This is a genomic window from Pseudomonas sp. D3 (assembly GCF_029320995.1).
GTDB lineage: Bacteria > Pseudomonadota > Gammaproteobacteria > Pseudomonadales > Pseudomonadaceae > Aquipseudomonas > Aquipseudomonas paraveronii.
The window spans coordinates 1660716-1718386 of record NZ_CP119772.1 but is presented as its reverse complement, the minus strand read 5'-3'; the positions used below and the strand labels follow the sequence as shown (position 1 = coordinate 1718386).

Annotated in this window: 51 protein-coding genes (2 of these 51 cut by a window edge); 18 read left to right on the top strand and 33 right to left on the bottom strand. The window is 60.4% G+C overall.

Features of this window, described 5'->3' with window-relative positions; translation table 11 throughout:
- Window positions 1-656 carry the 5' portion of an S-formylglutathione hydrolase gene (fghA, locus tag P3S72_RS07745; RefSeq protein ID WP_276196863.1) on the bottom strand. It extends 190 nt beyond the left edge of the window, so 656 of the gene's 846 nt are visible here — the first part of the coding sequence; its start codon is at window positions 654-656; its stop codon lies off the left edge, out of view.
- Window positions 657-664: 8 nt separating this feature from the next.
- Complete coding sequence (locus P3S72_RS07740) at window positions 665-1777, bottom strand: S-(hydroxymethyl)glutathione dehydrogenase/class III alcohol dehydrogenase (RefSeq protein WP_247402481.1); 1113 nt, start codon at window positions 1775-1777, stop codon at window positions 665-667.
- Window positions 1778-1886: 109 nt separating this feature from the next.
- Here P3S72_RS07740 and P3S72_RS07735 point away from each other — a divergent pair, with 109 nt between their 5' ends.
- Entirely contained in the window at window positions 1887-2783 is an 897-nt protein-coding gene (locus P3S72_RS07735) for a LysR substrate-binding domain-containing protein (RefSeq protein WP_247402482.1), read from the top strand.
- Window positions 2784-2913: 130 nt separating this feature from the next.
- Here the strand turns inward: P3S72_RS07735 and ispD are convergent, their stop codons facing one another.
- From ispD to rpsB, 23 genes are all read right to left on the bottom strand, one after another.
- On the bottom strand, window positions 2914-3621 hold the full coding sequence (gene ispD / locus P3S72_RS07730; protein ID WP_276196862.1) for a 2-C-methyl-D-erythritol 4-phosphate cytidylyltransferase: 708 nt from the start codon (window positions 3619-3621) through the stop codon (window positions 2914-2916).
- Window positions 3618-3896: a cell division protein FtsB gene (gene ftsB / locus P3S72_RS07725; RefSeq protein ID WP_276196861.1), complete on the bottom strand. Its 279-nt coding sequence runs from the start codon at window positions 3894-3896 to the stop codon at window positions 3618-3620. The genes ispD and ftsB overlap by 4 nt, the downstream gene beginning before the upstream one ends.
- Before the next feature lie 171 nt (window positions 3897-4067).
- On the bottom strand, window positions 4068-5357 hold the full coding sequence (gene eno / locus P3S72_RS07720; RefSeq protein ID WP_276196860.1) for a phosphopyruvate hydratase: 1290 nt from the start codon (window positions 5355-5357) through the stop codon (window positions 4068-4070).
- Between the two features lie 158 nt (window positions 5358-5515).
- Window positions 5516-6361, bottom strand: a complete 846-nt coding sequence (gene kdsA, locus P3S72_RS07715) for a 3-deoxy-8-phosphooctulonate synthase (protein WP_276196859.1) — start codon at window positions 6359-6361, stop codon at window positions 5516-5518.
- 5 nt (window positions 6362-6366) lie between these two features.
- Complete coding sequence (locus tag P3S72_RS07710; RefSeq protein WP_276196858.1) at window positions 6367-7998, bottom strand: CTP synthase; 1632 nt, start codon at window positions 7996-7998, stop codon at window positions 6367-6369.
- A gap of 273 nt (window positions 7999-8271) precedes the next feature.
- Window positions 8272-9591 carry a tRNA lysidine(34) synthetase TilS gene (gene tilS, locus P3S72_RS07705; RefSeq protein ID WP_276196857.1) on the bottom strand — a complete coding sequence of 440 codons (1320 nt, stop codon included), beginning with the start codon at window positions 9589-9591 and terminating at the stop codon, window positions 8272-8274.
- A 160-nt stretch (window positions 9592-9751) separates the two neighbouring features.
- The gene (locus tag P3S72_RS07700) at window positions 9752-10699 is read right to left on the bottom strand and encodes an acetyl-CoA carboxylase carboxyltransferase subunit alpha (RefSeq protein WP_276196856.1); all 948 of its coding nucleotides are present in this window, start codon (window positions 10697-10699) and stop codon (window positions 9752-9754) included.
- A gap of 138 nt (window positions 10700-10837) precedes the next feature.
- Window positions 10838-14359, bottom strand: a complete 3522-nt coding sequence (dnaE, locus tag P3S72_RS07695; protein WP_276196855.1) for a DNA polymerase III subunit alpha — start codon at window positions 14357-14359, stop codon at window positions 10838-10840.
- Between the two features lie 76 nt (window positions 14360-14435).
- Complete coding sequence (gene rnhB / locus P3S72_RS07690; RefSeq protein WP_017844751.1) at window positions 14436-15068, bottom strand: ribonuclease HII; 633 nt, start codon at window positions 15066-15068, stop codon at window positions 14436-14438.
- Window positions 15065-16204 carry a lipid-A-disaccharide synthase gene (gene lpxB, locus P3S72_RS07685; RefSeq protein WP_276196854.1) on the bottom strand — a complete coding sequence of 380 codons (1140 nt, stop codon included), beginning with the start codon at window positions 16202-16204 and terminating at the stop codon, window positions 15065-15067. Before lpxB ends, rnhB begins: the two co-directional genes overlap by 4 nt.
- Window positions 16205-16206: 2 nt before the next feature.
- Window positions 16207-16983 carry an acyl-ACP--UDP-N-acetylglucosamine O-acyltransferase gene (gene lpxA, locus P3S72_RS07680; RefSeq protein WP_247403883.1) on the bottom strand — a complete coding sequence of 259 codons (777 nt, stop codon included), beginning with the start codon at window positions 16981-16983 and terminating at the stop codon, window positions 16207-16209.
- Complete coding sequence (gene fabZ / locus P3S72_RS07675; protein WP_003172281.1) at window positions 16980-17420, bottom strand: 3-hydroxyacyl-ACP dehydratase FabZ; 441 nt, start codon at window positions 17418-17420, stop codon at window positions 16980-16982. Before fabZ ends, lpxA begins: the two co-directional genes overlap by 4 nt.
- 110 nt (window positions 17421-17530) lie before the next feature.
- Complete coding sequence (lpxD, locus tag P3S72_RS07670; protein WP_276196853.1) at window positions 17531-18586, bottom strand: UDP-3-O-(3-hydroxymyristoyl)glucosamine N-acyltransferase; 1056 nt, start codon at window positions 18584-18586, stop codon at window positions 17531-17533.
- Window positions 18587-18589: 3 nt separating this feature from the next.
- On the bottom strand, window positions 18590-19093 hold the full coding sequence (locus P3S72_RS07665) for an OmpH family outer membrane protein (protein ID WP_003172279.1): 504 nt from the start codon (window positions 19091-19093) through the stop codon (window positions 18590-18592).
- Window positions 19094-19138: 45 nt separating this feature from the next.
- Window positions 19139-21526, bottom strand: coding sequence for an outer membrane protein assembly factor BamA (bamA, locus tag P3S72_RS07660; RefSeq protein WP_276196852.1), 2388 nt, complete (start codon window positions 21524-21526; stop codon window positions 19139-19141).
- Between the two features lie 74 nt (window positions 21527-21600).
- Window positions 21601-22953, bottom strand: a complete 1353-nt coding sequence (gene rseP / locus P3S72_RS07655; RefSeq protein WP_276196851.1) for a sigma E protease regulator RseP — start codon at window positions 22951-22953, stop codon at window positions 21601-21603.
- Between the two features lie 53 nt (window positions 22954-23006).
- Window positions 23007-24197 carry a 1-deoxy-D-xylulose-5-phosphate reductoisomerase gene (ispC, locus tag P3S72_RS07650; RefSeq protein WP_276196850.1) on the bottom strand — a complete coding sequence of 397 codons (1191 nt, stop codon included), beginning with the start codon at window positions 24195-24197 and terminating at the stop codon, window positions 23007-23009.
- On the bottom strand, window positions 24194-25000 hold the full coding sequence (locus tag P3S72_RS07645) for a phosphatidate cytidylyltransferase (RefSeq protein WP_276196849.1): 807 nt from the start codon (window positions 24998-25000) through the stop codon (window positions 24194-24196). Before P3S72_RS07645 ends, ispC begins: the two co-directional genes overlap by 4 nt.
- Window positions 25001-25756 carry a polyprenyl diphosphate synthase gene (uppS, locus tag P3S72_RS07640; RefSeq protein ID WP_276196848.1) on the bottom strand — a complete coding sequence of 252 codons (756 nt, stop codon included), beginning with the start codon at window positions 25754-25756 and terminating at the stop codon, window positions 25001-25003. It lies immediately after the preceding gene.
- 16 nt (window positions 25757-25772) lie between these two features.
- Window positions 25773-26330 carry a ribosome recycling factor gene (gene frr, locus P3S72_RS07635; protein WP_276196847.1) on the bottom strand — a complete coding sequence of 186 codons (558 nt, stop codon included), beginning with the start codon at window positions 26328-26330 and terminating at the stop codon, window positions 25773-25775.
- A complete protein-coding gene (gene pyrH / locus P3S72_RS07630) occupies window positions 26327-27070 on the bottom strand; it encodes a UMP kinase (RefSeq protein WP_095077480.1) in 744 nt (247 codons plus the stop codon). Before pyrH ends, frr begins: the two co-directional genes overlap by 4 nt.
- A gap of 210 nt (window positions 27071-27280) precedes the next feature.
- Window positions 27281-28144 (bottom strand): translation elongation factor Ts, encoded by an 864-nt coding sequence (gene tsf / locus P3S72_RS07625; protein ID WP_247399514.1) that lies wholly within the window; start codon window positions 28142-28144, stop codon window positions 27281-27283.
- Between the two features lie 191 nt (window positions 28145-28335).
- The gene (rpsB, locus tag P3S72_RS07620) at window positions 28336-29073 is read right to left on the bottom strand and encodes a 30S ribosomal protein S2 (protein WP_048719953.1); all 738 of its coding nucleotides are present in this window, start codon (window positions 29071-29073) and stop codon (window positions 28336-28338) included.
- Window positions 29074-29460: 387 nt separating this feature from the next.
- On the opposite strand from rpsB, the gene map reads away from it, so the two are divergent.
- From map to P3S72_RS07595, 5 genes are all read left to right on the top strand, one after another.
- On the top strand, window positions 29461-30243 hold the full coding sequence (map, locus tag P3S72_RS07615) for a type I methionyl aminopeptidase (protein WP_017844739.1): 783 nt from the start codon (window positions 29461-29463) through the stop codon (window positions 30241-30243).
- Between the two features lie 64 nt (window positions 30244-30307).
- The gene (locus P3S72_RS07610) at window positions 30308-33010 is read left to right on the top strand and encodes a [protein-PII] uridylyltransferase (RefSeq protein WP_276196846.1); all 2703 of its coding nucleotides are present in this window, start codon (window positions 30308-30310) and stop codon (window positions 33008-33010) included.
- 39 nt (window positions 33011-33049) lie between these two features.
- A complete protein-coding gene (gene dapC, locus P3S72_RS07605; RefSeq protein ID WP_276196845.1) occupies window positions 33050-34249 on the top strand; it encodes a succinyldiaminopimelate transaminase in 1200 nt (399 codons plus the stop codon).
- 89 nt (window positions 34250-34338) lie between these two features.
- On the top strand, window positions 34339-35052 hold the full coding sequence (locus P3S72_RS07600) for a M12 family metallopeptidase (protein WP_276196844.1): 714 nt from the start codon (window positions 34339-34341) through the stop codon (window positions 35050-35052).
- 291 nt (window positions 35053-35343) lie between these two features.
- Window positions 35344-35955 carry a M12 family metallopeptidase gene (locus P3S72_RS07595; RefSeq protein WP_276196843.1) on the top strand — a complete coding sequence of 204 codons (612 nt, stop codon included), beginning with the start codon at window positions 35344-35346 and terminating at the stop codon, window positions 35953-35955.
- Window positions 35956-36006: 51 nt separating this feature from the next.
- On the opposite strand, the gene P3S72_RS07590 is transcribed toward P3S72_RS07595, so the two are convergent.
- Window positions 36007-37650, bottom strand: a complete 1644-nt coding sequence (locus P3S72_RS07590; RefSeq protein ID WP_276196842.1) for a Na+/H+ antiporter — start codon at window positions 37648-37650, stop codon at window positions 36007-36009.
- Between the two features lie 212 nt (window positions 37651-37862).
- Between P3S72_RS07590 and P3S72_RS07585 the strand changes: the two genes are divergently transcribed.
- The 4 genes from P3S72_RS07585 to P3S72_RS07570 all read left to right on the top strand — a co-directional run bounded on the left by P3S72_RS07585 (window position 37863) and on the right by P3S72_RS07570 (window position 40965).
- A complete protein-coding gene (locus tag P3S72_RS07585; RefSeq protein WP_276196841.1) occupies window positions 37863-38225 on the top strand; it encodes an ArsC family reductase in 363 nt (120 codons plus the stop codon).
- Between the two features lie 32 nt (window positions 38226-38257).
- The gene (gene dapD, locus P3S72_RS07580) at window positions 38258-39292 is read left to right on the top strand and encodes a 2,3,4,5-tetrahydropyridine-2,6-dicarboxylate N-succinyltransferase (RefSeq protein WP_247399528.1); all 1035 of its coding nucleotides are present in this window, start codon (window positions 38258-38260) and stop codon (window positions 39290-39292) included.
- Between the two features lie 63 nt (window positions 39293-39355).
- Window positions 39356-40561 (top strand): cysteine desulfurase, encoded by a 1206-nt coding sequence (locus tag P3S72_RS07575; protein ID WP_276196840.1) that lies wholly within the window; start codon window positions 39356-39358, stop codon window positions 40559-40561.
- The gene (locus P3S72_RS07570) at window positions 40558-40965 is read left to right on the top strand and encodes a SufE family protein (protein WP_247399533.1); all 408 of its coding nucleotides are present in this window, start codon (window positions 40558-40560) and stop codon (window positions 40963-40965) included. Before P3S72_RS07575 ends, P3S72_RS07570 begins: the two co-directional genes overlap by 4 nt.
- 122 nt (window positions 40966-41087) lie before the next feature.
- Here P3S72_RS07570 and tcdA read toward each other — a convergent pair whose 3' ends face one another.
- Entirely contained in the window at window positions 41088-41903 is an 816-nt protein-coding gene (gene tcdA / locus P3S72_RS07565) for a tRNA cyclic N6-threonylcarbamoyladenosine(37) synthase TcdA (protein ID WP_247399537.1), read from the bottom strand.
- Window positions 41904-42115: 212 nt separating this feature from the next.
- Between tcdA and P3S72_RS07560 the strand changes: the two genes are divergently transcribed.
- From P3S72_RS07560 to P3S72_RS07545, 4 genes are all read left to right on the top strand, one after another.
- Window positions 42116-44707 carry a glycosyltransferase gene (locus P3S72_RS07560; RefSeq protein WP_276196839.1) on the top strand — a complete coding sequence of 864 codons (2592 nt, stop codon included), beginning with the start codon at window positions 42116-42118 and terminating at the stop codon, window positions 44705-44707.
- A gap of 110 nt (window positions 44708-44817) precedes the next feature.
- Window positions 44818-45969 carry a succinyl-diaminopimelate desuccinylase gene (dapE, locus tag P3S72_RS07555; RefSeq protein ID WP_276196838.1) on the top strand — a complete coding sequence of 384 codons (1152 nt, stop codon included), beginning with the start codon at window positions 44818-44820 and terminating at the stop codon, window positions 45967-45969.
- A complete protein-coding gene (locus P3S72_RS07550; RefSeq protein ID WP_276196837.1) occupies window positions 45969-46778 on the top strand; it encodes a putative RNA methyltransferase in 810 nt (269 codons plus the stop codon). The genes dapE and P3S72_RS07550 overlap by 1 nt, the downstream gene beginning before the upstream one ends.
- A 71-nt stretch (window positions 46779-46849) precedes the next feature.
- Window positions 46850-47227, top strand: a complete 378-nt coding sequence (locus tag P3S72_RS07545; RefSeq protein ID WP_276196836.1) for a hypothetical protein — start codon at window positions 46850-46852, stop codon at window positions 47225-47227.
- A gap of 82 nt (window positions 47228-47309) precedes the next feature.
- Here the strand turns inward: P3S72_RS07545 and P3S72_RS07540 are convergent, their stop codons facing one another.
- Window positions 47310-47519, bottom strand: coding sequence for a cold-shock protein (locus tag P3S72_RS07540; RefSeq protein ID WP_017844724.1), 210 nt, complete (start codon window positions 47517-47519; stop codon window positions 47310-47312).
- A 180-nt stretch (window positions 47520-47699) separates the two neighbouring features.
- Between P3S72_RS07540 and plsB the strand changes: the two genes are divergently transcribed.
- The 3 genes from plsB to P3S72_RS07525 are packed head-to-tail and all read left to right on the top strand — an operon-like array spanning window position 47700 to window position 51388.
- Window positions 47700-50210 (top strand): glycerol-3-phosphate 1-O-acyltransferase PlsB, encoded by a 2511-nt coding sequence (plsB, locus tag P3S72_RS07535; protein WP_276196835.1) that lies wholly within the window; start codon window positions 47700-47702, stop codon window positions 50208-50210.
- Window positions 50211-50269: 59 nt separating this feature from the next.
- Window positions 50270-50671, top strand: a complete 402-nt coding sequence (locus P3S72_RS07530; RefSeq protein ID WP_276196834.1) for a YbaY family lipoprotein — start codon at window positions 50270-50272, stop codon at window positions 50669-50671.
- A 27-nt stretch (window positions 50672-50698) separates the two neighbouring features.
- The gene (locus P3S72_RS07525) at window positions 50699-51388 is read left to right on the top strand and encodes a DUF4197 domain-containing protein (RefSeq protein WP_276196833.1); all 690 of its coding nucleotides are present in this window, start codon (window positions 50699-50701) and stop codon (window positions 51386-51388) included.
- A gap of 127 nt (window positions 51389-51515) precedes the next feature.
- Here P3S72_RS07525 and P3S72_RS07520 read toward each other — a convergent pair whose 3' ends face one another.
- From P3S72_RS07520 to P3S72_RS07505, 4 genes are all read right to left on the bottom strand, one after another.
- Window positions 51516-51728, bottom strand: a complete 213-nt coding sequence (locus P3S72_RS07520; protein WP_276196832.1) for a hypothetical protein — start codon at window positions 51726-51728, stop codon at window positions 51516-51518.
- A gap of 135 nt (window positions 51729-51863) precedes the next feature.
- Window positions 51864-52457, bottom strand: coding sequence for a threonine transporter RhtB (locus P3S72_RS07515; protein ID WP_276196831.1), 594 nt, complete (start codon window positions 52455-52457; stop codon window positions 51864-51866).
- Window positions 52458-52459: 2 nt separating this feature from the next.
- Window positions 52460-55525, bottom strand: coding sequence for an efflux RND transporter permease subunit (locus P3S72_RS07510; protein WP_276196830.1), 3066 nt, complete (start codon window positions 55523-55525; stop codon window positions 52460-52462).
- A gap of 6 nt (window positions 55526-55531) precedes the next feature.
- On the bottom strand, window positions 55532-56632 hold the full coding sequence (locus P3S72_RS07505; RefSeq protein ID WP_276196829.1) for an efflux RND transporter periplasmic adaptor subunit: 1101 nt from the start codon (window positions 56630-56632) through the stop codon (window positions 55532-55534).
- A gap of 93 nt (window positions 56633-56725) precedes the next feature.
- Here P3S72_RS07505 and P3S72_RS07500 point away from each other — a divergent pair, with 93 nt between their 5' ends.
- Complete coding sequence (locus P3S72_RS07500; protein ID WP_276196828.1) at window positions 56726-57385, top strand: TetR/AcrR family transcriptional regulator; 660 nt, start codon at window positions 56726-56728, stop codon at window positions 57383-57385.
- Window positions 57386-57403: 18 nt separating this feature from the next.
- Here the strand turns inward: P3S72_RS07500 and P3S72_RS07495 are convergent, their stop codons facing one another.
- Window positions 57404-57671, bottom strand: partial view of a class I SAM-dependent methyltransferase gene (locus P3S72_RS07495; RefSeq protein WP_276196827.1) — the 3' portion only. 515 nt of this gene lie beyond the right edge of the window; only the last 268 of its 783 coding nucleotides appear in the window; its start codon lies beyond the right edge, outside the window; the stop codon is at window positions 57404-57406.

The following is a 57671-nucleotide window of genomic DNA, read 5'->3' as shown; positions in this document are numbered from 1 at the left end:
AGCAATGGCAGTTTTTCCGAGGCTTCGCTGATCAGCACGCATGCGTCCCACTCGCGCCACTTCGAGCGTTCTTCGCCCAGGTAACGGGAGAAGGCTTTCTGGCCCCATGGGCAATCCATCGGGTTGTTGATCGGCGAAAACGCCGACACCGATAGGTAACGCCCGGGGTTGCGCAACGCGCACACCAGCGCACCGTGACCGCCCATGGAGTGGCCGCTGATACCGCGTTTATCCGAAGCTGGGAAATGCGCTTCAACCAACGCCGGCAATTCCTGCACCACGTAGTCATGCATCCGATAATGCTTGGCCCAGGGTTCCTGGGTGGCATTCAGATAGAAACCGGCCCCAATACCGAAATCCCAGGCGTTGTCCGGATCGCCCGGCACACCGGGGCCACGGGGGCTGGTGTCCGGCGCGACAATGATCAGCCCCAGTTCGGCCGCCATGCGCTGGGCGCCGGCTTTCTGCATGAAGTTTTCATCGGTGCAGGTCAACCCGGACAGCCAGTACACCACCGGCAGCTTGCCGCCCTGCTCCGCCTGCGGCGGCAGGTAGACGGCGAAGGTCATGTCGCAACCGAGCACGTCAGAATGATGCTTGTAGCGTTTATGCCAGCCGCCGAAGCTCTTCTGGCACGACAGGTTTTCCAGACTCATGGCCGACCTCAGAAGTGGATGACGGTACGAATGCTCTTGCCTTCATGCATCAGCTCAAACGCTTTGTTGATGTCTTCCAGGCCCATGGTGTGGGTGATGAAGGTGTCCAACGGGATCTCGCCGCTCTGGGCCATTTCCACGTAGCTGGGCAATTCAGTCCGACCACGCACGCCGCCGAAGGCCGAACCGCGCCAGACGCGGCCGGTCACCAGTTGGAATGGACGGGTGGAAATTTCCTGGCCGGCACCGGCAACGCCGATGATCACCGATTCGCCCCAGCCTTTGTGACAGCATTCAAGGGCGGCGCGCATCAGTTGCACGTTGCCGATGCACTCGAAGGAAAAGTCCACGCCGCCGTCAGTCAAATCGACAATCACGTCCTGGATCGGGCGGTCGTAGTCTTTCGGGTTGATGCAGTCGGTGGCGCCCAGTTGCTTGGCGATTTCGAACTTGGCCGGGTTGATGTCGATGGCGATGATGCGACCGGCCTTGGCTTTTACCGCACCGATCACCGCCGACAGGCCGATACCGCCGAGGCCGAAGATGGCGACGGTGTCGCCGGGCTTGACCTTGGCGGTGTTGATCACCGCACCGATACCGGTGGTGACGCCACATCCCAGCAGGCAGACTTTTTCCAGCGGCGCGTCTTTAGGAATCTTCGCCACGGAAATTTCCGGCAGCACGGTGTACTCGGAAAAGGTCGAGGTGCCCATGTAGTGGAAAATCGGCTGACCCTTGTAGGAGAAACGCGTGGTGCCGTCCGGCATCAAGCCTTTCCCCTGGGTGGCACGAATGGCCTGGCACAGGTTGGTCTTGCCCGACAGACAGAATTTGCACTTGCCGCATTCCGGGGTGTACAGCGGGATCACATGGTCGCCGACGGCAACCGAGGTCACGCCCTCGCCGATCGCTTCAACCACGGCACCGCCTTCATGGCCGAGAATCGACGGGAAGATGCCTTCCGGGTCGGCGCCCGACAAGGTGTAGGCGTCGGTATGGCACACGCCGGACGCTACCACGCGCAACAGCACTTCGCCGGCCTTGGGCATGGCGACATCCACTTCTACGATCTCAAGGGGCTTCTTGGCTTCGAAGGCTACAGCCGCGCGGGACTTGATCATCCGGGTTTCTCCAGGGAGTTAAAAACTGAGGCGGTGAGTGTAAAACATGGCTGACTGATTAATAATCCAGGCAAAAGCAAAACTTTATTGCTGTACGGGGATAATCGCCATGCTGGAAAACCGCTGGGAAGGCATCGATGAGTTCGTCGCCGTCGCTGAATGCAGCCAATTCACGGCGGCGGCGGAACGCCTTGGGGTGTCTTCGTCCCACATCAGCCGACAGGTGGCACGCCTGGAAGAGCGACTGCAAACACGCTTGCTGTATCGCAGTACGCGCAAAGTGACCCTGACCGAAGCCGGCCAGACCTTTCTACAGCACTGCCAGCGCCTGCAGGATGGCCGCGAAGAAGCCCTGCGCGCCGTCGGCGACCTCGCCAGCGAGCCCAAGGGTATGCTGCGCATGACCTGCGCCGTGGCGTATGGCGAGCGGTTTATCGTGCCACTGGTGACGCGGTTCATGGGGCTTTACCCGCAACTGCGGGTGGATATCGAGCTGAGCAATCGCCAGTTGGATTTGGTCCACGAAGGCCTCGACCTGGCAATTCGCCTGGGGCGCCTGCAAGACTCGCGCATGGTCGCCAGCCGCCTGGCGCCGCGACGCATGTACTTGTGCGCGTCGCCGTCCTACCTGGCGCGGTATGGGCGGCCACATAGCTTGTCGGAATTGAGTCGGCATAACTGCCTGGTCGGCAGCTCGGACATCTGGCAACTGGCCCAGGATGGGCGCGAATTTTCCCAACGGGTGCAAGGCAACTGGCGCTGCAACAGTGGGCAAGCGGTATTGGACGCGGCGTTACAAGGGGTGGGCTTGTGCCAGTTGCCGGACTATTACGTGCTGGAGCATTTGCACAGTGGCGCGTTGGTGTCGTTGCTGGAGGCGCATCAGCCGCCGAATACGGCGGTGTGGGCGTTGTATCCGCAGCAGCGGCATTTGTCGCCGAAGGTCAGGAAGCTGGTGGATTTCTTGAAGGAGGGATTGGCCGAGCGGCCGGAGTACAGCCGTTGATTAATCAGTGTTTAGACCCACCTCGATCGGGAGCAAGCCACCTCCCACACTCGACCGTGTTCCTACAGGATAAACGCGATCGAATGTGGGAGCGGGCTTGCTCGCGAAAGCATCAACTCGGTGCAACTGACTACCGCCGGTTAGCCCACCGCAACCGCAGCCACTCCAAATCCTCAGGCCGGGTCACCTTGATATTGTCCGAGCGCCCCTCAATCAAACGCGGCGCCTGGCCGGACCATTCCATGGCCGAGGCTTCGTCGGTGATCACCGCATCGGCCACCAGGCTGTCGGCCAACGCGCGATGCAACGCGCCCAGGCGGAACATCTGCGGCGTGTAGGCTTGCCAGATCAGGCTGCGGTCGACGGTTTCGACCACACGCCCGTGCTTGTCGACGCGCTTGAGGGTGTCGCGGGCCGGCACGGCCAGCAAGCCACCCACGGGGTCATCCGCGAGTTCGGCGAGCAACTTGTCGAGGTCATCACGACTCAGGTTAGGCCGCGCGGCATCGTGTACCAACACCCAGTCATCATCGCTGGCGCCCAGTGCATTGAGGTGCAGCAGCGCATTGAGCACCGAGCCCGAACGCTCCAAACCACCGTCCGCCCGCTGAATACGCGAGTCAGCGGCACACGCCAGGCTGGGCCAGTAAGGGTCATCAACGGCAAGACTGACCACCAGGCCCTTGAGCGAGGGGTGGTCGAGAAAACAGCCAAGGCTGTGTTCGAGAACAGTGCGCCCGCCCAGTTGCAAGTATTGCTTGGGACGGTCTGCAGCCATACGGGCACCGACGCCCGCGGCAGGAATCACGGCCCAGAAGGCCGGCAAACAGTGATTCATTGGGCCAACTGGTAGAGGGTTTCGCCCTCCTTGACCATGCCCAATTCATGACGAGCCCGCTCTTCGACGGTCTCCGTACCTTTTTTCAGCTCAAGCACCTCGGCATCGAGGACACGATTGCGCTCCAGCAGGCGTTCGTTTTCGGCGTGCTGGTCAGCAATTTGCTGGGTCAGGTCTTCTACCTGCGCAAAGCTGCCATTACCCACCCATAGGCGGTACTGCAGGCCAGCCAGCAACAAGAGCAAGACGAGGAACAACCAGTTGGGACTGCGCATCGAATATCGGGTATCCAGTGAAAAAAGACAGCCATGCAGAACTTTTAAAGTAACTGATAGCACGAAGCCTGGAAGACCCAGGCTTGTGCTTGATCGCCATCAGATTAGCGTCGAATTTCACATTCTCGTGATTTTTCCGACACAACCCGCCGACTTTTTACCATTTACTGATCAGCCGCGAAACTCGCCGCGACCGTTGTACTTGGCTTTACCCCCCAGTTGCTCTTCGATACGCAGCAATTGGTTGTACTTGGATACGCGATCGGAACGGCACAGCGAGCCGGTCTTGATCTGGCCCGCCGACGTGCCCACGGCCAGGTCGGCAATGGTCGAGTCTTCGGTTTCACCGGAGCGGTGCGAGATCACGGCGGTGTAGCCCGCAGCCTTGGCCATCTGGATGGCTTCCAGGGTTTCGGTCAGGGTGCCGATCTGGTTGAACTTGATCAGGATCGAGTTGGCGATCTTCTTGTCGATGCCTTCTTTCAGGATCTTGGTGTTGGTCACGAACAGGTCGTCGCCAACCAGTTGGACTTTTTCGCCGAGCTTATCGGTAAGGATTTTCCAGCCGTCCCAGTCGGACTCGTCCAGGCCGTCTTCGATCGAGATGATCGGGTAGCGCTGGGTCAGACCTTTGAGGTACTCGGCAAACCCTTCGGAGTTGAACACCTGGCCTTCGCCGGACAGGTTGTACTTACCGTCTTCGTAGAATTCGCTGGCAGCGCAGTCCAGGGCCAGGGTCACGTCGGTGCCCAGGGTGTAGCCGGCGTTGGCCACGGCTTCGGAGATCACTTTCAGTGCATCTTCGTTGGACGCCAGGTTCGGCGCGAAGCCACCTTCGTCACCCACGGCAGTGCTCAGGCCACGGGCCTTCAGGACAGCCTTGAGGTGATGGAAAATCTCGGTGCCCATGCGCAGGCCTTCGGAGAAGGTCTTGGCGCCAACCGGCTGCACCATGAATTCCTGGATGTCGACGTTGTTATCGGCGTGTTCGCCACCGTTGATGATGTTCATCATCGGTACCGGCATCGAGTACACACCCGGCGTGCCGTTGAGGTTGGCGATGTGGGCGTACAGCGGCAGGTCCTGGTCCTGGGCGGCGGCCTTGGCGGCAGCCAGGGACACGGCGAGGATGGCGTTGGCGCCCAGGCTGCCTTTGTTTTCAGTGCCGTCGAGCTTGATCATCGCGTGGTCCAGGGCTTTCTGGTCCAGCGGGTCTTTGCCCAGCAACAGGTCACGAATCGGACCGTTGATGTTGGCTACCGCCTTGAGGACACCCTTGCCCAGGTAACGGCTCTTGTCGCCATCACGCAGTTCCAGCGCTTCGCGCGAACCTGTGGAAGCACCGGACGGCGCGCAGGCACTGCCGATGATGCCGTTATCGAGAAGCACGTCGGCTTCGACGGTGGGGTTGCCACGGGAGTCGAGAACTTCACGACCTTTGATGTCGACGATTTTTGCCATTGTTGTAAACACTCCAAAGTTGACGAAAACGACGCAGCTGAAGGAAAACTTTTGATCGACCGCAAGGGGGGGAACAACGGGGCAGACTTGCAGACGACAAGGCTCAGGCCCCAGGGCCTGAGCATTTAGCGTGGGATACTTTACCGGAGAAATGGCGCTTACGCGGTCTCTACCGTCGGAAAACTCTTGACCAGTTCGTCCAATTGCTTGAGCTGGGCCAGGAATGGCTCCAGTTTGTCCAGGCGCAGGGCGCAAGGACCGTCGCATTTGGCGTTGTCCGGGTCCGGGTGGGCTTCCAGGAACAGGCCGGCCAGGGACTGGCTGACGCCCGCCTTGGCCAGGTCCAAGACCTGGGCACGACGCCCGCCAGCGGAATCGGCGCGACCACCCGGCATTTGCAGCGCGTGGGTCACGTCGAAGAACACCGGGTATTCGAACTGTTTCATGATGCCGAAACCGAGCATGTCCACCACGAGGTTGTTGTAGCCGAAGCTCGAACCGCGCTCGCAGAGGATCAACTGGTCGTTACCCGCTTCCACGCACTTGTTCAGGATGTGTTTCATTTCCTGGGGCGCGAGGAACTGGGCTTTCTTGATATTGATCACCGCGCCGGTCTTGGCCATGGCGACCACGAGGTCGGTCTGGCGCGACAGGAAGGCCGGCAACTGGATGATGTCGCATACCTCGGCGACCACGGCAGCCTGTTCAGGCTCATGGACGTCGGTGATGATCGGCACGCCGAAGGCTTGCTTGATGTCCTGGAAGATCCGCATGCCTTCTTCAAGGCCCGGGCCGCGATAGGACGTCACAGACGAACGGTTGGCCTTGTCGAAGCTGGCCTTGAACACATAAGGGATACCCAGTTTCTGGGTAACCTTCACGTACTCTTCACAGACCTGCATCGCCATGTCGCGGCTTTCCAGCACGTTCATGCCGCCGAACAGCACCATTGGCTTGTCGTTGGCAATCTCGATGTCGCCTACGCGAATGATCTTCTGGGCCATCAGGTTCACGCCTTCTTCTGATGTTGCGTCAGTGCTGCTTTAACGAAACCGCTGAACAACGGGTGACCGTCGCGCGGCGTCGAGGTGAATTCAGGGTGGAACTGGCACGCCACGAACCACGGATGATCCGGCGCCTCGACCACTTCGACCAACTTGCCATCGCCCGAGCGGCCGGAGACTTTAAGGCCGGCTGCTTTGATCTGCGGCAGCAGGTTGTTGTTCACTTCGTAGCGGTGACGGTGACGCTCAACGATCACGTCCTTGCCGTAGCAGTCGTGAACCAGCGAACCCGTCTCCAGCAGGCAGTCTTGCGCGCCGAGGCGCATGGTGCCACCCATGTCGGACGATTCGGTACGGGTTTCAACGGCGCCGGTGGCGTCTTCCCACTCGGTGATCAGGCCTACGACCGGATGGCCGCTGGAATGATCGAACTCGGTGGAGTTGGCGTCTTTCCAGCCCAGCACGTTACGGGCGAACTCGATAACGGCCACTTGCATGCCCAGGCAGATCCCCAGGTATGGCACCTTGTGTTCACGAGCGTACTGGACGGCGGTGATCTTGCCTTCCACGCCACGCAGGCCGAAACCGCCTGGAACGAGGATCGCGTCAACGCCCTCGAGCAGGGCGGTGCCTTGGTTCTCGATGTCTTCGGAATCGATATAGCGCAGGTTGACCTTGGTACGGTTGCTGATACCGGCGTGGCTCATCGCTTCGATCAGCGACTTGTACGCATCCAGCAGCTCCATGTACTTGCCGACCATGGCGATGGTGACTTCGTGCTCAGGGTTGAGCTTGGCGTCGACCACGGCTTCCCACTCGGACAGATCCGCGCCGCCGCATTGCAGGCCGAAACGCTCGACCACAAAATCATCCAGGCCCTGGGAATGCAGGATGCCAGGGATCTTGTAGATGGTGTCGGCGTCTTCCAGGGCAATCACCGCACGTTCTTCAACGTTGGTGAACTGCGCGATCTTGCGACGCGAGGAAATATCGATCGGGTGATCGGAACGGCACACCAGCACGTCCGGCTGCAGGCCGATGGAGCGCAGTTCCTTGACCGAGTGCTGGGTTGGCTTGGTTTTGGTTTCGCCGGCAGTGGCGATGTAAGGCACCAGTGTCAGGTGCATCAGCATCGCGCGCTTGGCGCCGACTTCGAAACGCAACTGGCGGATGGCTTCGAGGAACGGTTGGGATTCGATGTCACCCACGGTGCCACCGATCTCGACCATCGCCACGTCGGCATCGCCTGCACCCTTGATGATGCGGCGCTTGATTTCGTCGGTGATGTGCGGAATCACCTGGATGGTTGCACCCAGGTAGTCACCACGGCGCTCCTTGCGCAGCACGTGTTCGTAGACACGGCCGGTAGTGAAGTTGTTGTTCTGGGTCATGGTCGTGCGGATGAACCGCTCGTAGTGGCCCAGGTCCAGGTCGGTCTCTGCGCCGTCGTGTGTGACGAACACTTCACCGTGCTGGAACGGGCTCATGGTGCCCGGGTCAACGTTGATGTACGGGTCCAGCTTGAGCATGGTGACCTTAAGTCCCCGCGCCTCCAGGATGGCCGCCAATGAAGCGGAGGCAATGCCTTTCCCCAATGAAGAAACAACACCGCCCGTGACGAATATGTAGCGCGTCATGAAAAACCCTAGAAGTCTGCGTTAAAGCGGTCCGAGCCGCCGGGGAAAGCGAAGGAAGGCCGAAGCCCCCGATCACCTGCATTAATCACAGTGCACCTTTCAAAAAAACCGCCGCGTGGTGACAGACCAGCAATGAAACACCGGTACGTTGATCGCTACACATTTTTTGGAATCGCCCAGCAAAGACTGCTTGGTAATCGGCAACTGCTGCGATTCAGGCGAATCCACAGAAGTTGTATCAAGAAGGGAGCGTAGTCTACCGGAAAGGCGCTATCAGCTCAAACCTTGATCGCAGGTCTGTGGCATCCAATGTAATTCCCAGCCGTCATTCGGCGCATTCCAAAGCCCTGCAAGGCTGGGCGCAGCCAGCAATTGCCCGCCCCGATACAGCAGCGGCAATCTGCCACGGATAAAGCCCGGCAGCCTACTTTCGTTGAGCAGGCGCTTCAAATCACGCCGACCGCGACCCGGGATGTCGATGATTTCGCCGCCTTGGCGATAGCGAACCTGCAGCACACCGTCGGGCACCTGGCCGATCAATCGGAGTTGGCCGTTGCCCGGTAACTCTAGTGGGTTTTGCGGCTGCGCCCAGCTCACCGATGCGTCGGAAAACTCCGACCAACTGGAGGGCAGCCACCAGATACGCTCGCCGCAACGATGCAGATCGCCGTCGGCAAGGCGCCACAGGGGTTGCGCATCGAGCTTGGCGTCGCGCAGGGAATGCCAGCCGGCCCAGTGGTCACTGTCGGGTAAGCGCGTCAGCGGGTTCAGCCAATGGCGCAGGGCGTTGCGTTGCCGCGCGTCGGAAAGCTCACACAACGGCGCCAGGGCCAATGACGGCAAGGGCAGCCACGGAAAAGGCGAAGGCTGGTCGGCGGCTTGCAGGTCGATACCCGCCAACTCGTCCAACAGGCCTTGGGCTTCGCTCAAATGCTCAGCGGCACGGGCGAGGCTCGCAATGGCCTGCGGCCAGCGCTCGGTCAGCCGCGGGAATACACGATGACGCAGGTAATTGCGGGAGAAGCGTGGGTCGGCGTTGGAAGGGTCTTCGATCCACGTCAACTCGTGCGCCTGGGCGTAGACCTGCAGCTCGGCACGTGAACTGCCCAGCAACGGCCGCAGCAGATGACCGCCCGCCAGCGGCCGCTGCATCGGCATCGCCGCCAACCCTTGCACCCCCGCGCCGCGCAGCAGACGAAACAGCAGGGTTTCGGCCTGATCGTCGCGGTGCTGGCCGGTGAGCAACGCCGCCCCTGCCCCGACCACTTCACTGAACGCCTGATAGCGCGCGTCGCGAGCCGCGCGTTCCAGGCTTGCACCGGCCCGCACCTGCACGCGCATGACTCGCAAGGGGACCCCAAGGGCGTCACAAACCGACTGGCAATGACTCGGCCAGCTATCAGCCGCCGCCTGCAGGCCATGGTGGACATGAACCGCGCCAAGCGTAGGAATTTTTTCAGTTTTGGCCAGCGTCGCCAGAAGGTGCAGCAGGACAGTGGAATCAAGCCCGCCGGAAAAAGCGATATGCCAGGCCGAGGCGTCGCGCCAGGGGGCCAGGGATTGCAGGATTTTGGCGGGCAGTAATGGTTTCATCAGATGTTACCGCCGCAAACCTGGAATACGTTGGCCAAGCATACACAAAGCAAATGTGGGAGGGGCTTGCTCCCGATAGCGGCGGGCCAGTCACCCGATGCATTGACTGACACTCAGCAATCGGGAGCAAGCCCCCTCCCACATTTTTTACTGCTGCGACTTAGAGACCGTAGCTCATCAGGCGTTCGTAACGACGGGCCAACAGCGCTTCGTTATCCAGCTTCTTGAGCATCGCCAGTTGCGAACCCAGTTCGGCACGGATGCTCGCAGCAGCGGCTGCCGGGTCGCGGTGGGCGCCGCCCAATGGCTCGGCGATGACTTTATCAACGATACCCAGGCCCTTGAGGCGATCGGCCGTGATACCCATCGCTTCGGCAGCGTCCGGCGCTTTCTCGGCGGTTTTCCACAGGATCGAGGCGCAACCTTCCGGCGAGATCACCGCATAGGTCGAATATTGCAGCATGTTCAGTTGGTCGCAGACACCAATGGCCAACGCACCGCCGGAACCACCCTCACCAATCACGGTGGCGATGATCGGGGTTTTCAGGCGGGACATAACGCGCAGGTTCCAGGCGATCGCTTCGCTCTGGTTACGCTCTTCGGCGTCGATACCTGGGTAGGCCCCCGGGGTGTCGATGAACGTCAGGATCGGCATCTTGAAGCGCTCGGCCATTTCCATCAGGCGGCAGGCCTTGCGGTAGCCTTCCGGACGCGGCATGCCGAAGTTACGGCGAACTTTTTCGCGTACTTCACGGCCTTTCTGGTGACCGATCACCATCACCGGCTGGTCGTCCAGGCGAGCGATACCGCCCACGATGGCCGCGTCGTCGGAGAAGTGACGGTCGCCGTGCAACTCGTCGAACTCGGTGAAGATGTGCTGAATGTAGTCCAGGGTGTACGGACGGCGCGGGTGGCGGGCCAGGCGCGCGATCTGCCAACTGGTCAGCTTGCCGAAGATGTCTTCGGTGAGCGTGCTGCTCTTGTCTTGCAGGCGAGCGATCTCATCGCCGATATTCAGCGAATTGTCATTGCCGACCAGGCGCAGTTCTTCGATCTTGGCTTGCAGGTCAGCGATCGGCTGTTCGAAATCAAGAAAATTCGGGTTCATAAGCGTCCGTCTTGGGTCGACGGCCAAGGAGTGCCTGGCCAGCCGGTTGTCTGTTCGCGCCCTACCTTAAGGGAGAGGCGCGTCTAGGTCGAGATTAAATGTTTGGTCGAGATCAGGCGATTTGCAACCACCTGATCGTCAACGGTATTGGAGGAAGACGTTGTCACGACCGAACTGGTCACGCAATGCTTGAATCAAGCCATCAGCGGGATCAATTCGCCAGGTCTCGCCGAACTGCAGCATGGCCTTGGCGTCGTTACCGGTGTATTCCATGGTCACCGGGCAAGCACCACGGTGGCGTTTGAGCAAGTCGCCCAGCCAGCGTAGCTGATCGCCCTTGAGCGCCTCGGTCTTGACCTTCAAACGCAGGCTTTCGGCGAGGTTGGTGCGCGCATCTTCCATGCTCATCACCCGCTTGATCCGTAGGCGCAGGCCACCGGAGAAGTCGTCGTTACTGACCTCGCCTTCCACCACGACCATGGCGTCGGTCTGCAACAGCGACTGGGCGGAATGGAACGCGTCGGCAAACAGCGACGCCTCGATCCGGCCAGAGCGGTCATCAAGGGTGATAAAGCCCATTTTGTCGCCCTTCTTATTTTTCATCACCCGCAGGGCGATGATCATGCCGGCGACGGTCTGGGTGTCGCGTGCCGGTTTCAGGTCGATGATGCGCTGACGGGCGAAGCGACGGATTTCGCCTTCGTATTCGTCAATCGGGTGACCGGTCAGGTACAGGCCCAGGGTGTCTTTCTCACCTTTGAGGCGTTCCTTGAGGGTCAGCTCCTTGGCCTTGCGATGGTTGGCGTACACATCCGCGTCTTCCTCGACGAACAACCCGCCAAACAGGTCGGCGTGGCCGCTGTCGTGGGTGCGGGCGGTCTGTTCAGCGGCCTTGATCGCTTCTTCCATGGCGGTCAGCAGCACCGCCCGATTGCGATCGATATTCGCCTGGTAGGCCTTCGGTTCATCATGGAAATACGGGCCGAGACGGTCCAGGGCACCGCTGCGGATCAGGCCATCGAGGGTACGTTTGTTGATGCGTTTGAGGTCGACCCGTGCACAGAAGTCGAACAGGTCTTTGAATGGGCCGTTTTGGCGCGCTTCGGTGATTGCTTCCACCGGCCCCTCGCCCACGCCCTTGATCGCGCCCAGGCCATAAATGATGCGGCCTTCGTCGTTCACGGTGAACTTGAACTCCGAGGCGTTCACGTCCGGCGCGTCGAGGCGCAGCTTCATGGTGCGCACTTCCTCGATCAAGGTCACGACCTTGTCGGTGTTGTGCATATCCGCCGAGAGTACCGCAGCCATGAACGGCGCCGGGTAGTGGGCCTTCAGCCAAGCGGTCTGGTATGAAACCAGGCCGTAGGCGGCGGAGTGGGATTTGTTGAAGCCGTAACCGGCGAATTTTTCCACCAGGTCGAAAATGTTACCGGCGAGGTCGGCGTCGATATTGTTGGTGGCACAACCCTCGATGAAACCGCCGCGCTGCTTGGCCATTTCCTCGGGCTTTTTCTTACCCATGGCGCGACGCAGCATGTCCGCACCACCGAGGGTGTATCCGGCCATGACCTGGGCAATCTGCATCACCTGTTCCTGATACAAGATGATGCCGTAAGTCGGTGCCAGTACCGGTTTGAGGCCTTCGTACTGGTAGTCCGAGTGCGGGTAGGCCAGTTCGGCGCGACCGTGCTTACGGTTGATAAAGTCATCCACCATGCCCGATTGCAGCGGGCCCGGACGGAACAGGGCCACCAGTGCGATCAAGTCTTCCAGACAGTCGGGCTTGAGCTTTTTGATCAGCTCTTTCATGCCGCGCGACTCAAGCTGGAACACGGCGGTGGTTTCGGCTTTTTGCAGCAGGCTGTAGGTCGGTTTGTCGTCCAGCGGGATAAACGCGATATCCAGAGGTTCTTCATTGACCTTGGCGCGTTCGCGGTTAATCGTCTTGAGCGCCCAGTCGATGATCGTCAGCGTCCGCAGGCCGAGGAAGTCGAACTTCACCAGGCCGGCCGCCTCCACGTCGTCCTTGTCGAACTGGGTCACCAGGCCGCCGCCTTCTTCGTCGCAATAGATCGGCGAAAAGTCGGTGAGCTTGGTCGGCGCGATCACAACGCCACCGGCGTGTTTACCGACGTTACGCACCACGCCTTCGAGCTTGCGCGCCATATCCCAGATTTCGGCGGCTTCTTCATCGACCTTGATGAAGTCGCGCAGGATTTCTTCCTGCTCGTAGGCTTTTTCCAGGGTCATGCCGACTTCGAACGGGATCATCTTCGACAGGCGATCCGCCAGGCCGTAGGACTTGCCCTGCACCCGCGCGACGTCGCGGATAACCGCCTTGGCCGCCATGGAGCCGAACGTGATGATCTGGCTCACGGCGTTGCGACCGTACTTATCGGCCACGTACTCGATCACGCGGTCGCGACCGTCCATGCAGAAGTCGACGTCGAAGTCGGGCATGGAAACCCGTTCCGGGTTAAGGAACCGTTCGAACAGCAGGTCATATTCCAACGGGTCGAGGTCGGTAATCTTCTGCACATACGCGACCAACGAGCCGGCACCCGACCCCCGGCCAGGACCGACCGGTACGCCGTTGCTCTTGGCCCACTGGATAAAGTCCATCACGATCAGGAAGTAACCGGGGAACCCCATCTGGATGATGATATCCAGCTCGAAATTCAGCCGATCGATATAGACCTGGCGCTTGGCTTCGTAATCGTCGGTGGTGTCCTTGGGCATAAGGACCGAGAGGCGATCCTCCAGGCCATCGAACGACACCTTGCGGAAATACTCATCGATGGTCATGCCATCGGGAATCGGGAAGTTGGGCAGGAAGTGCTTGCCCAGCTTCACTTCGATATTGCAGCGCTTGGCGATTTCGACGGAGTTTTCCAGGGCCTCGGGTAGGTCGCTGAACAGCTCGGCCATTTCCTCGGCGCTTTTGAGGTACTGCTCTTCACTGTAGTTTTTCGAGCGACGCGGGTCATCCAGGGCCCGGCCTTCACCGATGCACACGCGGGTTTCGTGGGCTTCGAAATCTTCCTTCTTGATAAAGCGCACATCGTTGGTCGCCACCAGCGGCGCGCCCAGCTTGTCGGCCAGGGCCACGGCGGCGTGCAGATGTTCTTCATCGTTGGGGCGGTTGGTGCGCTGGACTTCCAGGTAGAAGCGGTCGGGGAACACCGCCATCCACTCGCGGGCCAGCACTTCGGCTTCCTGCGGGTTGCCGCCCAGCAGTGCGACGCCGATCTCGCCCTCTTTAGCCGCAGAGAGCATGATCACGCCCTCGCTGGCCTCGGCCACCCACTCGCGCTCGATGATCACCGAGCCGTTGCGCTGGCCATCAATGAAGCCACGGGAAATCAGTTCGGTGAGGTTGCGATAACCGACGCCGTTCATCGCCAACAGGCTGATGCGGCTCAGGGAGTTATCCGGGTCTTTGTTCGACAGCCACAGGTCGGCGCCGCAGATCGGCTTGATGCCAGCGCCCATGGCGTTCTTGTAGAACTTGACCAGGGAACACATGTTGTTCTGATCGGTGACCGCCACCGCAGGCATGCTCATGCCCACCAGGGTTTTGACCAGCGGTTTGATCCGTACCAGGCCGTCGACCAGGGAGTACTCAGTGTGCAGGCGTAGATGAACGAATGAAGCCGGCATAGTGATCCTGTCTTAAACGTAGAAACAACAAGGCCCGGGATTGTACCGGGCCTGGGCAAAAACATCAGCCTCGCGACTAAACCTCGCTGAGGCTCTCGCGCTGTTCGTAAGCCAGGCGCACCGGGGCGAACGAGCGACGGTGGATTGGCGTCGGGCCAAGACGGGCCAGCGCTTCCAGATGAACGGGCGTCGGGTAGCCTTTATGGCCCGCGATGCCGTAGCCCGGATAGATCAATTCGAACGCGGCCATTTCACGGTCACGGCTGACCTTGGCCAGAATCGAGGCTGCCGCGATGGCAGGCACCTTGCTATCGCCCTTGACCACCGCTTCAGCCGGCATCGCCAGTTTCGGGCAGCGGTTGCCGTCGATCATCGCCAGTTTCGGCGTGATATGCAGGCCCTCGACGGCGCGCTGCATGGCGAGCATGGTGGCGTGGAGGATATTCAGTTCGTCGATCTCTTCGACTTCGGCCCGGGCGATATGCCAGCTCAGGGCTTTTTCACAGATCTCGTCGAAGAGTTTTTCCCGACGCGCTTCGGTGAGTTTTTTCGAGTCGTTGAGACCGAGGATCGGACGGTTCGGGTCAAGAATCACCGCCGCCGTGACCACCGCGCCACAGAGCGGGCCGCGCCCGACTTCATCCACGCCGGCCACCAGTTCGTGGGCTTGCGCGACCAGGCTGAAATCCAGCCCCATTTGCGTCGTCATAGGGCGTCCTGTTTGTGGCCGATCAACGTCAGCACGGCATCGGCGGCCTGGTTTGACGCATCACGGCGCAAGGTGCGGTGGATGGCGTCAAAACCGCGAGTCTGCTCTTCGCCGCCGTCGATCAAGGGGAGTAGCGTCTGCGCCAGGGCTTCGGGCGTAGCATCGTCCTGCAACAATTCCGGCACCAACAGGCGCTCGGCCAGCAGGTTGGGCAAGGAGATGTAGGGGCTTTTAACCATGCGCTTGAGAATCCAGAAGGTCAGCGGCGCCAGGCGGTAAGCCACGACCATCGGGCGCTTGTACAGCAACGCCTCCAGGGTCGCAGTGCCCGAGGCGATCAGCACCGCATCGCAAGCCGCCAGGGCCAGGTGCGACTGACCATCGAGCAGGGTCAACGGCAGGTTGCGCCCTTGCAGCAATGTTTCGATTTGTGCGCGACGTTGCGGGCTGGAACACGGCAGTACGAAGCGCACGCCAGGCTTCAAGGCCTGCAGGCGTTCGGCGGCGTCAAAAAACAATGCGCCAAGGCGACCCACTTCGCCACCGCGACTGCCTGGCATCAGCGCGACAAGCGGGCCGTCGGGCAAGCCCAGGTCGGCACGCGCCGCAGCGCGGTCGGCGTGCAGCGGGATAGTGTCGGCCAGCGTGTGCCCGACAAACCGCACCGGCACGCCCTTCTCTTCGTAGAATCGGGCTTCGAACGGCAGCAAGGTCAGCATCAGGTCGCAACCTTCGCGGATCTTCAGCACGCGCTTCTGCCGCCACGCCCAGACCGACGGGCTGACGTAATGCACGGTCTTGATCCCAGCCTGACGCAACCTGAGTTCGATATTGAGGGTGAAATCCGGCGCGTCGATGCCGATGAAAACGTCGGGCTTTTCTTCGATCAGGGTCTGAATCAGCAACTTGCGCCGCGCCAGCAGCTCACGCAGACGACCCAGCACTTCCACCAACCCCATGACCGACAAGCGTTCCATGGGGAAGTAAGACGTGAGGCCTTCAGCCTGCATCAACGGGCCACCCACACCGATAAACTCGACCGCCGAATGCTGGGCCTTAAGCGCCCGCATCAGGCCCGCGCCCAGGATATCGCCGGAAGCTTCCCCGGCGACCAATGCGATACGCAGATTGGCCATGATCAGCGAGTGATGCCGCGAGTCGACGCCTGGACCGAGTCACGGAACACCGCGACTTCCGGGAACAATGCTGCCGGCTCGGTCAGTTCAGTCAACGCTTGCTCAACCGTCAGGCCCTGGCGGTAAACCACCTTGTAGGCGCGGCGCAGGGCGTGGATCGCGTCTTCGCTGAAACCACGACGGCGCATGCCTTCGAAGTTCATGCTGCGGGCTTCGGCAGGGTTACCGAAAACCGTGACGAACGCCGGGACATCCTTACCGATGGCAGTGCCCATGCCGGAAAAACTATGGGCGCCGATGTGGCAGTACTGATGCACCAGGGTGAAACCGGACAGGATCGCCCAATCGTCAACGTGTACATGGCCTGCCAACGCGGTGTTGTTGACCAGGATACAGTGGTTGCCGATCACGCTGTCATGGCCGATGTGCGCGTAGGCCATGACCAGGTTGTGATCACCCAGCGTGGTCTCGGCACGGTCCTGCACGGTGCCACGGTGAATGGTCACGCCTTCACGAATGATGTTGTGATCACCGATTACCAAGCGTGTTTCTTCACCCTTGTACTTCATGTCGGGGGTGTCTTCACCTACCGAGGAAAACTGGTAGATGCGATTGTGTTTGCCAATGCGGGTCGGTCCCTTGAGGATCACGTGCGGCCCGATGACAGTCCCCTCGCCGATTTCCACACCTGCGCCGACGATCGACCAAGGGCCGACCTCAACGTCGGCGGCCAGTACGGCCGACGGATCGATGATTGCGCGAGGGTCAATCAAACTCATAGTTTGCGTTCCGCGCAGATGATTTCGGCGGAGCACACTGGCTTGCCATCCACCGAGGCCTGGCATTCGAACTTCCAGATCTGGCGCTTACAACTGATGAACTTGGCTTCCAGGATCAACTGGTCACCCGGGGTGACCGGGTTGCGGAAACGCAACTTGTCGGAGCCCACGAAATAGTAAAGCGTGCCGTCGGCAGGCTTGAGGTCGAGCATTTTGAAACCAAGGATACCGGCAGCCTGGGCCATTGCTTCGATGATCAACACGCCCGGCATGATGGGATGCGCGGGAAAGTGGCCATTGAAGAACGGTTCGTTGATGCTGACATTCTTGTAGGCACGAATGCGCTTTTCCTCAACATTCAGGTCCACTACACGATCCACCAGCAGGAACGGGTAACGGTGAGGCAGGTATTCGCGAATCTCGTTGATGTCCATCATTTCGGGGGGAAGCCTGTAATAAAGATTGGGGGCGGGCGACTAAACGCACGCCCCGCTAGCAAATCAAGGAGGCAGTCTAGCGGCTGTGCACACTTGATATGGAAATGGTATCAGCCTTCTGATGAAGCATTACCGCCAGGGGTCACGTCCCCAACACGCTTTTCCAGCTGCTTGAGACGTCGAGCCATGTCGTCGATGTGTCTCAAACGCGCCGCACTCTTGCGCCATTCAGCCGCAGGCTGCATGGCGGTACCGGAAGAATAGGCACCAGGCTCGGTAATCGAGTGGGTGACCATGGTCATGCCAGTGATGAAGACGTTGTCGCAAATATCGATATGGCCCACCAGCCCTACGCCACCGGCGAGCATGCAATGCTTGCCGATCTTGGTGCTGCCGGATATGCCTACGCAGGCCGCCATGGCGGTGTGATCGCCAATCTGTACGTTGTGGGCAATCTGGATCTGGTTATCGAGCTTCACGCCATTACCGATCACGGTATCGGCCAAAGCCCCGCGATCAACAGCGGTATTGACGCCGATTTCCACATCGTCGCCGATCAATACGCCGCCGACCTGGGCAATCTTGTGCCAGACACCTTTCGAATTGGCAAAACCGAAGCCTTCCCCACCAATCACCGCGCCCGACTGAATGACCACGCGCTGCCCGATACGCACGTCGTGGTACAGGGTCACACGAGGCGCCAGCCAGCCATCGGCACCGATTTCACAGCGCGCACCAACAAAGCAGTGAGCGCCTAGGGTGACGCCGGCGGCAATGCGCGCGCCACTTTCGATCACGGCAAAAGCGCCAATGCTCGCCGCAGGGTCAACCTGGGCATCATCGGCGATGACCGCCGACGGATGGATTCCTCCAGCTGCCTTGGGTTTCGGATCGAACAGGTGGGATACCCGCGCGTAGGCGAGGTACGGATCAGGCACCACCAGCGCATCCCCGGCGTAACCCTCGGCGTCGGCAGCCTTCAGCAGCAGGGCTGCGGCTTGGCTGTCGGCCAGGTATTTACGGTATTGGGGATTTGCGAGGAAGCTCAACTGAGATGGGCCAGCCTCCTGCAAGGTGGCTAGCCCAGTGATTTCTTTCTCCGGGGAACCACGCAAGGTGGCTCCCAGGAACTCGGCCAACTCGCCGAGCTTGATAATCGCGGTCATGGCTTACTTCAGCTGGTTCATGCGCTCGATCACCTGGCGGGTGATGTCGTATTGAGGCTTGACGTCAATCACGGCGCCGCGCTCGAACACCAGGTCAAAGGCACCTTTCTTGATGACTTCTTCCACAGCGCTGTCGAGTTTCGGCTTGAGCTGCTTGAGCATTTCGCGGTCAGCAACAGCCTTGGCTTCGTTCAGCTCCTTGGACTGGAACTGGTAGTCACGGGCCTTTTGCTTGAATTCAAGCTCCAGGCGCTCGCGCTCGCCTTGCTGCATCTTGTCGCCGCCGGCTACCAGACGATCCTGGATGCCCTTGGCACTGCTTTCCAACGTTTTGAGCTTGGTCAGTTGCGGACCAAATTTCTTCTCGGCATCCACCGCGTACTTCTTGGCCGCATCGGACTCCAGCAGGGCCATCTGATAGTTCAGGACGGCGATTTTCATCTCGGCGAAGGCCGGGGTGGTTACCAGCACAGTTGCCAGCAGAACCAATTGAGTCAACTTACGCACGATGTACTCCTACAGAATCCGTTGTCGTTATCTTGGGTCAGACGCTTAGAACGTCTGGCCGAGGGAGAATTGGAAAATCTGGGTTTCAGCGTTATCCGGTTTCTTGATCGGCATGGCCAGAGCAAAGCTCAACGGACCGAGCGCAGTCACCCACGTCACGCCAACACCTACGGAGCTCGCCAGGTTGCTGAGGCTTACTTCGTTACACTGAGTATTGGACTTCACGCCAGTCGGGTTAGTGACCTGATCGCACTTGGAGTCGAATACGTTACCCACATCCCAGAAAACCGAAGTACGCAGGGACCGCTGATCTTTCACGAACGGCAGTGGGAAAAGGATCTCCGCACCGCCCTGGATCAGCACGTTACCACCGAATGGCAGCGCGCTAGTGTCCGTGTCCGCCACGGTTCCGGTGTTACCCGTCACGCCAGCGCCACGGCTAGGGGTACCACGAGGTCCCAAGGTGCTGTCCTTGAAGCCGCGGACGGAGTTGAAACCACCCGCATAGTAGTTCTCGTAGAACGGCAAGCCGCTGGTCGAACCATAACCGTCACCATAGCCCAGCTCAGTGTGCAGGCGCATGGTGTAGTTGTCGCTCAGCGGTTGGAACAACTGGCCACGGTAGTCGAGCTTGAAGAACGACAGGTCGCTGCCCGGCGTGGTGGCTTCCAGGGTCAGGCTCTGGGAGTGACCACGGGTGGCCAGTACGCCTTTGTTCAGGGTCGACTCGGACCAGCCGGCAGACGCCTTGAAGTTCAGGAACTGGTCGCCTTCACGTCGGGTGAAGTCGAAGATCTCATCCACGGTGTACACACCGGTCTTGATCTTATCCTGTTGCGCGGTCAGGCCGAAGGTCAGACGCGAGGTCTCACTGATCGGGTAACCGATGTTGACGCCCGCACCCAGGCTGTCGATCGCATAGCTCGCAACGTTAACGTCGAGGTCTTTGTAGTCGGTAGTGCGATAGAAGGCGTTGTAGCCCAGGCTCACACCGTCAGCGGTCCAGTAGGGGTCGACATAACCGAAGTTATAGCGGCTCTGGTATTGGCTGCGGGTCAGGCCGATGGAAACCTTGTTACCGGTACCGAGGAAGTTGTTCTGGGTGATCGAACCACCGAGGATCAGGCCGGCACTCTGTGCGAAACCGACGCTGGCGGTGATCGAGCCAGAGGCTTGCTCTTCGACGGCGTAGTTCACGTCAACCTGATCGTCCACGCCCGGTACGGCCGGGGTTTCGACGTTGACTTCCTTGAAGAAGCCCAAGCGCTCAAGACGGGTCTTGGACTGGTCGATCAGGTAAGTAGACGCCCAGCCACCTTCCATCTGACGCATTTCACGACGCAGCACTTCGTCCGCAGACTTGGTGTTGCCACGGAAGTTGATGCGGTTCACATAGGCACGCTTGCCTGGGTCGACCACAAAGGTGATGTCCACGGTGTGGTCATCATCATGCGGGGTCGGCACGCCGTTGACGTTGGCGAAGGTATAGCCTTCGTTACCCAGGCGACGGGTGATCAGTTCGGACGTAGTGGTCATCAGCTTGCGCGAGAACACCTGGTCTTTCTGCACCAGCAGCAGGGACTTGACCTGGTCTTCAGGCACTTTCAAGTCGCCGCTGAGTTTGACGTCGCGGACCTTGTACTTCTCACCCTCGTTGACGTTGACGGTGATGTACACGTGCTTCTTGTCAGGGGTGATGGACACCTGGGTCGAAGCGATATCCATGTTGATATAGCCACGGTCCAGGTAGTAGGAACGCAGACGCTCCAGGTCACCGGAAAGTTTTTCACGGGCGTACTTGTCGTCGTTCTTGAAGAACGACAACCAGTTGGTGGTCTTGAGCTCGAACAGGCCAATCAGGTCTTCATCAGCGAACTTGGTGTTGCCCACCACGTTGATGTGCTGAATGGCCGCCACGGTGCCTTCGTTGATGTTGACCTTGAGGCCGACACGGTTACGAGGCTGCGGAACCACTTCCGTTTCCACGGTCGCGGAGTAGCGGCCCTGGGCAACGTACTGGCGTTGCAGTTCGTTACGCACACCCTCAAGGGTGGCGCGCTGGAAGATCTCGCCCTCGGCCAGGCCGGATTGCTTGAGGCCCTTCATCAGGTCTTCAGTGGAGATCGCCTTGTTACCCTCGATCTCGATACTGGCGACGGAAGGTCGCTCGACGACGGTGATGACCAGGACGTTGCCTTCGCGACCCAGTTGGATATCTTGAAAGAACCCGGTTTTGAACAGCGCACGAGTGGATTCCACCAGGCGACGGTCATCAGCCTGTTCCCCGACGTTCAACGGCAAGGCACCAAAGACGCTACCCGCGGAAACCCGCTGGAGGCCGTTGACGCGAATATCGGAGATGGTGAAGGACTCGGCGTGAACTTCGGCGATCATCAATACGGTGAGAACCGCAGTTAGCAGCAGACGTTTCATGAAGTCCTTTCTTATTCCAACTGGCAATAAACAAACTGCCGCAAAATGCGGCAGATTCGCAATTCAGCGAAGCGTTACAGTCGTCCCAGATCGTTGACCAGGGCTAACAACATCACCCCGACCACCAAACTGATACCGATCTGTATCCCCCAACCCTGCACCCGATCCGACAAGGGGCGACCACGCACCCACTCGACCAGATAAAACAACAGATGCCCCCCATCCAATACTGGAATGGGCAACAAATTCAGAACCCCAAGGCTAATACTCAGATAAGCCAGGAAATTCAGGAAATCCGCGACACCCGACTGGGCAGAAGCGCCCGCCACTTTAGCAATGGTTATCGGCCCACTCAAGTTTTTTACCGAGAGCTCGCCGAACAACATTTTCTTGAGCGACTCGAGAGTCAGCACGCTCATGGTCCAAGTGCGCTTTGCACCCTCGCCAATTGCTGCCAGCGGCCCGAAACTGATCTCACGCACCATCGATGGTGGCCACTCCGGACTTTTCACGCCAGCACCGAGGTAACCCCCGGCCGCCTTGGCCTCCCCGCGAACAGCCAGGGTCACGGGAACGTCGATTTGAGCACCATCACGCTCAACTTTCAGCACAATCTTGGTATCAGGCCGTACACGCACCAGGTCGACCACTTGCTGCCAGTCGCCCAGCGCCTGGCCATCGAGGGCCAGCAGGCGGTCACCAGTTTTCAGGCCTGCGGCCTGGGCCGGGCCTTTCGGATCGAGCTCGGCGAGCACCGGCGGCAAGGCCGGGCGCCATGGGCGAATCCCCAAGGACTTGATCGGGTCCGGCTCATCGGAACCCTTGAGCCAATGGTCGAGAGCCAGTTCACGCGGGGTCTCGGACGAGGAGTCCTGCTCGCGCACCACGACATTGACAGTGCCGCTTTCGCCCAGGCGACGCACCAACTGCAAATTGACCGCCCCCCAACCCGTGGTTGGCTCGCCATCAATGGAAACAATTTCCTGCCCGGCGACCAATCCGGCCTTCGCCGCCATGCTGTCCGCCTCAACCGCACCGATAACCGGGCGTATCTGTTCGCTGCCGAGCATGGCCAGGAACCAGAAGAACACCATGGCCAACAGGAAATTGGCGATCGGGCCGGCGGCGACAATAGCGATGCGCTGACGAACGGTCTTACGATTGAAGGACTGGTCCAGTTGATCCGCCGGCACTTCGCCTTCGCGCTCATCGAGCATCTTGACGTAGCCGCCCAAGGGAATGGCAGCGATCACGAACTCGGTGCCGCGGCGGTCGTGCCAACGCAGCAACGGCATGCCGAAACCGACGGAAAAGCGCAGTACCTTGACGCCGCAACGACGCGCCACCCAGAAGTGGCCGAATTCGTGGAAGGTAACCAGCACACCCAGAGCAACCAGGGTGCCGACAATCATGTAAAGCGCACTCATCTAATTTCTCCGCATTCCAATCCAGTGCCTGAAGACGCAAACGCGCCCACAGACTAACGCGCGTTGCGGCCCAACCATTGCTCGGCCAGGACGCGGGCCTTGGCATCCGCCTCGAACACTGCCCCCAGATCATTCACAGCCACTACGGGCTCAAGACTCAGAACATCCTCGATGATACTCGCGATCTGCGGAAAGCGGATGCGCTGTGCGAGAAACGCTGCCACAGCCACTTCGTTAGCCGCATTGAGCATCGCCGGCGCACTGTTACCCGCCTCCGCGGCCTGTCGCGCCAAACGCAGGCACGGAAAGCGTTGCTCGTCCGGCGCCTCGAAGTCCAGGCGAGCAATAGCGAACAGGTCCAGCGGTGCAACACCGGAGTCAATCCGCTCAGGCCAGGCCAGGGCATTGGCGATCGGCGTGCGCATATCGGGGTTACCCAACTGCGCCAGTACCGAGCCATCCACATAGTCGACCAGGGAATGAATCACACTTTGCGGGTGAATCACCACCTCGACCTGATCAGGCCGCGCATCGAACAACCAGCAGGCTTCGATCAACTCCAGGCCCTTGTTCATCATGCTGGCCGAATCCACGGAGATCTTGCGCCCCATGGACCAGTTCGGATGAGCGCACGCCTGATCCGGAGACACATGCTCCAAGTCCGCCAACGGAGTTTTACGGAAAGGCCCACCGGACGCTGTCAGCAAAATCCGGCGCACGCCGACCTGGCTCAAGCCACGGGCAAAATCACCGGGCATACACTGGAAAATCGCGTTGTGCTCGCTGTCGAGCGGCAGCAATACCGCGCCACTCTTGCGCACAGCCTGCATAAAGAGCGTGCCGGACATGACCAGCGCTTCTTTATTGGCCAGCAGGATTTTCTTGCCTGCATCGACAGCGGCCAGGGTCGGGCGCAAGCCAGCGGCCCCGACAATGGCCGCCACCACAGCGTCCACCTCGGCATCGGCCGACACCTGGCACAAGCCCTGCTCGCCTACCAGCACCTGAGTGGCAAGGCCAGCGGCGCGCAGGTCATCCTGCAAGCCCCGAGCAGCAACGGCCCCAGGCACTACAGCAAAACGCGGCGCATGGCGCACGCACAGCGCCAGCAGCTCAGTCAGGCGAGAGAAACCGGTCAATGCGAAGACTTGATAGCGTTCCGGATGGCGAGCGATTACATCCAGGGCGCTTAACCCTACCGAGCCGGTCGCACCCAGCACGGTGACCTGCTGCAGGCGGCTCACGACGCAGCCATCCACAACAGCACGGCAAAAATCGGGATCGCAGCGGTCAGACTGTCGATACGGTCCAGCACGCCGCCATGGCCCGGCAACAGATTACTGCTGTCCTTGATTCCGGCCTGGCGCTTGAACATGCTCTCGGTGAGGTCGCCCACGACCGAGATAAACACGACGATGGCCGTCCCCAGCAAGGCCAGGCACAGCTCTTTCACCGACCAGTCACGCACAACCCCGACCACGAGCGTGATCACCAAGGTCAAGGCCAGGCCGCCGTATACGCCCTCCCAGCTCTTTCCCGGACTGACCGCAGGCGCCAGCTTGCGCTTGCCCAAAGCACGACCGGAGAAGTAGGCACCAATATCGGCGCCCCAGACCAACACCATCACCGCCAGGATCAACTCATTACCGATCGGGAAGCGCTTGATTTCCACCAGCCCTTGCCAGGCCGGCAGCAGAATCAACAAACCGATCACCAGCTTGCAGGCAACGCTGGACCACTGGCTACTGGTACGCGGATAGGTCAGCACCAGGAAGGTCGCCAACGCCCACCACAACACCGCTGCGCCCAACACCCAAGGAGCGAGATCCGGGAGGATGTACATCAGAAACAGCAACAGGGCCACGATGGCGGCATACGCCACGCGCGGCAACTGGGCGCTGAAGCCCGCCAGGCGCGCCCATTCCCAGGCGCCGAGTGTTACGACCAGGCCGATGAACAGCGCAAAGCCGGAACCGTCGAGCAGGAAAAAGCCACACAAGGCAATCGGCAGCAGAATCAGTGCAGTGATGATTCGTTGTTTAAGCATTTAAACCCGGGCTCCAGCTTCGATCTGCTCGCTCGTTTTACCGAAGCGACGCTGACGGGAAGCGAAATCGGCCAGCGCGTTACGCATGGCATCGTGTTTGAAGTCCGGCCAGAACAGGTCGGAGAAATACAGCTCGGTATAGGCCAACTGCCACAACAGAAAATTACTGATGCGGTGCTCGCCACCGGTACGGATGCACAAGTCCGGCAGCGGCAGATCACCGGTGACCAGGCAGGTTTGCAACAGTTCGGGCGTGATTTCGTCCGGCCGCAGATGGCCAGCCTGCACTTCGCGGGCAAGCCGTTGCGCAGCCTGGGCGATGTCCCACTGGCCACCATAGTTGGCGGCGATCTGCAGCACAAAACGGTTACTGCCAGCAGTAATGGCCTCGGCCTCACGCATGGCCGCTTGCAGCTCCGGATGGAACCGCGAGCGATCACCAATGATGCGCAAAGTGATGTTGTTATCGTTGAGGCGCTTGGCCTCACGACGCAAGGCCCTGAAGAACAGATCCATCAAGGCACTGACTTCTTCGGCCGGACGCTGCCAGTTCTCACTGGAGAACGCGAACAAGGTCAACACTTCGACCTTGGCCTCGGCGCACACCTCAATCACTGCCCGCACTGCATCGACACCCGCTTTGTGCCCGGCGACACCGGGCAAAAAGCGTTTTTTCGCCCAGCGATTATTCCCATCCATGATGATCGCGACATGGCGCGGCACCGCGGAGGGCACAGTCTGCTTGGTCTTTTCCATGAAAGCGCCCTGACCCTTATACGGCCATCAAGTCCGCTTCTTTTTGCTTGGTGGCCGCATCGATATCAGCTTCGGCCTTGTCGGTCAGCTTCTGGATGTCGGCCGCCGCACGGCGCTCTTCGTCTTCGCTGATTTCCTTGTCCTTGACCAGCTTCTTCAGCTCGCCCAGGGCATCGCGACGGATGTTGCGCACGGCAACACGTGCATCTTCCGCTGCGCTGCGCGCCTGCTTGGTGAAGCCCTTGCGGGTTTCTTCAGTCAGGGCAGGCATGGAGATCAGCAGCAACTCGCCCAGGTTGGTCGGGTTGAGGTTCAGGCCGGCGCTCTGGATCGCCTTGTCGACCGCCGCGAGCATGTTGCGCTCAAAGGCTACGACTTGCAGGGTGCGCGAGTCTTTTACGGTGATATTGGCCACTTGGGTGATGGAGGTGTCCGTGCCGTAGTACGGCACCATCACGCTACCCAGAATGCTTGGGTGAGCCTTGCCGGTACGAATCTGACCAAATGCATGGTTCAGAGAGTCCAGGGATTTCTGCATACGCTCTTGAGCGTCTTTCTTGATTTCGTTGATCATTGTTGGCCTTCCTCGATCAGAGTCCCTTCCGCGCCGCCGTGTACGATGTTCAGCAGGGCACCGGGCTTGTTCATATTAAATACGCGCAGCGGCATCTTGTGGTCGCGGCACAGGCAAATTGCCGTCAGGTCCATCACGCCCAGCTTGCGATCCAGCACTTCATCGTAGGTCAGATGATCGAACTTCTCGGCATGCGGGTCTTTGAATGGATCTGCAGTGTAAACGCCGTCCACTTTGGTGGCTTTCAACACGACGTCCGCATCGATTTCAATCGCACGCAGGCATGCGGCCGAATCGGTAGTGAAGAACGGGTTGCCCGTACCAGCAGCGAAGATGACCACGTCTTTGGAGTTCAGGTGGCGCATGGCTTTGCGGCGATCATAGTGATCGGTCACGCCCACCATGGAAATAGCCGACATCACGATCGCCGAGATGTTGGCACGCTCCAGGGCATCGCGCATGGCCAGGGCATTCATCACAGTGGCCAGCATGCCCATGTGGTCGCCGGTGACCCGATCCATACCCGCAGCACTCAGTGCTGCACCGCGGAACAGGTTGCCACCACCAATCACCAGGCCGACCTGTACGCCGATGCCGACCAATTGGCCGACTTCCAGCGCCATGCGGTCGAGCACCTTGGGATCGATCCCGAACTCTTCCGAGCCCATCAGGGCCTCGCCGCTAAGCTTGAGTAGAATGCGTTTATAGCGAGCCTGATAACCACTGCCCTGCTGAGCCATTGCGAATCTCTCCTGCGGCGTATTTTTAAAAATTCTTGGCGAGCCGTTTACGGCTTGCGTTCACTCTAGCTGGACGCTGCTACAGCGCCATCGGAACACGGCTTTGTAAGCCAGTTCCGAGGGGAAGCCAAATAAAATCGACCTTCCCATTTGAAAAGAGGCTGCGCGCGTGAGCGGGCAGCCTCTTTCGGGCGACAGTTGAAAACTGTCTTATTGCTTGGCGGCAGCCAGCTGGGCAGCAACTTCTTCAGCGAAGTTGTCGACCGGCTTCTCGATACCGTCGCCTACCTTGTAGTAGGTGAAGGAAACGATTTCAGCACCGGCTTTCTTAGCCAGTTCGCCAACCTTGATTTCAGGGTTCTTGACGAACGCCTGCTCAACCAGGCTCGCTTCAGCCAGGAACTTGCTGATACGGCCTTTGATCATGTTTTCAACGATGTTCTCTGGCTTGCCCGCGATCTTGTCAGCGTTGAGGCTCAGGAACACGGCTTTTTCGCGCTCGATTGCGTCAGCAGACACTTCCGATGGCAGCAGGAATTCAGGGTTGCTGGCCGCTACGTGCATAGCGATGTCTTTGGCCAGTTCAACGTTGCCGCCTTTAAGGGCAACCACAACGCCGATTTTGTTGCCGTGCAGGTAACCGCCGACAACATCACCTTCAATGCGAGCCAGGCGACGGATGTTGACGTTTTCGCCAACCTTGCCGACCAGAACCAGGCGATCAGCTTCTTGAGCAGCGATCAGCGGCTCAACAGTGGTCAGCTTGTCGTCGAATGCTTTCTTGACGCTGGCAGCAACGAATGCCTTGAAGTCATCCTGCAGAGCCAGGAAGTCGGTCTGCGAGTTCACTTCCAGCAGAACAGCGACTTTACCGTCTTCAACCAGAGCGATAGCACCTTCAGCAGCTACGTTGCCTGCTTTCTTGGCAGCCTTGATGGCGCCCGAAGCACGCATGTCATCAATGGCTTTTTCGATGTCGCCGCCGGCCTTGGTCAAGGCCTTTTTGCAATCCATCATGCCTTCGCCGGTACGCTCACGCAGTTCTTTAACCAACGCTGCAGTAATCTCTGCCATTTCAAAATCCTCTTGGATAGGTTTTCAACCATTCCACCCGATCAAACGGGCGATCAATTCTTCCCGAATCTCCCTTGTAGGCCGCTGCACGTTACAGATGATGTAGCTGCGCTGCCGACAAATGGTTTTCGAGGGGGCAAAAAGGGGGCCAAGCCCCCTTTTTGCTTACTGAGTCAACGCCAGGGCGTCAATTACTCAGCTGCGGCTACCGGAGCTTCTTCAACGAACTGCTCGGTACCACCAGCAACGTGGTTGCGACCACGGATGACAGCATCAGCCATCGAACCCATGTACAACTGGATAGCGCGGATGGCGTCATCGTTGCCTGGGATGATGTAGTCAACGCCATCAGGGCTGCTGTTGGTATCGACTACGCCGATAACAGGAATGCCCAGTTTGTTGGCTTCGGTGATCGCGATGCGCTCGTGATCAACGTCGATAACGAACAGTGCGTCAGGCAGGCCGCCCATGTCCTTGATACCACCCAGGGAACGATCGAGCTTTTCCAGGTCGCGAGTGCGCATCAGCGCCTCTTTCTTGGTCAGCTTGGCGAAAGTACCGTCTTCGGCTTGCACTTCAAGGTCACGCAGACGCTTGATGGAAGCACGGATGGTTTTGAAGTTGGTCAGCATGCCGCCCAACCAGCGGTGATCGACGTACGGCGAACCGCAACGTGCTGCTTCTTCAGCAACGATCTTGCCAGCGGAACGCTTGGTGCCGACGAACAGAATCTTGTTTTTGCCCTGGGCCAGGCGCTCTACGAAAGTCAGAGCTTCGTTGAACATTGGCAGGGTTTTTTCAAGGTTGATGATGTGGATCTTGTTACGTGCGCCGAAAATGTATTTACCCATTTTCGGGTTCCAGTAACGGGTTTGGTGACCGAAGTGCACACCGGCCTTCAGCATATCGCGCATGTTGACTTGGGACATGATAGTTCCTTAATAAGTCGGGTTTGGCCTCCACGTATCCCAATGACCAACCAGCGGCATCAAGGCCTCCGGCACCCAGGTCATCGTGTCGACACGTGTGTGGATTTAAGCTCTGCGGGGTATCCCCGGAAAGCGGCGCATTTTATACCACACGAAGGGCAAAAACGAAACCCGCAATCACATTTGCCGCCAACGACTTTTGCGCAACCCTTTGAATAGCGCCACTATCACCCCACTTTATAGAGACAACCGACGGCCAGACGCTCATGATTTGCCGCCCGCGTCTGGTAGAATCAGGTTTTTTGGGGCTTGTGCGAATTCTGTAACCTTTTGCCGCACACCCGTAAACCGTATTGATTTCAGCGCCTCGCGCTAGAGAGAGCCTGTATGACTGTTACCTTGAAAACCGCCGAAGACATCGCTGGCATGCGCGTTGCCGGCAAACTGGCGGCCGACGTGCTGGAAATGATTGCCGAACACGTCAAGCCCGGCGTCACCACCGAAACACTGGACCGCATCTGCCACGACTATATAGTCGACGTGCAAAAGGCTATCCCTGCCCCGCTGAACTACAAGGGCTTCCCCAAGTCGATCTGCACCTCGATCAATCACGTGGTCTGCCACGGGATTCCAGGCGACAAGCCGCTGAAAGATGGCGACACCCTGAACATCGACGTCACGGTCATCAAAGACGGCTACCACGGTGATACCAGCCGCATGTTCCACGTCGGCACAGTGCCGGTCTGGGCCGAGCGCCTATCCCAGGTGACCCAGGAATGCATGTACAAGGCCATTGAAATCGTCAAACCCGGCTGCCGCCTGGGCGATATCGGTGAAGTGATCCAGAAGCACGCTGAAAAGAACGGCTTCTCGGTGGTTCGCGAGTTCTGCGGCCACGGCATCGGCAAGGTGTTCCACGAAGAGCCGCAGATCCTGCATTACGGCCGTGCCGGTACGGGCATGGAACTGAAAGCCGGCATGACCTTCACCATTGAGCCGATGATCAACCAGGGCAAGGCTGACACCAAGGTACTGGGCGACGGCTGGACCGCCATCACCAAGGACCGCAAGCTCTCCGCCCAGTGGGAACACACCCTGCTGGTCACCGACACCGGCTACGAAATCTTCACCCTGCGCGCGGACGACACAATCCCACGCATTTCGGCGTAACGGCTGCCCTGGTTTTCCCAAACTGTGTTGTGACTGACTGATAGCTAGAAAGGAAAGCCGAACGATGCCCCAGGTGGACCCCGAACTCTTCGACCGTGGCCAGTTCCAGGCCGAACTGGCGCTGAAGGCCAGCCCTATCGCCGCCTTCAAGAAGGCTATCCGCCAGGCCCGCGAGGTGCTCGACGAGCGCTTTCGCAGTGGCCGGGACATCCGTCGGCTGATCGAGGACCGTGCCTGGTTCGTCGATAACATCCTGCAAAAGGCCTGGGAACAGTTCAGTTGGAGCGAAGACGCCGATATCGCCCTGGTGGCGGTCGGCGGCTACGGCCGGGGTGAGCTGCACCCCTACTCCGACATTGATCTGCTGATCCTGCTGGACAGCGCCGACCATGAGATCTTTCGCGATTCCATCGAGCGCTTTCTGACCCTGCTGTGGGACATCGGCCTGGAAGTCGGCCAGAGCGTGCGTTCGGTGGCCGAATGCGCCGAAGAAGCCCGCGCCGACCTCACCGTCATCACCAACCTGATGGAAAGCCGCACCATCGCCGGCCCCGAGCGTCTGCGTCAGCGCATGCTCGAAGTCACCAGCACCACGCAAATGTGGCCGAGCAAGCACTTCTTCCTGGCCAAGCGCGCCGAGCAGAAAGCCCGGCACCACAAGTACAACGACACCGAATACAACCTGGAACCCAACGTCAAAGGCTCCCCCGGTGGCCTGCGCGATATCCAGACAATTTTGTGGGTCGCCCGTCGCCAGTACGGCACCCTGAACCTGCGCGCCCTGGCCGGTGAAGGCTTTCTGGTGGAGAGCGAAAACACCCTGCTCGCCTCGTCCCAGGAATTCCTCTGGAAAGTGCGCTACGCCCTGCACATGCTCGCCGGGCGTTCCGAAGACCGCCTGCTGTTCGACCATCAGCGGTCCATCGCCACCCTGCTGGGTTTCGAAGGTGAAGACGCGAAGACCAGCATCGAAAGTTTCATGCAGCAGTACTACCGGGTGGTCATGAGCATTGCCCAGCTCAGCGACCTGATCATGCAGCACTTCGAAGAAGTGATCCTGGCCCCGGAAGACGAAGCGCCACCGCTGCCGATCAACGCGCGCTTCCAACTGCATGACGGCTATATCGAGGCGCGCAACGACAACGTGTTCCGCCGCACGCCGTTCGCCATGCTGGAAGTTTTCGTGCTGATGGCCCAACAGCCGGAAATCAAAGGCGTGCGCGCCGATACGATTCGCCTGCTGCGCGAAAACCGTCACCTGATCGACGATGACTTTCGCAACGACATCCGTAACACCAGCCTGTTTATCGAGCTGTTCAAGTGCAAGATCGGCATCCACCGCAACCTGCGGCGGATGAACCGCTACGGCATCCTCGGGCGTTACCTGCCGGAATTCGGCTTTATCGTCGGGCAGATGCAGCACGACCTGTTCCACATCTACACCGTGGACGCCCACACCCTGAACCTGATCAAGCACCTGCGTAAGCTGCAGTACTCCCAGGTTTCAGAGAAGTTCCCGCTGGCCAGTAAGCTAATGGCCAAGCTGCCCAAGCCCGAACTGATCTACCTGGCCGGCCTGTACCATGACATCGGCAAAGGCCGCCACGGCGACCATTCGGAAGTCGGTGCGGTCGACGCCGAGGCGTTCTGCCAGCGCCACCAGTTGCCGTTGTGGGACAGCCGCCTGATTGTCTGGCTGGTGCAGAACCACCTGGTGATGTCGACCACCGCCCAACGCAAGGACTTGTCCGACCCACAGGTGATCCACGACTTCGCCGGGATCGTCGGCGATGAGACCCGCCTCGACTACCTGTATGTGCTGACGGTTTCCGATATCAACGCCACCAACCCGACACTGTGGAACTCGTGGCGCGCGAGCCTGCTGCGCCAGTTGTACACCGAGACCAAGCGCGCCCTGCGCCGAGGCCTGGAAAACCCGGTGGACCGCGAAGAACAGATCCGCCGCACCCAAAGCGCGGCCCTGGATATCCTGGTGCGCGGCGGCAACGACCCAGACGACGTCGAGCAATTGTGGTCGCAACTGGGCGACGATTACTTCCTGCGCCACACCGCCGGCGATGTGGCCTGGCACAGCGACGCGATCTTGCAGCAACCGGCCGATGGCGGCCCGCTGGTGCTGATCAAAGAGACGACCCAACGCGAGTTCGAAGGCGGCACGCAGATTTTCATCTACGCCCCCGACCAGCATGACTTCTTCGCCGTGACCGTGGCGGCCATGGACCAGCTCAACCTGAACATCCACGACGCCCGGGTCATCACCTCCAGCAGCCAGTTCACCCTCGACACCTACATCGTGCTCGACACCGAAGGCGAGTCCATCGGCGATAACCCGGCGCGGGTGAAAAAGATCCGCGAAGGCCTGACCGAAGCGTTGCGCAACCCGGATGACTACCCGACCATCATCCAACGCCGCGTGCCGCGCCAGCTCAAGCATTTTGCGTTTGCGCCGCAGGTGACCATTTCCAATGACGCCCAGCGCCCGGTGACGGTGCTGGAACTCAGCGCACCGGATCGCCCGGGCCTGCTGGCGCGGATCGGCGGGATTTTCCTGGAGTTCGACCTGTCACTGCAGAACGCCAAGATTGCGACCCTCGGCGAGCGCGTGGAAGACGTGTTCTTCATTACCGATGCCGATAACCAACCGCTGTCCGACCCCGAGCTGTGCCGCCGCCTGCAGGATGCAATCGTCCAGCAACTGAGCGTGACCCAGGAACCCGGCGTCGAACTGACGCGCCTGACGATTTGATACTCGCCCAGTTTTTAACGCCTTGCATGAGATCCACCGATGAACAACGCCCTGAACCAGTTGCAGCCTTACCCGTTCGAAAAATTGCGCGCGCTGCTCGGCAGCGTCACGCCGAACCCGGACAAACGCCCAATCGCGCTGTCCATCGGCGAGCCCAAGCATAAATCACCGACATTCGTCGCCGAGGCGTTGAGCAATAACCTCGACCAGATGGCGGTGTACCCGACCACCCTGGGCATTCCTGCGCTGCGCGAAGCCATCGCGGCCTGGTGCAAACGCCGCTTCAATGTGCCCAAGGGCTGGCTGGACCCGGCGCGCAACATCCTGCCGGTCAACGGCACCCGCGAGGCGCTGTTCGCCTTCACCCAAGCCGTGGTCAATCGCGGTGACGATGCACTGGTGGTGAGCCCGAATCCGTTCTACCAGATCTACGAAGGTGCCGCGTTCCTGGCCGGGGCCAAGCCGCACTACCTACCGTGCCTAGACGCCAACGGTTTCAACCCGGACTTCGACGCTGTGACGCCGGACATCTGGAAACGCTGCCAGATCCTGTTCCTGTGCTCCCCAGGTAACCCGACCGGCGCCTTGATCCCGGTCGACACCTTGAAGAAACTCATCGCCCTGGCCGACGAATATGACTTCGTGATTGCCGCCGACGAGTGCTACAGCGAACTGTACTTCGACGAGCAAAGCCCACCGCCGGGTCTGTTGAGCGCCTGCGTCGAACTGGGCCGCCAGGACTTCAAGCGCTGCGTCGTGTTCCACAGCCTGTCCAAGCGCTCCAACCTGCCGGGCCTGCGTTCCGGTTTCGTGGCCGGCGACGCCGACATCCTAAAGGCCTTCCTGCTGTACCGCACCTACCACGGCTGCGCGATGCCGGTGCAAACCCAACTGGCCAGCGTTGCGGCCTGGCAGGACGAAGCCCACGTCCTGGCCAACCGTGACCTGTACCGCGAGAAATTCGACGCGGTGCTGGCGATCCTCAAGCCGGTACTGGACGTGCAAGCCCCCGACGGCGGTTTCTACCTGTGGCCGAATGTAGACGGTGACGATGCCGCCTTCTGCCGCGATCTGTTTGTGCAAGAACACGTGACCGTAGTGCCAGGTTCGTACCTGTCGCGGGATGTAGACGGTGTCAATCCAGGTGCCGGCCGCGTGCGCATGGCATTGGTTGCGCCGCTGGCGGAGTGCGTGGAAGCGGCTGAGCGGATTCGCGATTTCATTCAGCGCAGGAAGTAACCTCTTCAACTCCCGCACTGTGCAACGCAGTGCGGGAACCTTCCTCATTCGCTCACCACCTATAGGCAAACCTCCGACGAGTAGCGCCTATGAGCCTAATCAGCCAGTCCCTCGCCCTTGCCCCCGCTTATCAGCCGTCCCCGAATAATGACATCACCCCTCCCGAACCTGCCGGGCGAACAAAAAGAGGCATCGCCGACAGCGACAAGCGCTGGCCGGACGGCGTGATCACCGTTGCGCTCGACCTGAGGGACGAAAAAAGCAAAGCGCTGGTGGTGGACGCTATCCGCGAATGGGCCCACCACACGCCGGCACTGCGCTTCAATATCGTCGATGGCAAGACCGGCGATATTCGTATTTCTGACGATGAAGGGCTCAAGGGCAATTGGTCCGCCATTGGCACGCAGGCCAGGCACATCGATGAAGATCAACCCACGATGCACCTCGACCGCACTGACGACTCGAAGAAGTTCCGCAGTACGGCCCTGCACGAATTCGGCCACGCCCTCGGGTTATTGCACGAGCACCAGCACCCGCAGAACACCCTGGATTGGGACAGGCCCCAGGTGTATGACTACTACACCAGCGACGCTTTCAGCGAAGCCATGGTACGCGAGCACATCCTTGAGCCAGACAACCGACCCGGCTTGCAGATCACCCCATACGATCCGCAGTCCGTGATGCATTATGAAATTCCGGCTGAATTGAGGCGCAACGGGCAGGCCATCCCTAAAAACACCACCCTTTCTGCGGGCGACCAGCAAGCAATCAGAAGGCTGTACCCCCCGGTCAACCCGACGTAGCGCGCGCAGCGGATAAACATAGGCTCACGTATTCACTCAATACCACCGGGAACTTTCCTGCAATTGGGACGAATTAACCACTGTCTCGTCCCGACCTGCCGCAGGAAACGTTCAATGATAAATCCCTCGCCTGAATCCTCTTATCCGCCTAGCACGCTCCGGCCGCCTGTCGAAAGCGCCGGTAGCGCCACGCCAACGCACAGTCTTTCGAGAAGCCGGCGCAATGTCGGTGAACCCGGCAAATACTGGCCCCAAAACACGACCCTCACGATCGCCATGTATGAGTATGAAATGGACGATAAATACGTGCTGGCCGTCAAAAAAGCCGCCAGCCATTGGCTGCCCCACATCAATTTGAAGTTTGATTTTGTCTCGGGCGAGCGAGGCGATATCCGTATCGCACAGAACCCGCCGGGCGACGGCGGTGACGGTGGCGCTTCATCCATAGGCACCGATGCGCGAAACATACCGTTTTGGATGCCGACCATGAGCCTGCCCATGAATCACAACGACCCCCGCTTCGAATACATCGTCATACATGAATTCGGGCACATGCTGGGCGCCCATCACGCCCACCAGCATCCCGATGCCAACATCCCCTGGAACCGTGAAAATATCCACGCGGCCTACCGAGGCACCACCAACCCGTATGCGGTACAGGACAACATCCTGCCGCTGACGCGGAGCAGCGCTTATGACTTGCTGCCTTATGACCCTGAATCGGTCATGCACTATGCCGTCAGCCCGGACCTGACCGATGGAAAGCGGGAGCACATCGAGAACAGGTCACTGAGTGACGGAGACATTACCTGGGCCAAAAAAGCCTACCCTCAAGCAGCGCCCATGCCACCCGTGATCCATCATCCACGCTTTCGTGATGCCGACTTCGACTGCACCGTTTAAGGCGTTGCGCACTCAGCGTCGGGGGCATGGGGCGCAGCGACAGCCAATTGCCTACTTCGGCGATCCCAGGTTCGCTTCACTCATATCCAGCTCGCTCAACACTTCCCTCAACACGTCATCCCCAATCCGGTGATGACGGCTCAGGCTATACAACTCCAAGCGCTGCGCGCGCAGGGCCTTGAGCCGCAGTTTTCGCTCCAGTTGGTCCATCTGCAACGCGAGCGCCTGGGCTTCGGCGGAGTCGTTAAAGACATCCAACTGATGCCGATATTCCGACATCAGTCGCGCCTTCAGCTCGGTAGCCAGTGCGGCCTGAGCGGCGTCCGCGGGAGCGCTCTCGGTAGGATCTTCGACCTCAAGCGCATGGATCGCGGCCACGGCGGTCTTTTTCCAAGCCTCGCGCACTTCATTGTGATGTTTTTCATCGGGGCTTTTTTCAATGCCGCGCAGCAGCAGCGGCAACGCAATACACGCCGCAACGAGCGACAGCAGGATTACCCCGGCCGCGATAAAGATCAACAGATCGCGCTGCGGGAATGCCTCGCCCGGCGCCAGCAGCAAGGGTACCGACATCACACCGGCCAACGTCACCGCCCCGCGCACGCCGCCAACGGTCAACAGCCAGCAGGAGCGCGCCGTCGGCACCAGGGTAAGCTCGCTTTTCCCACGCAGGCGCCGGAGCACACCCGACAGACGCCAGATGCTTTGCACCCAGATGAACCGCAATACCAACAGCACCAGGAAGATCGCGATCACGTCCAGGCAGCGATACAGCAGGGTCGGCCACAGCGTGGTTTCATGACTCACCACCGCCTTGATAATGTCCGGCAGTTGCAGACCCAATAGCAGGAAAATCAAGCCATTGAAGGCAAACTCCAGCAGCGACCACACACTGCGATTGAGCAAGCGCGTGCTGGTCTGGCGGGGCAGCAGGTCCAGCCAGCTTTGCATCATGCCCGCCGCCACCGCCGAGAGAATGCCCGATGCGCCCAGGCGTTCGGCCAGAACATAGGCGGCAAACGGCAGCAGCAACATGAACACAACGTGGGTGGCCGGGTCGTCCCACCCTCGCGCAATCATCCAGACACGCAGGCGCCCCACCAGCCAGCTCAACGCAATCCCAACCGCCAGACCGCCCATGGCCACCAGTACAAAGGTCAGGCTGGCATCCGCCAGGGAAAACACCCCGGTCAAGGCTGCCACCAGGGCGAACTTGAACGTCACCAGGCCCGTGGCATCGTTCATCAAGGCCTCGCCCTGGAGCATATGCATCAAGGGCGTGGGTAAACGGTTCTGGGAAATGGCCGACACCGCCACGGCGTCCGTCGGCGACAACACCGCCGCCAGGGCAAAGGCCACCGGCAACGGAATCGAAGGCAATAGCCAATGAATGAAGTAGCCGGCGCCGACCACGGTAAACAGCACCAGCCCTACCGCCAGCGTCAGAATCGGCCCGCGCAGGCGCCACAATTCGCGCTTGGGCATGCGCCAGCCATCGGAGAACAGCAGCGGCGGCAGGAACAGAAACAGGAACAACTCCGGGTCCAACGCGACATGCAGCCCCAGCGTGGGCCAGGCCAGCAAGGCCCCGGCGGCAATCTGCACGAGGGGTAACGGCAGCGGGATGACTCGCCAGACCAGACGCGAAACGCTGACCAGCATCAGCAGGATAAGAACGGTGTAGGCGGTTTGCATAACGCGGGTTTCCCGGACAATCGACTTGCAACGACGCACATCAGGCAACAACTCACCCTTGAAGTGCCATATTAGCCGCCTATGCTGTGCGATGGCTTTCGCACAATAGTCGCACTGGGCAATCCACGCTAGAGACGAGCGGCACCCAAACCCGCTGGTCGTGGCATAATCCGAGACCTTTCATTTTCATTGGTCCAAAGGGGGGCAATTCCTTGACCGTATCAAGCAAAACGTTGCACCTTTTCGGCATCAAAGCCTGCGACACCATGAAAAAAGCGCGCACCTGGCTCGACGAGCACGGCGTGAGCTATGCGTTCCACGACTACAAAACGGCCGGTATCGACCGCGAACACTTGACCCAATGGTGCAACGAGCACGGTTGGCAGGTGGTTTTGAACCGTGCGGGCACCACCTTTCGCAAACTCGAAGACGAACGCAAAGCCGATCTCGATCAGTCGAAAGCCATTGAATTGATGCTCGCACAACCGTCGATGATCAAGCGCCCAGTGCTTGATCTCGGTGACAGAACCCTGATTGGCTTCAAGCCAGACACTTATTCGGCGGCCCTCAAGTAGGCCAGCCATTCCATTTTTGTAGAGGTAACAGCATGTCCAATTCCCTGTTCAGCCTGGGCTTCGGCGTCGGCACTCAGAACCGCCAAGGTGCTTGGCTGGAAGTGTTTTACGCACAACCCTTGCTCCACCCGTCGGCAGAAATCGTCGCAGCCATCGCGCCGATCCTCGGTTACAGCGAAGGCAACCAGGCGATCACGTTCACCGTCGCCCAAGCCCTGCAACTGGCGGACGCACTCAAAGGCGTCGACGCGACCCAAGCGGCCCTGCTGAACCGCCTGGCTGAAAGCCATACCCCGCTGGTCGCCACCCTGCTGGCCGAAGACGCCGCACTGACCTCCACGCCTGAGGCCTACCTCAAGCTGCACCTGCTGTCCCATCGCCTGGTCAAGCCCCACGGCCTGAGCCTGGCCGGTGTATTCCCGCAGTTGCCGAACGTGGCCTGGACCAGCCAGGGCGCGATCGACATCAATGAGCTGGCCGAACGCCAACTGGAAGCGCGCCTGCGTGGCGAGCTGCTGGAAGTGTTCTCGGTGGACAAGTTCCCGAAAATGACCGATTACGTCGTACCAAGCGGCGTGCGTATCGCTGACGCGGCGCGTATCCGCCTGGGCGCCTACGTGGGCGAAGGCACCACCGTGATGCACGAAGGTTTCGTCAACTTCAACGGCGGCACCGAAGGCCCGGGCATGATCGAAGGCCGTGTCTCGGCAGGCGTATTTGTCGGCAAAGGCTCGGACCTCGGCGGCGGCTGCTCCACCATGGGCACCTTGTCGGGTGGCGGCAACATCGTGATCAAGGTCGGCGAAGGCTGCCTGATCGGCGCCAACGCCGGTATCGGTATCCCGCTGGGCGACCGCAACACCGTGGAATCGGGCCTGTACGTCACCGCCGGGACCAAGGTTGCGCTGCTCGACGAGCGCAACCAACTGGTTAAAGTGGTCAAGGCGCGTGAGCTGGCCGGCCAGCCGGACCTGCTGTTCCGCCGTAACTCCGAGACCGGTGCCGTGGAGTGCAAAACCCACAAATCGGCCATCGAACTGAACGAAGCGCTGCACGCTCACAACTAAGCAGCGACTCGATGCCACTAGCGAGCCCCGCACCGGGGCTCGCTTATACGAGTCTTGAACACCATGCTTGTGCCCTCCCCCTGGCGCGTCGACTTTCCGGCCATCGCCACCCTGCAACGGCAAGACCAGACCTATCTGGACAGCGCCGCCACCGCGCAAAAACCCCAAGCCCTGCTGGACGCGATCAGCCATTACTACACCAATGGCGCCGCCAACGTTCACCGTGCCCAACATTTGCCGGGCGCCCATGCGACCCAGGCCTTCGAGAACAGTCGCAGCAAGGTCGCGCAGTGGTTGAATGCAGGAGACAGCGGGCACATCGTCTTCACTCATGGCGCGACGTCGGCGCTGAACCTCTTGGCCTATGGCCTCGAGCACTTATTCAATGCGGGCGATGAAATTGTCATCAGCGCCCTGGAACACCACGCCAACCTGCTGCCCTGGCAGCAACTGGCCAAACGTCGCGCGCTGGAACTGGTGATCCTGCCCGTTGGCGACGACGGCATGATCGACCTTGAGGCTGCCGCCGCGCGGATCGGCCCGCGCACACGCCTGCTGGCGGTGAGCCAACTGTCCAACGTGCTGGGCACCTGGCAACCGCTGGAACACCTGCTGGCAATGGCCAAGGCCGAGGGCGCGCTGAGCGTGGTCGATGGCGCCCAGGGCATCGTCCATGGCCGCCACGACGTGCAAGCCCTGGGCTGCGACTTCTACGTATTTTCCAGCCACAAACTCTACGGCCCGGACGGCGTCGGCGTGCTGTATGGCCGCACCCAAGCCCTGCATCAGTTGCGCCACTGGCAGTTCGGCGGCGAAATGGTGCAACAGGCCGATTACCACAACGCCAGCTTCCGCCCTGCGCCGCTGGGGTTCGAGGCCGGCACCCCACCGATTGCCAGCGTGATCGGCCTGGGTGCCAGCCTGGATTACCTGAATTCACTGGGTCAACCGGCGGTCATCGCCCACGAAGCTGCGCTGCACGACTACCTGTTGCGCGGGCTGAAAGCGCGCAATGGCGTGCGCGTGCTCGGCGCGCCGCAGGTGGCGTTGGTCAGTTTCGTGGTGGAAGGCGTGCATAACGCCGATCTTGCTCACTTGCTGACCGAGCAGGGCATTGCCGTGCGCGCCGGCCATCATTGCGCAATGCCGCTGCTCAAGGCGATGCACTTGTCGGGGGCGATTCGCGTATCCCTGGCGCTGTACAACGATTCCGATGATCTGGAGCGCTTCTTTGAAGCGCTGGACCAGGCGCTGGATATGCTGCGATGAGCCTGCCGGTCGAGGCAGTCAGCGCGCTTGAGTCGTTTCAGGCGGTGGGCAGTTGGGAGCAACGCGCGCGCCTGCTGATGCAATGGGGCGAGCGGCTGCCGGCATTGGCGGATGCAGACAAAGTCGACACCCACCTAGTGCAGGGCTGCGAGAGCCTGGTGTGGTTGGTGGGGCGTTTATCCGACGGCCATTGGCAGTTCGCCGCCAGCAGCGATGCGCGCATGATTCGCGGGCTGGTGGCGTTGCTGCTGGCGCGGGTCAACGGGCTCTCGGCTGCCGAGTTGCAGGCGGTCGACTTGCCGGATTGGTTCAATCAACTGGGGCTGTCGCGCCAGTTGTCGCCGTCGCGCAGCAATGGCCTGAATGCCGTGCTGCAGCGCATGCGCGAACTAAGCCGTACATAAAACCAAATGTGGGAGGGAGCTTGCCCCCGATAGCGGTGGTTCAGTCAATGTATTCAGTGACTGGCACTCTGCCATCGGGAGCAAGCCCCCTCCCACATTTGAATGGAGCAAGGCCTTGAGATTTAAGAAGGTTTGACTCGCTCGGAAGGCCGGCGCACCCCGGCCACAATCTTGTCCACCGCCTTGGTCGCCGCCACCATGCCGAAGGTGGCCGTCACCATCATCACCGCGCCAAACCCGCCGGCGCAGTCCAGCTTTACCCCGTCGCCAACAAAACTCTTCTGCAAACAGATGCTGCCGTCCGGCTTCGGGTAGCGCAGTTGCTCGGTGGAGAACACACACGGCACGCTGTAATGACGGGTCACCGTGCGCGAGAAACCATAGTCACGGCGCAGGGTGGAGCGCACTTTCGAGGCGAGCGGGTCGTTGAAGGTGCGGTTCAAGTCGCAGACCTGGATCAACGTCGGGTCGATCTGCCCGCCAGCACCGCCAGTGGTGATGATCTGGATCTTGCGGCGCTTGCACCAGGCGATCAGTGCCGCCTTGGCGTTGACGGCGTCGATGCAGTCGATCACGCAGTCGATGTTGGGGGTGATGTACTCGGCCATGGTGTCGCGGGTGACGAAGTCCGCCACCGCATGCACCGTGCAATCCGGGTTGATGCCGCGCAGGCGCTCAGCCATCACGTCGACCTTGGGTTTGCCCACGGTGCTGTCCAGGGCATGCAACTGGCGGTTGCTGTTGCTGACGCAAACATCATCCAAATCAAACAGCGAGATCTCGCCCACCCCACAACGGGCGATGGCTTCCGCCGCCCATGAGCCTACGCCGCCGACGCCAACGATCGCCACATGGGCCGCTTTCAAGCGCTCCAGGCCTTCAATGCCATACAACCGGGCGACGCCTGCAAACCGCGGATCTTCTGTACTCATGACCATTACCCCAAAAACCGGCGCGCATTATAGGGCTTTGCCACGACAAGTTCGAAACTTCGCGATACAAGTAAAGAACTTAGCTGGTCATTCGCGGACTAACGTCCGGCTTTTCTCAGTCTGCTGTACGCTCAGGGAAGGGCCGGTGTAGGATGCGCGCCGTTCGGTGTAGGCCGACACCTCTTTTCGTTCCACACCTTTTGGAACCCGAAATCACCATGTCATCGCGTAAATTTGGACTCAACCTGGTGGTGGTGCTGGCAATTGCCGCACTGTTCACCGGCTTCTGGGCGCTGATCAACCGCCCGGTCACCACCCCCAACTGGCCTGAACAGATCTCCGGTTTTTCCTACTCGCCGTTTCAGCAAGGCCAGTACCCACAGAAAGACCAGTACCCGACCGACGACCAGATGCGTCAGGATCTTGCGATCATGAGCAAGCTGACGGACAACATCCGTACCTACTCGGTCGACGGCACCCTGGGGGATATCCCCAAGCTGGCGGAAGAGTTCGGCCTGCGCGTCACCCTGGGGATCTGGATCAGCCCGGACCTGGAGCGCAACGAACGCGAGATCCAGCGCGCCATCGAGATCGCCAACAGCTCGCGCAGTGTCGTGCGCGTGGTGGTCGGCAACGAAGCGCTGTTCCGTGAAGAAATCACCCCTGAAGCACTGATCGTGCTGCTGGATCGCGTGCGCGCCGCCGTCAAGGTGCCGGTGACCACCTCCGAGCAGTGGCACATCTGGGAGCACAACCCGCAGTTGGCCAAGCACGTCGACCTGATCGCCGCGCACATCCTGCCGTACTGGGAACACATTCCGGTGGCCCAGGCCGGCCAATTCGTACTCGACCGTGCACGGGATCTGAAGAAGGCCTTCCCGAAAAAGCCGCTGCTGCTGTCGGAAGTCGGCTGGCCGAGCAACGGCCGCATGCGTGGCGGTGCTGATGCGTCCCCCGCCGACCAGGCAATTTACCTGCGCACGCTGGTCAACAAGCTCAACCGCCAGGGCTTCAACTACTTCGTGATCGAGGCCTTCGACCAGCCGTGGAAAGCCAGCGACGAAGGCTCGGTCGGCGCTTACTGGGGCGTGTACAACGCCGCACGCCAGCAAAAATTCAACTTCGAAGGGCCAGTGGTCGCGATCCCGCAATGGCGCGTGCTGGCCATCGGCTCGGTGGTGCTTGCACTGCTGTCGTTGACCCTGCTGATGATCGACGGCTCGGCCCTGCGTCAACGCGGCCGGACCTTCCTGACTTTTACCGCGTTCCTGTGCGGCTCGGTGCTGGTGTGGATCGGCTACGACTACAGCCAGCAATACAGCACCTGGTTCAGCCTGACGGTGGGTTTCCTCCTGGCACTCGGCGCCCTGGGCGTGTTTATCGTGCTGCTGGCCGAAGCCCATGAACTGGCGGAAGCGGTCTGGACCCACAAGCGTCGGCGTCAATTCCTGCCGGTCGTGGGGGACTCGGACTACCGTCCGAAAGTGTCGATCCATGTGCCGTGCTACAACGAGCCGCCAGAGATGGTCAAACAGACCCTCGATGCCCTGGCCGCCCTCGACTATCCGGACTACGAAGTCCTGATCATCGACAACAACACCAAGGACCCGGCGGTGTGGGAACCGGTGCGCGACTACTGCGCAACCCTGGGCCCACGCTTCAAGTTCTTCCACGTTTCGCCCCTGGCCGGGTTCAAGGGCGGCGCGCTGAACTACCTGATCCCGCACACCGCCAAGGATGCCGAAGTGATCGCGGTGATCGACTCGGACTACTGCGTGTCGCCGAACTGGCTCAAGCACATGGTGCCGCACTTCGCCGACCCGAAAATCGCCGTGGTGCAGTCGCCACAGGATTACCGCGACCAGAACGAAAGCACCTTCAAGAAGCTCTGCTACGCCGAATACAAAGGCTTCTTCCATATCGGCATGGTCACCCGCAACGACCGCGACGCGATCATCCAGCACGGCACCATGACCATGACCCGTCGCTCGGTGCTCGAAGAGCTGGGCTGGGCCGACTGGTGCATCTGCGAAGACGCCGAACTTGGCCTGCGTGTGTTCGAGAAAGGCCTGTCGGCCGCGTATTACCCCGACAGCTACGGCAAAGGCCTGATGCCCGACACCTTCATCGACTTCAAGAAACAGCGTTTCCGCTGGGCCTATGGCGCGATCCAGATCATCAAGCGTCACACCGCCAGCCTGTTGCGCGGCAAGGACACCGAGCTGACCCGTGGCCAGCGCTACCACTTCCTCGCGGGCTGGTTGCCGTGGGTGGCAGATGGCATGAACATCTTCTTCACCGTCGGCGCGCTGTTGTGGTCGGCGGCGATGATCATCGTGCCGACCCGGGTCGACCCGCCGCTGCTGATTTTCGCGATCCCGCCGTTGGCGTTGTTCGTGTTCAAGGTGGGCAAGATCATCTTCCTGTACCGCCGCGCCGTGGGGGTAAACCTCAAGGACGCGTTCTGTGCGGCCCTGGCCGGGTTGGCGTTGTCGCACACCATCGCCAAAGCGGTGCTGTATGGCTTCTTCACCACCAGCATTCCGTTCTTTCGTACACCGAAAAACGCGGATAACCACGGCTTCTGGGTAGCGATTTCCGAAGCCCGCGAAGAGATGTTCATCATGCTGCTGTTGTGGGGCGCTGCGCTGGGCATCTACCTGGTGCAGGGCCTGCCGAGCGCCGACATGCGCTTCTGGGTGGTGATGCTGCTGGTGCAATCACTGCCGTATGTGGCGGCGTTGATCATGGCGTTCCTGTCGTCGCTGCCCAAACCGGCGCCGAAGGCAGAGCCGGCCACCGCGCTGTAAAAACTTGCGCAATGCACTAAACGGCGGCCTCTGGCCGCCGTTTTGCTATAAGATAACGGCCGTTTTGTGTGCCTTGCCTGCTCACCTATAAAAGCTCCGGAGTTCCCCCCATGACGGCCCATGCCGACCTTTCGCCGACCCTTCAACTTGCCATCGACCTGATCCGCCGCCCCTCGGTGACGCCGATCGACGCCGATTGCCAAAAGCTGATGATGCAGCGCCTGGGCGACGCCGGTTTCCAGCTTGAGCCGATGCGCATCGAAAACGTGGACAACTTCTGGGCCACCCACGGCAAGCACGACGGCCCGGTGCTGTGCTTTGCCGGCCACACCGACGTGGTCCCGACCGGCCCGGTGCAGGCCTGGCAGAACGACCCGTTCGACGCGCTGATCGACGACCACGGCATGCTCTGCGGCCGTGGCGCGGCGGACATGAAAGGCAGCCTGGCGGCGATGCTGGTGGCATCGGAGCGCTTTGTGCAGGACTACCCGGACCACACGGGTTCGGTGGCCTTCCTGATCACCAGCGATGAAGAAGGCCCGGCGCACCACGGCACCAAGGCCGTGATCGAACGCCTGGCCGCGCGCAAAGAGCGTCTGGACTGGTGCATCGTCGGCGAACCGTCAAGCACCAGCCTGGTCGGCGATGTGGTCAAGAACGGCCGTCGTGGCTCGCTCGGCGCCACCCTGACCGTGCGCGGCGTGCAAGGTCACGTGGCCTACCCGCACCTGGCGAAGAACCCGATCCACCTGGCCACCCCGGCACTGGCTGAACTGGCCGCCGAGCATTGGGACGACGGCAACACCTTCTTCCCGCCGACCAGCTTTCAGATCTCCAACCTCAACGCCGGCACCGGCGCCACCAACGTGATCCCCGGCGAGCTGACGGCGGTGTTCAACTTCCGCTTCTCCACCGAATCCACCGTGGACGGCCTGCAACAGCGCGTCGCCGCGATCCTCGACAAGCACGGCCTGGACTGGCACGTGGACTGGGCGCTGTCCGGCCTGCCGTTCCTCACCGAGCCGGGTGCCTTGCTCGATGCGGTGTCCGCCAGCATCAAGGCGATCACTGGCCGCGAGACCCAGGCGTCCACCAGCGGTGGCACGTCCGACGGGCGCTTCATTGCGACCCTGGGCACCCAGGTGGTCGAGTTGGGCCCGGTCAACGCGACGATCCATCAGGTCAACGAACGCATTCTGGCCAGCGACCTCGACGTGCTGACCGAGATCTACTACCAGACCCTGATCAAGTTGCTCGCCTGATGCTAGCCTGCCCCATTTGCAGCGCACCGCTCAACGCGGTGGACAATGGCGTGGCGTGCCCGGCCGGGCACCGTTTCGACCGCGCGCGCCAGGGTTACCTGAACCTGTTGCCGGTGCAGCATAAAAACAGCCGCGACCCGGGCGATAACCTCGCCATGGTCGAGGCGCGCCGCGACTTCCTCAACGCCGGGCACTATGCCCCGGTGGCCACGCGCCTGGCACAACTGGCCGCGGAACAAGCACCGCAGCGCTGGGTGGACATCGGCTGTGGCGAGGGTTACTACACCGCCCAAATCGCCGACGCCCTGCCCCACGCCGACGGCTATGCCCTGGATATTTCCAAGGAAGCGGTCAAGCGTGCGTGCAAGCGCAACCCGGCGCTGACCTGGTTGATCGCCAGCATGGCCCGCGTGCCGTTGGCCGATGCCAGTTGCCAGTTTCTCGCCAGCGTGTTCAGCCCGTTGGACTGGCAAGAGGCCAAACGCCTGCTCAGCCCCGGCGGCGGCTTGATGAAAGTCGGCCCGACCCGCGGCCACCTGATGGAGCTGCGCGAGCGGTTGTACGACGAAGTGCGCGAGTACACCGACGACAAACACCTGGCCCTGGTGCCGGACGGTATGAGCCTGCAGCACAGCGAAACCCTCGAGTTCACGCTGAGCCTGGCGGAGCCGAAGGACCGTGCCAACCTGCTGGCCATGACGCCTCACGGCTGGCGCGCCAGCGCCGAGCGCCGCACCGAGGTGATCGAGGCCGTCGAACCGCTGCTGGTCACCGTATCGATGCGCTACGACTATTTCGTGCTTCAATAACCGACTTTTCGGGCACTACGCCCACCCTGAATCCGCGAATGGATTTTCGAATCCCGCAACGAGGAACATCCATGCGCCAACCTGATATCGAGATTTACCTGAAGGACGCCGACGTCGACTACAAGGCCATCGCCGCCTGGCTGGGCGCCGCCCTGGGTCCTTGCTCCGACTGGGTCCAACGCGGCCAGACCTACAAGTGCAAAGCCGGCGACGTGCCGGTGACCTGGCTGCCCAAGGCGGTAGGCAAATGGAACAGCCTGTTCCTGGAAAGCGACAAAACCCCGTGGGAAGACGACATCGCCTGCGCCCGCGCCGCCTTTGCCGCGCTGAACGTTGAAGTGCGTTGCGCGCCGGGGAGTTGGGTAGAGGAAGAAGGTGAGGAAAGCGCCGACACCTGGATTCGGATCAGCACAGACGGTGAAGAGCAAATCACCTGGAAAACCACCTGATCTGAATGTGTGAACCCAATCAAAATGTGGGAGGGGGCTTGCCCCCTCCCACATGGCTTCTAGGCTGTAACAAAAATCCGCATTACAAACCGACTACATCCTCCGCCTGCAAGCCCTTCTCGCCGCTCACCACGGCGTATTCCACCTGCTGGCCTTCGGCCAGGGAACGGTGACCTTCACCGCGAATGGCGCGGTAGTGTACAAACACATCCTTGCCGTCTTCACGCTGAATAAAACCATACCCCTTGGCATCGTTGAACCACTTCACATTACCGGTTTCGCGCGTTGTCATCTGTTCACTCCCACATGATTGTTATTGTTGAGTCGCTCGCGTTGAACTGCCGAGTATATGACAGGCTCAAAAACGATCAACTCAACTTTACATCGCTGCTTTTTTGCCGATTTTCGGCGAATACGGCACACTACCCGCCCGAGCACTTGCTCGGTTTTTTCCACTTGAAGCAGCTCGCCTATGACCCGCTCCCCGTTCCGCCGTCTGGTGTTTGGCACCTTGCGCCGACTGTTGTACCTCTGGGTTCGCTCAGAGACGATCAACCAGTCGGCCCTTACCCTTAACCTCGACCGCAGCCGGCCGGTGTTCTACGTCCTGCAATCACCCTCGCTCACCGAATTGGCCGTGGTCGATACCGAGTGCACCAAGGCCGGCCTGCCGCGCCCGGTGCTGCCGGTAGCGGTCGGCCCGTTGCTGGAACCTGCGGCATTCTTCTACCTCACGCCGGAGCCCGACTGGCTCGGCCGCCAGGACAAGCGCGGCGCGCCGCCCACCCTGACCCGCCTGGTCAACACCCTCAGCGCACACGCACAAGAGAATGCACAAATCATTCCGGTCAGCGTGTTCTGGGGGCAGTCGCCCGACAGCGAGTCCAGCCCATGGAAACTGCTGTTCGCCGACAGCTGGGCCGTCACCGGGCGCCTGCGCCGGCTGCTGAGCATCCTGATTCTAGGGCGCAAGACCCGCGTGCAATTCTCCGCGCCAATCAACCTGCGTGAATTGATCGAGCACAATAAAGGCCACGAACGCACCGTGCGCATGGCCCAACGCATCCTGCGCGTACACTTTCGTAACCTGAAAACCGCAGTGATCGGCCCCGACCTGTCCCACCGCCGTAACCTGGTGAAGGGCCTGGTGAATATGCCGCTGGTGCGCCAGGCCATCCTTGATGAAGCTGAACGCGAGAAGATCAGCCCGGAAAAAGCCAAGGCCCAGGCGCTGCGCTACGGCAATGAAATTGCCTCGGACTACACCTACACCGCGATCCGCTTCCTGGAAGTGGTGCTGAGCTGGTTCTGGAACAAAATCTACGACGGCATCAAGGTCAACAACATCGAGGGCGTGCAAAAGGTTGCCCAGGGTTACGAAGTGATCTACGTCCCCTGTCACCGTAGCCACATCGACTACCTGCTACTGTCCTACCTGCTGTTCAAGAACGGCCTGACACCGCCGCACGTTGCCGCCGGCATCAACCTGAACATGCCGGTGATCGGCAGCCTGCTGCGCCGCGGCGGTGCGTTTTTCATGCGGCGCACCTTCAAGGGCAACCCGCTGTACACCTCGGTGTTCAACGAGTACCTGCACACCCTGTTCACCAAAGGTTTCCCGGTGGAGTACTTCGTCGAAGGCGGACGCTCGCGCACCGGGCGCATGCTGCAACCGAAAACCGGCATGCTGGCGATCACGTTGCGCAGTTTCCTGCGCTCCTCGCGTATGCCGATCGTGTTCGTGCCGGTGTATATCGGCTATGAGCGAGTGCTCGAAGGCCGCACCTACCTCGGTGAGTTGCGCGGCGCGAGCAAGAAGAAAGAGTCGATCTTCGATATTTTCAAGGTCATCGGTGCGCTCAAGCAGCGTTTTGGTCAGGTCGCCGTCAACTTCGGTGAACCGATCAAACTGGCGCAATTCCTCGATGCCGAGCAACCGGGCTGGCGCGCACAGGAACTGGGGCCGCACTACAAACCGGCGTGGCTCAACCAAACCACCAACCGCCTCAGCGAACAGGTGGCGCGCCATTTGAACGAAGCGGCCGCGATCAACCCGGTGAACCTGGTGGCCCTGGCGTTGCTGTCGACCACGCGCCTGGCCCTGGATGAACAGGCCATGGCCCGCCAGTTGGACCTGTACCTGGCGCTGCTGCGCCGTGTGCCCTACTCGCCCCATACCACCCTGCCCGAGGGTGATGGTATGGCGCTGATCAAGCACGTCAAGGACATGAACCTGCTGTCGGAACAGAGCGATGCCCTCGGCAAGATTCTGTACCTGGACGAGCAAAACGCCGTCCTGATGACCTACTACCGCAATAACGTGCTGCACATCTTTGCCTTGCCGGCGCTGCTGGCGAGCTTCTTCCAGAGCAGCTCGCGCATGAGCCGCGAGCAGATTCTGCGCTACACCCATGCGCTGTACCCGTACCTGCAATCGGAGCTGTTTATCCGCTGGTCGCTGGAGGAACTGGACCCGGTGGTCGACCAATGGCTGGAGGCGTTTGTCGAACAAGGCCTGCTGCGCTTCGAGAACAACGTGTACCTGCGCCCGGCGCCAAGTTCGCGGCACTTTGTGCTGCTGACACTGCTGTCCAAAAGCATCGCCCAGACCCTGCAACGCTTCTACATGGCGATCTCGCTGCTGCTCAACAGCGGCCAGAGCAGCATCAGCGCCGAAGAGCTGGAAGACCTGTGTACGATCATGGCCCAGCGCCTATCGATCCTGCATGGCCTCAACGCCCCGGAGTTCTTCGACAAGAGCCTTTTCCGACATTTTATTCAGACGTTGCTGGAGCAAGATGTGCTGCGCCGCGACGAAGCCGGCAAGTTGAGCTATCACGACCAGCTCGGTGATCTGGCTGAGGGCGCGGCGAAACGGGTGCTGCCGGCCGAGATTCGTTTGTCGATCCGTCAGGTCGCCCTGCATCGCGTCGACGGCGCGGCCGAAGCGCCGGTCGAAGCTGAAGCCCTCAAACCGGAATAAAGCCGCTAGATTGAATAAGGCGTCGCAGGGTTACGGCGCCGTTGAAAAGGAGCTACACCATGAAAAAGATCATCCTCCTGGGCCTGACCGCCCTGCTCGGAGCCTGTCATTCGATGAACCCCGCGCCCAAGGCCAGCCTTGATGGCGAAGTGTTCTACCTGCAACGCATCGCGCTGCCGCCGACGGCCATCTTGAGCGTCAGCCTGCAGGACGTATCGCTGATGGACGCTCCGGCCGTGACCCTGGCCGAGCAGAAAGGCCCGGTCAAAGGCCAGGTGCCGCTGCCGTTCCACTTGAGCTACGACCCGGCCCAGGTCAAGCCGGGCCACAGTTACTCGGTCAGCGCTCGCATCGAAGTGGATGGCAAGCTACTGTTTATCACCACCGAGCGGCACACCGTGCAACTCAATGCTCAAGACTCCCAACCGCTGCGCCTGCGGGTTGATGCGGTCGCACACTGATTATTTGCAGATCATAAGGAAGCGTCCATGCTCCGTAATTCCCTTCGCCTCACTGCCCTGTGCGCCGGCCTGCTGCTCGGTGCCAATGCCATGGCGCTGTCCCTTGGCAGCCTGTCCCAGGGCGACGCCACCGGCGGCCTCAAGGATGCTTTGACCCAAGGCGCGCAGATCGCCGTGAAACAACTGGGTGTACCGGGTGGTTTCAGCAACAACCCCGAAGTCAAGATCGGCCTCCCGGGAAAACTGGGCAAAGTCGCCGACAAGCTGAAGATGTTCGGCATGGGTGACCAGGTCGAGCAGCTCGAAACCAGCATGAACAAAGCCGCTGAGACCGCCGTGACCCAGGCCCAGCCAATCCTGGTCAACGCGGTGAAAAACATGAGCGTGACCGACGCCAAGGGCATCCTCACCGGCGGCCAGGACTCGGCCACCCAGTACCTGAACAAAAGCAGCCGCGAAGCCATCCGCGCCAAGTTCCTGCCGATCGTTAAGGCCGCCACCGACAAGGTCGGCGTGGCCCAGCAGTACAACGCCCTGGCAGGCAAGGCCGCAGCGTTTGGCGCGGTCGATGCCAACAGTGCCACCGTCGAAAACTACGTGACGGAACAAGCGCTGGATGGTTTGTTCAAGATGATTGCGCAGCAGGAAGAGACGATTCGCAAAAACCCGGCCGCTGCGGCGACCAGTTTGGCGAAGAAGGTGTTTGGCGCGCTTTAACGCCACACGAGGTGAGCAGAAAAAAGGCCCTGACATCGTCAGGGCCTTGTTTTTTTTCGCCGAACCGTCTATCAAGTCCCCGAACCCAGCGCCCCACGCTCACGCCCGGCGGCGTTGACGAATAGGCTCAATAGTGGATGTGCGAAGCGCGTCGGGCGGCCCCGTGAGACATGTGCGCGCTATGAGCGCTGGACGAAGCCGCATTGACGTTATGGTTATCGTTGTTGATATTAATATTGATATCGCGATTGGCGTTTGGCTGATTCTGTCCAAACATATTTCCAAGCCCAAGCATCGAGCCCGCGAATTGCATCGGTAACGCCAGCAAAGGTAACAGCATACACACCCCGTCCTATTCAGATTAAAGCCAACTCCCCGCCCCGCATCTCATACGCGGGAACCGCTCGGTCGGCTAATCCTGTGTGGACGCAAGGGTAAAAACGGTTCCTTCCTGCGTGTGAAATACTGCGTCGCTTCAGTTGAAAATCGAGTCAGCCAGGCGACCCAGTAGAAGCGTGGCAAAACAGCCAATGGCGATGGCAGCGACCCGATTGATCGCAAGCGGACTCAACCAACCCTGTTGACGCCCGACGACCCCTGCACCGAACGCTATCCAGGCCGCCCCTACCGGCACTACGACCAGCGCAAGGGCGCTCATGAAAACCAGGTAACCGGCCCAAGTGGTAAAGGTATTGATCGGCGCGATCAATGAGGCAATCAACAACCCCTTGGGATTCATCACCGTCAACCAGAAAAAGGACAACCCGGTGAATCGATCCTGGGTTGGAACGTCCTGAGCTTTTTTGCGTAACCACAACTGATACGACACTAAAAGCAAGTAAGCGCCGGCGGCCAACTGCGTCAATTTCAAGGCCCACGGGGCATATGCCGAAAGGTAGAGCAACGCCGAGCCCCACAGCGACACTTGTAACAGGTACGCCAGGCACTCGATGAAGGCCAGCTTCCACGAAGCCCGAAACCCGAACAACACCCCTGCGCGGAAAAGCAGGGTGTTGGTCGGGCCGGGGGCGAGCAACAACAACACTAAGGCTGAAACAGTGGCCAGCATGATTATGCGACGTCCTTCCTCACTCGGAACCACGCAGCATACAGGGCTGGCAGGAACAATAGGGTCAACGCCGTCGCCACAATCAACCCGCCCATGATCGCCACCGCCATCGGTCCGAAGAACACACTGCGGGACAGCGGGATCATCGCCAGTACCGCCGCAAGGGCAGTGAGAACAATCGGCCGGAAGCGTCGGACGGTGGCTTCGATAATCGCCTGCCACGGCGCCAGTCCAGCCTTGATGTCCTGTTCGATCTGGTCCACCAGGATCACCGAGTTGCGCATGATCATCCCTGACAGGGCGATGGTGCCGAGCATGGCCACGAAGCCGAAGGGTTGGCGGAACACCAGCAGGAACAGCGTGACCCCGATCAGGCCCAAGGGCGCCGTAAGAAATACCATCACCGTGCGTGAGAAGCTGCGTAGTTGCAGCATCAGCAACGTCAGCACCACCACGATAAACAGCGGCACGCCGGCCTTGACCGAATTCTGCCCACGGGCGGAATCCTCGACGGTACCGCCGACGTCCAGCAGGTAGCCGTCCGGCAGTTCGGCGCGCACGCCTTCGAGGGTCGGCAGGATCTGCTGAACCAGGGTCGCCGGCTGTTCCTTGCCGTAGATGTCGGCGCGCACGGTCACCGTGGGCAGGCGGTTGCGGTGCCAGATGATGCCTTCTTCGAAGCCGTATTCGAGGGTCGCGATCTGCGACAGCGCAACGCTTTTACCGTTGTCCGTCGGTACGGCCAGGCTGGGCAGCAGCGACAGTTCGGTGCGCTCGTAAACGGTGCCGCGCAGGAGGATTTCGATCAACTCGTTGTCCTCCCGGTACTGGCTGACGCTGGCACCGGTCAGAGAACTCTGCAGAAATTTCGACAGGTTGGCGGTGCTCACACCGAGGGCGCGCGCGCGGTCCTGGTCAATATTGAGGTAGACGACTTTGCTCGGCTCCTCCCAGTCCAAATGCACGTTCACCACGTGGGTATTTTCGCGCACCTTGGCCGCCACTTTCCGCGCCAGCGCACGGACTTCGTCGATGTGCTCGCCGGTCACGCGAAACTGCACCGGGTAACCCACGGGAGGGCCGTTTTCCAGGCGTGTGACGCGTGAACGCAACTCGGGAAAATGCTCGTTGAGGGTTTGGATCAACCAGATACGCAGGCTTTCGCGCTCCTCGATGGACGTGGCCAACACCACAAATTGCGCAAAGCTGGCGGCCGGCAGTTGCTGGTCGAGAGGCAGATAGAAGCGCGGCGAGCCGGTGCCGACATAGGCCACGTAGTTGTCGATACCGGCGTGCTCCTTGAGCAGGGCTTCCAGGCGCTTGACCTGGCCAGCGGTGTTGCTCAGGGACGCGCCCTCGGCGAGTTTCAGGTCGACCATCAACTCCAGGCGGCCGGAAGCCGGGAAGAACTGTTGCGGCACAAAACGAAACAGTGCGACCGAGCCGATAAACAGCAGCAGGGTCAGGACGATCACGGTCTTGCGTCGAGTGACGCACCACCCCACCAAACGTCTGACGCGCTGGTAGAACGGCGTGCCGTAAGGATCGGGACCGTCGGCACCGTGTTTGGCCGCATGAATTTTCGCCAGGTCCGGCAGGAGTTTTTCACCCAGATACGGCACGAACACCACGGCAGCGATCCACGAGGCGAGCAACGCGATGGTCACCACCTGGAAGATCGAGCGAGTGTATTCACCAGTACTCGATTGCGCGGTGGCAATCGGCAGGAAGCCGGCCGCCGTGATCAGCGTACCGGTCAGCATCGGGAACGCGGTACTGGTCCAGGCGAAACTGGCCGCTTTAAGCCGGTCGTAACCCTGTTCCATTTTGATCGCCATCATTTCCACGGCGATGATCGCGTCATCCACCAGCAAGCCCAGGGCCAGCACCAGGGCGCCGAGGGAAATCTTGTGCAGGCCGATGCCGAGGTAATACATGCTGGCAAAGGTCATTGCCAGCACCAGCGGGATCGCCAAAGCCACCACCATGCCAGTGCGCACGCCGAGGGAGAAAAAGCTCACCAGCAAGACAATGGCCAGCGCCTCGGCCAACACTTGGACGAATTCTCCGACACCGGTTTTCACCGCAGCAGGTTGGTCCGACACCTTGCGCAGTTGCATGCCCGCCGGAAGGTTCTTCTGCAGGCGTGCGAACTCATCTTCGAGGGCTTTGCCCAACACCAGAATGTCGCCGCCCTCGTGCATGGCGACGGCCAGACCGATCGCGTCTTCGCCCATATAGCGCATGCGCGGTGCCGGTGGATCATTGAAACCACGGTGAATATCGGCCACATCGCCAATACGAAAGGTGCGGTCGCCTACGCGAATCGGGAAGCTACGGATCTCTTCCACACTCTTGAAATTGCCCGACACCCGCAGTTGCACGCGCTCAGTCGGGGTTTCAAAGAAGCCAGCCGTGGAGACGGCGTTCTGTTCCTGCAACGCTTGTTGTACGGCGGCCAGCGGTAAGCCGAGGGTGGCGAGTTTGAGGTTGGACAACTCGATCCAGATCTTCTCATCCTGCAGGCCGAGCAGTTCGACCTTGCCCACATCCGGCACGCGTTGCAGTTGAATCTGGATGCGGTCGGCGTAGTCCTTGAGCACCGCATAGTCAAAACCGTCGCCGGTCAGGGCGTAGATGTTGCCAAAGGTGGTGCCGAATTCATCGTTGAAAAACGGCCCCTGGATATCCGGCGGCAAGGTCTGGCGAATATCGCTGATCTTCTTGCGCACCTGATACCACAGCTCGGGAATCTGCGCCGAGCGCATGGCATCGCGGGCGACGAAAGTGACCTGGGACTCGCCGGGGCGCGAGAAAGAGACAATGCGCTCGTACTCGCCGGTCTCCATCAGCTTTTTCTCGATGCGTTCGGTGACCTGGCGCGACACCTCCTGGGCCGTGGCTCCGGGCCAGTTGGTCTTAATCACCATGGCCTTGAAGGTGAACGGCGGGTCTTCGCTTTGCCCCAGCTTGGTGTAGGACAGAGTCCCAACCACCGCCAGCAGGATCATCAGGAACAGTACGATCTGGCGATTACGCAACGCCCATTCGGAAAGATTGAAACCCATCGGGGACTACTCCTTGACCGCCAGATTCACCACCCGGTTGGAGCGATCCACCGGGCGCACTTGTTGGCCCTCATGGAGCACATGGACACCGGCGGCAATCACCCAGTCGGTGGGGCTCAAGCCTTCGAGCACGGGTACGGTTTTTTCGCCAAAGGCACCGATACGCACCGGGGTACGCACAAGGGTGTTATCCGGCTGCACGCGCCAGACGTAGGACGCGCCGTTCTCCGCGCTCAGGGCGGACAGCGGCACCGACAGCGGAATAACGCCGTCGGCCTGTATGAAAACGCGGGCGCTCTGGCCCAGTTCTGCCGGAACCTTGCCACCGCTGAACGCGATGCGAGCGGCGAACGTGCGCGATTTCGGATCGGCGGCGGGCGACAGTTCACGAATACGTCCTGCAAACCGCTGGTCCGGCTGGCTCCACAATTCGACCGACACCGGCTGACCGATCTTGAACCGGCCGAAGCCTTGCTCGGGCAGGCTGATCAGCACTTCACGCTCGCCATCGGTGGCCAGGGTGAACACGGTCTGGCCCGCGGCGACCACCTGGCCGACTTCCACCGCGCGTTTGGCGACGACGCCATCCTGCGGGGCGCGGAGTACGGCATAACCGGCCTGGTTGCTGGATACATCGAACTCGGCCTTGATCTGCTTGAGGCGTGCTTCACCCGATCGGTAGAGATTTTCCGCATTGTCGTACTGGGAACGGCTGACCATCTGACGGTCCATCAGGGTCTTGTAGCGGTCACGCTCGGCACGCACCAGCCTCAGGTTGGCCTCGGCGGCGGTCACCTGGGCGCGAGTGGCTTCCAGTTGCAGGCGCACATCCTGCGGGTCGAGTTCCGCCAACGGTTGATTGGCCTTGACCCGCGCGCCCTCTTCCACCAGCCGCTGGCTGACCTTGCCGCCGATGCGAAAGGCCAGGTCCGGCTCATACCGCGCGCGCACCTCGCCCGGATAGCTGTCCATCGCCTGCGCCGAAGGCTGTGGTTGCACCACCATGGCCGGGCGGAGGGTGGTCTGGGCCGATTCTTCATGGCCGCAGGCGGCGAGTAAAACCAGCAGACTGGCAGGCAACGCAAGGGGCAAGAGAATGCTGCGCATGCTGAAGGACCTTTCGCAAATGGAGCTTGGAATAATTATACTGGGCAGTATGTTATTAATACCAAACTCACCAGTCCAGTATTAAAGGTGGAAATGTCCTACAATCCCGTCAACACCAACAGCCCTGGGCGTCCCAAGGACATGGCAAAACGCCAGGCAATCCTCGAAGCAGCGAAAATCCTGTTTTTGAGCAACGGTTACGCAAATACCAGCATGGATGCCGTGGCCCTTGAGGCCGGCGTATCGAAACTGACCGTCTACAGCCACTTCACCGACAAAGAGACCTTGTTCACCGCAGCCGTGGTGGCCAAGTGCGAAGAACAGTTGCCGGTGATGTACTTCGAGCTGCCCGAAGGCGTGCCTGTGGAGACGGTGCTGCTGAATATCGGGCGACGCTTCCATCGGCTGATCAACAGCAAGGAATCGTTGAGCCTGCACCGCCTGATGATGACCACCGGCAATCAGGACGTAAAACTCTCACAGGTCTTCTTCGAAGCCGGGCCGATGCGCATGTTGCAAGGCATGGAGCGTCTACTTGGGCGCATCGACCAGAGCGGCGCGCTGAGCATCGACAAGCCCTTTACCGCAGCCGAACACTTCTTCTGCCTGCTCAAGGGCACCGCGAACTTCTGCTTGTTGTATGGCTGTGGCGGGCAGTTAAGCGAGGACGCGGCCGAAGCCCATGTGCAGGATGTGGTGGGATTGTTTATGCGGGCCTATCGCAGAGAACCCGCTGCAAGCGGCAACGGGTGACCGCTTGTAGCGTATGGCTTAGGGCTTGAGTGCTTTTTTCGGATAGATGTCGTAGCGGCTGGACTTACCATCCAGCGCATGGCTCGGCTTGGGCCCTTCGATACACGGCGCCTTGCGCGGGCGCTTGACCACCACGCGATGGCTGGCCAGGGCCAGCGCCGCCGCCAGCAGGGCCGGTGCGTCCGCGTCGTCGCCCACCAATGGCCGGAACAGGCGCATTTCCTTCTTCACCAAGGCGGTTTTCTCACGGTGCGGGAACATCGGATCAAGGTAGATCACCTGGGGC

Bases quoted from the DNA above. Each gene is read 5' to 3' on its own strand.
- P3S72_RS07740 (WP_247402481.1), bottom strand. From the start codon at position 1,777: ATGATCAAGTCCCGCGCGGCTGTAGCCTTCGAAGCCAAGAAGCCCCTT.
- P3S72_RS07735 (WP_247402482.1), top strand. From the start codon at position 1,887: ATGCTGGAAAACCGCTGGGAAGGCATCGATGAGTTCGTCGCCGTCGCT.
- ispD (WP_276196862.1), bottom strand. From the start codon at position 3,621: ATGAATCACTGTTTGCCGGCCTTCTGGGCCGTGATTCCTGCCGCGGGC.
- ftsB (WP_276196861.1), bottom strand. From the start codon at position 3,896: ATGCGCAGTCCCAACTGGTTGTTCCTCGTCTTGCTCTTGTTGCTGGCT.
- eno (WP_276196860.1), bottom strand. From the start codon at position 5,357: ATGGCAAAAATCGTCGACATCAAAGGTCGTGAAGTTCTCGACTCCCGT.
- kdsA (WP_276196859.1), bottom strand. From the start codon at position 6,361: ATGGCCCAGAAGATCATTCGCGTAGGCGACATCGAGATTGCCAACGAC.
- P3S72_RS07710 (WP_276196858.1), bottom strand. From the start codon at position 7,998: ATGACGCGCTACATATTCGTCACGGGCGGTGTTGTTTCTTCATTGGGG.
- tilS (WP_276196857.1), bottom strand. From the start codon at position 9,591: ATGAAACCATTACTGCCCGCCAAAATCCTGCAATCCCTGGCCCCCTGG.
- P3S72_RS07700 (WP_276196856.1), bottom strand. From the start codon at position 10,699: ATGAACCCGAATTTTCTTGATTTCGAACAGCCGATCGCTGACCTGCAA.
- dnaE (WP_276196855.1), bottom strand. From the start codon at position 14,359: ATGCCGGCTTCATTCGTTCATCTACGCCTGCACACTGAGTACTCCCTG.
- rnhB (WP_017844751.1), bottom strand. From the start codon at position 15,068: ATGACGACGCAAATGGGGCTGGATTTCAGCCTGGTCGCGCAAGCCCAC.
- lpxB (WP_276196854.1), bottom strand. From the start codon at position 16,204: ATGGCCAATCTGCGTATCGCATTGGTCGCCGGGGAAGCTTCCGGCGAT.
- lpxA (WP_247403883.1), bottom strand. From the start codon at position 16,983: ATGAGTTTGATTGACCCTCGCGCAATCATCGATCCGTCGGCCGTACTG.
- fabZ (WP_003172281.1), bottom strand. From the start codon at position 17,420: ATGATGGACATCAACGAGATTCGCGAATACCTGCCTCACCGTTACCCG.
- lpxD (WP_276196853.1), bottom strand. From the start codon at position 18,586: ATGACCGCGATTATCAAGCTCGGCGAGTTGGCCGAGTTCCTGGGAGCC.
- bamA (WP_276196852.1), bottom strand. From the start codon at position 21,526: ATGAAACGTCTGCTGCTAACTGCGGTTCTCACCGTATTGATGATCGCC.
- rseP (WP_276196851.1), bottom strand. From the start codon at position 22,953: ATGAGTGCGCTTTACATGATTGTCGGCACCCTGGTTGCTCTGGGTGTG.
- P3S72_RS07645 (WP_276196849.1), bottom strand. From the start codon at position 25,000: ATGCTTAAACAACGAATCATCACTGCACTGATTCTGCTGCCGATTGCC.
- uppS (WP_276196848.1), bottom strand. From the start codon at position 25,756: ATGGAAAAGACCAAGCAGACTGTGCCCTCCGCGGTGCCGCGCCATGTC.
- frr (WP_276196847.1), bottom strand. From the start codon at position 26,330: ATGATCAACGAAATCAAGAAAGACGCTCAAGAGCGTATGCAGAAATCC.
- pyrH (WP_095077480.1), bottom strand. From the start codon at position 27,070: ATGGCTCAGCAGGGCAGTGGTTATCAGGCTCGCTATAAACGCATTCTA.
- tsf (WP_247399514.1), bottom strand. From the start codon at position 28,144: ATGGCAGAGATTACTGCAGCGTTGGTTAAAGAACTGCGTGAGCGTACC.
- rpsB (WP_048719953.1), bottom strand. From the start codon at position 29,073: ATGTCCCAAGTCAACATGCGCGATATGCTGAAGGCCGGTGTGCACTTC.
- map (WP_017844739.1), top strand. From the start codon at position 29,461: ATGACTGTTACCTTGAAAACCGCCGAAGACATCGCTGGCATGCGCGTT.
- P3S72_RS07610 (WP_276196846.1), top strand. From the start codon at position 30,308: ATGCCCCAGGTGGACCCCGAACTCTTCGACCGTGGCCAGTTCCAGGCC.
- dapC (WP_276196845.1), top strand. From the start codon at position 33,050: ATGAACAACGCCCTGAACCAGTTGCAGCCTTACCCGTTCGAAAAATTG.
- P3S72_RS07600 (WP_276196844.1), top strand. From the start codon at position 34,339: ATGAGCCTAATCAGCCAGTCCCTCGCCCTTGCCCCCGCTTATCAGCCG.
- P3S72_RS07595 (WP_276196843.1), top strand. From the start codon at position 35,344: ATGGACGATAAATACGTGCTGGCCGTCAAAAAAGCCGCCAGCCATTGG.
- P3S72_RS07590 (WP_276196842.1), bottom strand. From the start codon at position 37,650: ATGCAAACCGCCTACACCGTTCTTATCCTGCTGATGCTGGTCAGCGTT.
- dapD (WP_247399528.1), top strand. From the start codon at position 38,258: ATGTCCAATTCCCTGTTCAGCCTGGGCTTCGGCGTCGGCACTCAGAAC.
- P3S72_RS07575 (WP_276196840.1), top strand. From the start codon at position 39,356: ATGCTTGTGCCCTCCCCCTGGCGCGTCGACTTTCCGGCCATCGCCACC.
- P3S72_RS07570 (WP_247399533.1), top strand. From the start codon at position 40,558: ATGAGCCTGCCGGTCGAGGCAGTCAGCGCGCTTGAGTCGTTTCAGGCG.
- tcdA (WP_247399537.1), bottom strand. From the start codon at position 41,903: ATGGTCATGAGTACAGAAGATCCGCGGTTTGCAGGCGTCGCCCGGTTG.
- P3S72_RS07560 (WP_276196839.1), top strand. From the start codon at position 42,116: ATGTCATCGCGTAAATTTGGACTCAACCTGGTGGTGGTGCTGGCAATT.
- dapE (WP_276196838.1), top strand. From the start codon at position 44,818: ATGACGGCCCATGCCGACCTTTCGCCGACCCTTCAACTTGCCATCGAC.
- P3S72_RS07550 (WP_276196837.1), top strand. From the start codon at position 45,969: ATGCTAGCCTGCCCCATTTGCAGCGCACCGCTCAACGCGGTGGACAAT.
- P3S72_RS07545 (WP_276196836.1), top strand. From the start codon at position 46,850: ATGCGCCAACCTGATATCGAGATTTACCTGAAGGACGCCGACGTCGAC.
- P3S72_RS07540 (WP_017844724.1), bottom strand. From the start codon at position 47,519: ATGACAACGCGCGAAACCGGTAATGTGAAGTGGTTCAACGATGCCAAG.
- plsB (WP_276196835.1), top strand. From the start codon at position 47,700: ATGACCCGCTCCCCGTTCCGCCGTCTGGTGTTTGGCACCTTGCGCCGA.
- P3S72_RS07530 (WP_276196834.1), top strand. From the start codon at position 50,270: ATGAAAAAGATCATCCTCCTGGGCCTGACCGCCCTGCTCGGAGCCTGT.
- P3S72_RS07525 (WP_276196833.1), top strand. From the start codon at position 50,699: ATGCTCCGTAATTCCCTTCGCCTCACTGCCCTGTGCGCCGGCCTGCTG.
- P3S72_RS07520 (WP_276196832.1), bottom strand. From the start codon at position 51,728: ATGCTGTTACCTTTGCTGGCGTTACCGATGCAATTCGCGGGCTCGATG.
- P3S72_RS07515 (WP_276196831.1), bottom strand. From the start codon at position 52,457: ATGCTGGCCACTGTTTCAGCCTTAGTGTTGTTGTTGCTCGCCCCCGGC.
- P3S72_RS07510 (WP_276196830.1), bottom strand. From the start codon at position 55,525: ATGGGTTTCAATCTTTCCGAATGGGCGTTGCGTAATCGCCAGATCGTA.
- P3S72_RS07505 (WP_276196829.1), bottom strand. From the start codon at position 56,632: ATGCGCAGCATTCTCTTGCCCCTTGCGTTGCCTGCCAGTCTGCTGGTT.
- P3S72_RS07500 (WP_276196828.1), top strand. From the start codon at position 56,726: ATGTCCTACAATCCCGTCAACACCAACAGCCCTGGGCGTCCCAAGGAC.